66 protein-coding genes and 2 tRNA genes (2 of these 68 cut by a window edge) are annotated in these 52016 nt (G+C 64.1%); 33 read left to right on the top strand and 35 right to left on the bottom strand.

The genetic code is table 11. The features are described 5' to 3' along the window. The 3 genes in view from dctP to P0R31_RS25990 are tightly spaced (each overlapping or abutting the next) and all read left to right on the top strand, a layout consistent with a single transcriptional unit that may run on beyond the window. Positions 1 to 352: the final stretch of a TRAP transporter substrate-binding protein DctP gene (dctP, locus tag P0R31_RS25980; protein WP_275517167.1), read on the top strand. It extends 671 nt beyond the left edge of the window; only the last 352 of its 1023 coding nucleotides appear in the window; its start codon lies beyond the left edge, outside the window; its stop codon occupies positions 350 to 352. Further along, positions 349 to 903: a TRAP transporter small permease gene (locus tag P0R31_RS25985; protein WP_275517169.1), complete on the top strand. Its 555-nt coding sequence runs from the start codon at positions 349 to 351 to the stop codon at positions 901 to 903. The genes dctP and P0R31_RS25985 overlap by 4 nt, the downstream gene beginning before the upstream one ends. Continuing rightward, positions 900 to 2258 (top strand): TRAP transporter large permease, encoded by a 1359-nt coding sequence (locus P0R31_RS25990; RefSeq protein ID WP_275517171.1) that lies wholly within the window; start codon positions 900 to 902, stop codon positions 2256 to 2258. Before P0R31_RS25985 ends, P0R31_RS25990 begins: the two co-directional genes overlap by 4 nt. Before the next feature lie 102 nt (positions 2259 to 2360). Here P0R31_RS25990 and P0R31_RS25995 read toward each other — a convergent pair whose 3' ends face one another. Beyond that, positions 2361 to 3044, bottom strand: coding sequence for a GntR family transcriptional regulator (locus P0R31_RS25995; protein WP_275517172.1), 684 nt, complete (start codon positions 3042 to 3044; stop codon positions 2361 to 2363). Positions 3045 to 3275: 231 nt separating this feature from the next. On the opposite strand from P0R31_RS25995, the gene P0R31_RS26000 reads away from it, so the two are divergent. The 4 genes from P0R31_RS26000 to P0R31_RS26015 all read left to right on the top strand — a co-directional run bounded on the left by P0R31_RS26000 (position 3276) and on the right by P0R31_RS26015 (position 7156). Continuing rightward, entirely contained in the window at positions 3276 to 3884 is a 609-nt protein-coding gene (locus tag P0R31_RS26000; protein ID WP_275517277.1) for a TRAP transporter small permease, read from the top strand. Next, positions 3884 to 5149 (top strand): TRAP transporter large permease, encoded by a 1266-nt coding sequence (locus P0R31_RS26005; RefSeq protein ID WP_275517174.1) that lies wholly within the window; start codon positions 3884 to 3886, stop codon positions 5147 to 5149. Before P0R31_RS26000 ends, P0R31_RS26005 begins: the two co-directional genes overlap by 1 nt. Positions 5150 to 5172: 23 nt before the next feature. Continuing rightward, a complete protein-coding gene (locus tag P0R31_RS26010) occupies positions 5173 to 6156 on the top strand; it encodes a TRAP transporter substrate-binding protein (RefSeq protein WP_275517175.1) in 984 nt (327 codons plus the stop codon). Between the two features lie 73 nt (positions 6157 to 6229). Beyond that, complete coding sequence (locus tag P0R31_RS26015) at positions 6230 to 7156, top strand: dihydrodipicolinate synthase family protein (RefSeq protein WP_036027961.1); 927 nt, start codon at positions 6230 to 6232, stop codon at positions 7154 to 7156. Between the two features lie 109 nt (positions 7157 to 7265). Here the strand turns inward: P0R31_RS26015 and P0R31_RS26020 are convergent, their stop codons facing one another. The 4 genes from P0R31_RS26020 to P0R31_RS26035 are packed head-to-tail and all read right to left on the bottom strand — an operon-like array spanning position 7266 to position 12988. After that, positions 7266 to 8177, bottom strand: a complete 912-nt coding sequence (locus P0R31_RS26020; RefSeq protein WP_275517176.1) for a hydroxymethylglutaryl-CoA lyase — start codon at positions 8175 to 8177, stop codon at positions 7266 to 7268. 1 nt (position 8178) lies between these two features. After that, entirely contained in the window at positions 8179 to 10182 is a 2004-nt protein-coding gene (locus P0R31_RS26025) for an acetyl/propionyl/methylcrotonyl-CoA carboxylase subunit alpha (RefSeq protein ID WP_275517177.1), read from the bottom strand. Between the two features lie 4 nt (positions 10183 to 10186). Then, the gene (locus tag P0R31_RS26030) at positions 10187 to 11791 is read right to left on the bottom strand and encodes a carboxyl transferase domain-containing protein (protein WP_275517178.1); all 1605 of its coding nucleotides are present in this window, start codon (positions 11789 to 11791) and stop codon (positions 10187 to 10189) included. A gap of 24 nt (positions 11792 to 11815) precedes the next feature. Further along, the gene (locus tag P0R31_RS26035; protein ID WP_275517179.1) at positions 11816 to 12988 is read right to left on the bottom strand and encodes an isovaleryl-CoA dehydrogenase; all 1173 of its coding nucleotides are present in this window, start codon (positions 12986 to 12988) and stop codon (positions 11816 to 11818) included. A 111-nt stretch (positions 12989 to 13099) separates the two neighbouring features. On the opposite strand from P0R31_RS26035, the gene P0R31_RS26040 reads away from it, so the two are divergent. Next, complete coding sequence (locus P0R31_RS26040) at positions 13100 to 14128, top strand: AraC family transcriptional regulator (RefSeq protein ID WP_275517180.1); 1029 nt, start codon at positions 13100 to 13102, stop codon at positions 14126 to 14128. A gap of 46 nt (positions 14129 to 14174) precedes the next feature. On the opposite strand, the gene P0R31_RS26045 is transcribed toward P0R31_RS26040, so the two are convergent. The 3 genes from P0R31_RS26045 to P0R31_RS26055 form a co-directional block, all read right to left on the bottom strand. Continuing rightward, on the bottom strand, positions 14175 to 14669 hold the full coding sequence (locus P0R31_RS26045) for an Lrp/AsnC family transcriptional regulator (RefSeq protein ID WP_275517182.1): 495 nt from the start codon (positions 14667 to 14669) through the stop codon (positions 14175 to 14177). Between the two features lie 110 nt (positions 14670 to 14779). Continuing rightward, on the bottom strand, positions 14780 to 15004 hold the full coding sequence (locus P0R31_RS26050; RefSeq protein WP_275517183.1) for a hypothetical protein: 225 nt from the start codon (positions 15002 to 15004) through the stop codon (positions 14780 to 14782). Positions 15005 to 15035: 31 nt separating this feature from the next. Further along, positions 15036 to 15341, bottom strand: a complete 306-nt coding sequence (locus P0R31_RS26055; protein WP_024337795.1) for an ETC complex I subunit — start codon at positions 15339 to 15341, stop codon at positions 15036 to 15038. A 253-nt stretch (positions 15342 to 15594) separates the two neighbouring features. Here P0R31_RS26055 and P0R31_RS26060 point away from each other — a divergent pair, with 253 nt between their 5' ends. Continuing rightward, positions 15595 to 16767, top strand: a complete 1173-nt coding sequence (locus P0R31_RS26060) for an OpgC domain-containing protein (protein ID WP_157284240.1) — start codon at positions 15595 to 15597, stop codon at positions 16765 to 16767. A 111-nt stretch (positions 16768 to 16878) separates the two neighbouring features. On the opposite strand, the gene P0R31_RS26065 is transcribed toward P0R31_RS26060, so the two are convergent. The 5 genes from P0R31_RS26065 to P0R31_RS26085 all read right to left on the bottom strand — a co-directional run bounded on the left by P0R31_RS26065 (position 16879) and on the right by P0R31_RS26085 (position 20188). Continuing rightward, positions 16879 to 17073 carry a hypothetical protein gene (locus tag P0R31_RS26065; RefSeq protein ID WP_275517185.1) on the bottom strand — a complete coding sequence of 65 codons (195 nt, stop codon included), beginning with the start codon at positions 17071 to 17073 and terminating at the stop codon, positions 16879 to 16881. Positions 17074 to 17789: 716 nt separating this feature from the next. Continuing rightward, positions 17790 to 17866, bottom strand: a tRNA-Pro gene (locus P0R31_RS26070). 93 nt (positions 17867 to 17959) lie between these two features. Then, positions 17960 to 18445 carry a DUF192 domain-containing protein gene (locus P0R31_RS26075; RefSeq protein WP_275517187.1) on the bottom strand — a complete coding sequence of 162 codons (486 nt, stop codon included), beginning with the start codon at positions 18443 to 18445 and terminating at the stop codon, positions 17960 to 17962. 115 nt (positions 18446 to 18560) lie between these two features. Beyond that, positions 18561 to 19154, bottom strand: coding sequence for a cold-shock protein (locus P0R31_RS26080; RefSeq protein ID WP_430516863.1), 594 nt, complete (start codon positions 19152 to 19154; stop codon positions 18561 to 18563). A 272-nt stretch (positions 19155 to 19426) separates the two neighbouring features. After that, positions 19427 to 20188 (bottom strand): SIR2 family NAD-dependent protein deacylase, encoded by a 762-nt coding sequence (locus P0R31_RS26085; protein ID WP_275517189.1) that lies wholly within the window; start codon positions 20186 to 20188, stop codon positions 19427 to 19429. A gap of 252 nt (positions 20189 to 20440) precedes the next feature. Here P0R31_RS26085 and P0R31_RS26090 point away from each other — a divergent pair, with 252 nt between their 5' ends. Continuing rightward, the gene (locus tag P0R31_RS26090; protein ID WP_167361660.1) at positions 20441 to 20605 is read left to right on the top strand and encodes a hypothetical protein; all 165 of its coding nucleotides are present in this window, start codon (positions 20441 to 20443) and stop codon (positions 20603 to 20605) included. A 98-nt stretch (positions 20606 to 20703) separates the two neighbouring features. Here the strand turns inward: P0R31_RS26090 and P0R31_RS26095 are convergent, their stop codons facing one another. Beyond that, positions 20704 to 20988, bottom strand: a complete 285-nt coding sequence (locus P0R31_RS26095) for a hypothetical protein (RefSeq protein ID WP_275517191.1) — start codon at positions 20986 to 20988, stop codon at positions 20704 to 20706. A gap of 270 nt (positions 20989 to 21258) precedes the next feature. Here P0R31_RS26095 and P0R31_RS26100 point away from each other — a divergent pair, with 270 nt between their 5' ends. After that, on the top strand, positions 21259 to 21501 hold the full coding sequence (locus tag P0R31_RS26100) for a hypothetical protein (protein WP_275517192.1): 243 nt from the start codon (positions 21259 to 21261) through the stop codon (positions 21499 to 21501). Between the two features lie 77 nt (positions 21502 to 21578). Then, positions 21579 to 21704 carry a hypothetical protein gene (locus P0R31_RS26105; protein WP_275517193.1) on the top strand — a complete coding sequence of 42 codons (126 nt, stop codon included), beginning with the start codon at positions 21579 to 21581 and terminating at the stop codon, positions 21702 to 21704. On the opposite strand, the gene P0R31_RS26110 is transcribed toward P0R31_RS26105, so the two are convergent. The 3 genes from P0R31_RS26110 to P0R31_RS26120 form a co-directional block, all read right to left on the bottom strand. Beyond that, the gene (locus P0R31_RS26110; RefSeq protein WP_275517194.1) at positions 21701 to 21898 is read right to left on the bottom strand and encodes a hypothetical protein; all 198 of its coding nucleotides are present in this window, start codon (positions 21896 to 21898) and stop codon (positions 21701 to 21703) included. The genes P0R31_RS26105 and P0R31_RS26110 overlap by 4 nt on opposite strands. 499 nt (positions 21899 to 22397) lie before the next feature. Beyond that, positions 22398 to 22532 carry a hypothetical protein gene (locus tag P0R31_RS26115; protein WP_275517196.1) on the bottom strand — a complete coding sequence of 45 codons (135 nt, stop codon included), beginning with the start codon at positions 22530 to 22532 and terminating at the stop codon, positions 22398 to 22400. A 486-nt stretch (positions 22533 to 23018) separates the two neighbouring features. Then, positions 23019 to 23315: an HU family DNA-binding protein gene (locus tag P0R31_RS26120; RefSeq protein ID WP_008558895.1), complete on the bottom strand. Its 297-nt coding sequence runs from the start codon at positions 23313 to 23315 to the stop codon at positions 23019 to 23021. 290 nt (positions 23316 to 23605) lie between these two features. Between P0R31_RS26120 and P0R31_RS26125 the strand changes: the two genes are divergently transcribed. Then, on the top strand, positions 23606 to 24097 hold the full coding sequence (locus P0R31_RS26125; RefSeq protein ID WP_275517197.1) for a hypothetical protein: 492 nt from the start codon (positions 23606 to 23608) through the stop codon (positions 24095 to 24097). A 219-nt stretch (positions 24098 to 24316) separates the two neighbouring features. Further along, positions 24317 to 24619 carry a hypothetical protein gene (locus tag P0R31_RS26130; protein WP_275517198.1) on the top strand — a complete coding sequence of 101 codons (303 nt, stop codon included), beginning with the start codon at positions 24317 to 24319 and terminating at the stop codon, positions 24617 to 24619. Positions 24620 to 24689: 70 nt separating this feature from the next. On the opposite strand, the gene P0R31_RS26135 is transcribed toward P0R31_RS26130, so the two are convergent. The 3 genes from P0R31_RS26135 to P0R31_RS26145 all read right to left on the bottom strand — a co-directional run bounded on the left by P0R31_RS26135 (position 24690) and on the right by P0R31_RS26145 (position 26060). After that, entirely contained in the window at positions 24690 to 24896 is a 207-nt protein-coding gene (locus P0R31_RS26135) for a hypothetical protein (RefSeq protein ID WP_036022978.1), read from the bottom strand. Between the two features lie 709 nt (positions 24897 to 25605). After that, a complete protein-coding gene (locus P0R31_RS26140) occupies positions 25606 to 25830 on the bottom strand; it encodes a hypothetical protein (RefSeq protein WP_085974320.1) in 225 nt (74 codons plus the stop codon). Then, the gene (locus P0R31_RS26145) at positions 25827 to 26060 is read right to left on the bottom strand and encodes a hypothetical protein (RefSeq protein ID WP_275517199.1); all 234 of its coding nucleotides are present in this window, start codon (positions 26058 to 26060) and stop codon (positions 25827 to 25829) included. Before P0R31_RS26145 ends, P0R31_RS26140 begins: the two co-directional genes overlap by 4 nt. A 98-nt stretch (positions 26061 to 26158) precedes the next feature. Between P0R31_RS26145 and P0R31_RS26150 the strand changes: the two genes are divergently transcribed. Both P0R31_RS26150 and P0R31_RS26155 read left to right on the top strand, forming a co-directional pair. After that, positions 26159 to 26350: a DUF3072 domain-containing protein gene (locus P0R31_RS26150; RefSeq protein WP_036033379.1), complete on the top strand. Its 192-nt coding sequence runs from the start codon at positions 26159 to 26161 to the stop codon at positions 26348 to 26350. Between the two features lie 58 nt (positions 26351 to 26408). After that, complete coding sequence (locus tag P0R31_RS26155; RefSeq protein ID WP_157284221.1) at positions 26409 to 26561, top strand: hypothetical protein; 153 nt, start codon at positions 26409 to 26411, stop codon at positions 26559 to 26561. 40 nt (positions 26562 to 26601) lie between these two features. Here the strand turns inward: P0R31_RS26155 and P0R31_RS26160 are convergent, their stop codons facing one another. Both P0R31_RS26160 and P0R31_RS26165 read right to left on the bottom strand, forming a co-directional pair. After that, positions 26602 to 26865, bottom strand: coding sequence for a hypothetical protein (locus P0R31_RS26160; protein WP_275517201.1), 264 nt, complete (start codon positions 26863 to 26865; stop codon positions 26602 to 26604). Then, positions 26865 to 27065, bottom strand: a complete 201-nt coding sequence (locus P0R31_RS26165) for a hypothetical protein (RefSeq protein ID WP_275517203.1) — start codon at positions 27063 to 27065, stop codon at positions 26865 to 26867. Before P0R31_RS26165 ends, P0R31_RS26160 begins: the two co-directional genes overlap by 1 nt. A 344-nt stretch (positions 27066 to 27409) precedes the next feature. Here P0R31_RS26165 and P0R31_RS26170 point away from each other — a divergent pair, with 344 nt between their 5' ends. The 5 genes from P0R31_RS26170 to P0R31_RS26190 all read left to right on the top strand — a co-directional run bounded on the left by P0R31_RS26170 (position 27410) and on the right by P0R31_RS26190 (position 32402). Continuing rightward, positions 27410 to 28888, top strand: coding sequence for a tannase/feruloyl esterase family alpha/beta hydrolase (locus tag P0R31_RS26170; RefSeq protein ID WP_430516864.1), 1479 nt, complete (start codon positions 27410 to 27412; stop codon positions 28886 to 28888). Positions 28889 to 29238: 350 nt separating this feature from the next. Further along, on the top strand, positions 29239 to 30084 hold the full coding sequence (locus tag P0R31_RS26175; RefSeq protein WP_275517206.1) for a hypothetical protein: 846 nt from the start codon (positions 29239 to 29241) through the stop codon (positions 30082 to 30084). A gap of 149 nt (positions 30085 to 30233) precedes the next feature. After that, entirely contained in the window at positions 30234 to 30893 is a 660-nt protein-coding gene (locus P0R31_RS26180; RefSeq protein WP_275517208.1) for an oxidoreductase, read from the top strand. 127 nt (positions 30894 to 31020) lie between these two features. Beyond that, positions 31021 to 31473: a VOC family protein gene (locus P0R31_RS26185; protein ID WP_275517210.1), complete on the top strand. Its 453-nt coding sequence runs from the start codon at positions 31021 to 31023 to the stop codon at positions 31471 to 31473. 290 nt (positions 31474 to 31763) lie between these two features. Continuing rightward, positions 31764 to 32402, top strand: coding sequence for a glutathione S-transferase family protein (locus P0R31_RS26190; RefSeq protein WP_275517211.1), 639 nt, complete (start codon positions 31764 to 31766; stop codon positions 32400 to 32402). A 129-nt stretch (positions 32403 to 32531) separates the two neighbouring features. Here the strand turns inward: P0R31_RS26190 and P0R31_RS26195 are convergent, their stop codons facing one another. From P0R31_RS26195 to P0R31_RS26205, 3 genes are read right to left on the bottom strand one after another with little or no spacing between them, the layout of a single operon-like run. Beyond that, positions 32532 to 32699 (bottom strand): hypothetical protein, encoded by a 168-nt coding sequence (locus tag P0R31_RS26195; protein ID WP_042336342.1) that lies wholly within the window; start codon positions 32697 to 32699, stop codon positions 32532 to 32534. 6 nt (positions 32700 to 32705) lie between these two features. Beyond that, entirely contained in the window at positions 32706 to 32954 is a 249-nt protein-coding gene (locus tag P0R31_RS26200; RefSeq protein WP_275517213.1) for a hypothetical protein, read from the bottom strand. Positions 32955 to 33000: 46 nt separating this feature from the next. Next, entirely contained in the window at positions 33001 to 33255 is a 255-nt protein-coding gene (locus tag P0R31_RS26205) for a PilZ domain-containing protein (RefSeq protein ID WP_197952920.1), read from the bottom strand. 224 nt (positions 33256 to 33479) lie between these two features. Here P0R31_RS26205 and P0R31_RS26210 point away from each other — a divergent pair. The 6 genes from P0R31_RS26210 (at position 33480) to P0R31_RS26235 (ending at position 38231) form a co-directional block, all read left to right on the top strand. After that, positions 33480 to 33554, top strand: a tRNA-Glu gene (locus tag P0R31_RS26210). A gap of 334 nt (positions 33555 to 33888) precedes the next feature. Next, positions 33889 to 34515, top strand: a complete 627-nt coding sequence (locus P0R31_RS26215) for a PilZ domain-containing protein (protein ID WP_275517214.1) — start codon at positions 33889 to 33891, stop codon at positions 34513 to 34515. A gap of 97 nt (positions 34516 to 34612) precedes the next feature. Then, positions 34613 to 34885, top strand: a complete 273-nt coding sequence (locus P0R31_RS26220) for a hypothetical protein (protein WP_275517216.1) — start codon at positions 34613 to 34615, stop codon at positions 34883 to 34885. Positions 34886 to 35222: 337 nt separating this feature from the next. Continuing rightward, complete coding sequence (locus tag P0R31_RS26225; RefSeq protein WP_275517217.1) at positions 35223 to 36263, top strand: PrsW family glutamic-type intramembrane protease; 1041 nt, start codon at positions 35223 to 35225, stop codon at positions 36261 to 36263. 69 nt (positions 36264 to 36332) lie between these two features. Next, the gene (locus P0R31_RS26230; protein ID WP_275517219.1) at positions 36333 to 36911 is read left to right on the top strand and encodes an HdeD family acid-resistance protein; all 579 of its coding nucleotides are present in this window, start codon (positions 36333 to 36335) and stop codon (positions 36909 to 36911) included. A gap of 234 nt (positions 36912 to 37145) precedes the next feature. After that, on the top strand, positions 37146 to 38231 hold the full coding sequence (locus P0R31_RS26235) for a 3-deoxy-7-phosphoheptulonate synthase (RefSeq protein WP_275517220.1): 1086 nt from the start codon (positions 37146 to 37148) through the stop codon (positions 38229 to 38231). A gap of 61 nt (positions 38232 to 38292) precedes the next feature. Here P0R31_RS26235 and P0R31_RS26240 read toward each other — a convergent pair whose 3' ends face one another. The 3 genes from P0R31_RS26240 to epmA are packed head-to-tail and all read right to left on the bottom strand — an operon-like array spanning position 38293 to position 40734. After that, on the bottom strand, positions 38293 to 38547 hold the full coding sequence (locus tag P0R31_RS26240) for a hypothetical protein (protein WP_035999808.1): 255 nt from the start codon (positions 38545 to 38547) through the stop codon (positions 38293 to 38295). 43 nt (positions 38548 to 38590) lie between these two features. Then, on the bottom strand, positions 38591 to 39685 hold the full coding sequence (locus P0R31_RS26245; RefSeq protein ID WP_275517221.1) for a lysine-2,3-aminomutase-like protein: 1095 nt from the start codon (positions 39683 to 39685) through the stop codon (positions 38591 to 38593). Further along, entirely contained in the window at positions 39682 to 40734 is a 1053-nt protein-coding gene (epmA, locus tag P0R31_RS26250) for an EF-P lysine aminoacylase EpmA (RefSeq protein ID WP_275517222.1), read from the bottom strand. Before epmA ends, P0R31_RS26245 begins: the two co-directional genes overlap by 4 nt. 162 nt (positions 40735 to 40896) lie before the next feature. Between epmA and efp the strand changes: the two genes are divergently transcribed. The 3 genes from efp to P0R31_RS26265 all read left to right on the top strand — a co-directional run bounded on the left by efp (position 40897) and on the right by P0R31_RS26265 (position 44182). Then, positions 40897 to 41463: an elongation factor P gene (efp, locus tag P0R31_RS26255; RefSeq protein ID WP_028136595.1), complete on the top strand. Its 567-nt coding sequence runs from the start codon at positions 40897 to 40899 to the stop codon at positions 41461 to 41463. Between the two features lie 45 nt (positions 41464 to 41508). Next, complete coding sequence (locus tag P0R31_RS26260; RefSeq protein ID WP_275517223.1) at positions 41509 to 43110, top strand: M23 family peptidase; 1602 nt, start codon at positions 41509 to 41511, stop codon at positions 43108 to 43110. A gap of 85 nt (positions 43111 to 43195) precedes the next feature. After that, positions 43196 to 44182, top strand: a complete 987-nt coding sequence (locus P0R31_RS26265) for a DUF808 domain-containing protein (protein WP_275517224.1) — start codon at positions 43196 to 43198, stop codon at positions 44180 to 44182. 29 nt (positions 44183 to 44211) lie between these two features. Here the strand turns inward: P0R31_RS26265 and P0R31_RS26270 are convergent, their stop codons facing one another. Then, positions 44212 to 44715: a cupin domain-containing protein gene (locus P0R31_RS26270; protein WP_275517226.1), complete on the bottom strand. Its 504-nt coding sequence runs from the start codon at positions 44713 to 44715 to the stop codon at positions 44212 to 44214. Between the two features lie 21 nt (positions 44716 to 44736). Next, positions 44737 to 45216: a carboxymuconolactone decarboxylase family protein gene (locus tag P0R31_RS26275; RefSeq protein WP_225130391.1), complete on the bottom strand. Its 480-nt coding sequence runs from the start codon at positions 45214 to 45216 to the stop codon at positions 44737 to 44739. Positions 45217 to 45290: 74 nt separating this feature from the next. On the opposite strand from P0R31_RS26275, the gene P0R31_RS26280 reads away from it, so the two are divergent. Next, positions 45291 to 45788, top strand: coding sequence for a MarR family winged helix-turn-helix transcriptional regulator (locus tag P0R31_RS26280; RefSeq protein WP_275517228.1), 498 nt, complete (start codon positions 45291 to 45293; stop codon positions 45786 to 45788). Between the two features lie 19 nt (positions 45789 to 45807). On the opposite strand, the gene P0R31_RS26285 is transcribed toward P0R31_RS26280, so the two are convergent. Further along, positions 45808 to 46059, bottom strand: a complete 252-nt coding sequence (locus P0R31_RS26285) for a hypothetical protein (RefSeq protein ID WP_275517229.1) — start codon at positions 46057 to 46059, stop codon at positions 45808 to 45810. 194 nt (positions 46060 to 46253) lie between these two features. Here P0R31_RS26285 and P0R31_RS26290 point away from each other — a divergent pair, with 194 nt between their 5' ends. Further along, positions 46254 to 47483, top strand: coding sequence for a lytic murein transglycosylase (locus tag P0R31_RS26290; RefSeq protein ID WP_275517230.1), 1230 nt, complete (start codon positions 46254 to 46256; stop codon positions 47481 to 47483). A 50-nt stretch (positions 47484 to 47533) separates the two neighbouring features. On the opposite strand, the gene P0R31_RS26295 is transcribed toward P0R31_RS26290, so the two are convergent. After that, positions 47534 to 48223, bottom strand: a complete 690-nt coding sequence (locus P0R31_RS26295) for an FMN-dependent NADH-azoreductase (RefSeq protein WP_275517231.1) — start codon at positions 48221 to 48223, stop codon at positions 47534 to 47536. A 108-nt stretch (positions 48224 to 48331) separates the two neighbouring features. Here P0R31_RS26295 and P0R31_RS26300 point away from each other — a divergent pair, with 108 nt between their 5' ends. Further along, positions 48332 to 49216, top strand: a complete 885-nt coding sequence (locus P0R31_RS26300; protein WP_430516862.1) for a LysR substrate-binding domain-containing protein — start codon at positions 48332 to 48334, stop codon at positions 49214 to 49216. A 145-nt stretch (positions 49217 to 49361) separates the two neighbouring features. Here the strand turns inward: P0R31_RS26300 and P0R31_RS26305 are convergent, their stop codons facing one another. The 3 genes from P0R31_RS26305 to recJ form a co-directional block, all read right to left on the bottom strand. Further along, positions 49362 to 50159: an aldolase gene (locus tag P0R31_RS26305; RefSeq protein WP_275517233.1), complete on the bottom strand. Its 798-nt coding sequence runs from the start codon at positions 50157 to 50159 to the stop codon at positions 49362 to 49364. A 97-nt stretch (positions 50160 to 50256) separates the two neighbouring features. Next, entirely contained in the window at positions 50257 to 51066 is an 810-nt protein-coding gene (locus P0R31_RS26310) for an SDR family NAD(P)-dependent oxidoreductase (RefSeq protein ID WP_275517235.1), read from the bottom strand. 88 nt (positions 51067 to 51154) lie between these two features. Continuing rightward, positions 51155 to 52016 carry the 3' portion of a single-stranded-DNA-specific exonuclease RecJ gene (recJ, locus tag P0R31_RS26315; RefSeq protein ID WP_275517236.1) on the bottom strand. The gene runs 980 nt beyond the window's last position, so 862 of the gene's 1842 nt are visible here — the last part of the coding sequence; the start codon falls outside the window, past its right edge — the gene reads right to left on this strand; its stop codon occupies positions 51155 to 51157.

Genomic DNA, 52016 nt, shown 5'->3' on the forward strand with positions numbered 1-52016 from the left:
ACTGGAAGAGGTCGCGAAGTCGCTGACATCAGGCGCGGGCACGTCCTACTGGTTCATGCTCGAGCCCCTGATGATGTCGAAGGCGATCTTCGACAAGCTGCCGAAGAACCATCAGGACATCCTGCTCGCGGTCGGCACCGAGCTCGAAGCCTTTGGCCGCAAGGGCGCGCAGGACGACGACGTCGATGTCGCCAAGGTCTACGAGAAGGCTGGCGCAAAGGTCTCGGCGCTCGATGCCGCCACCGTCGGAAAATGGCGCGACATCGCCCGCGACACCGCGTGGAAGGACTACAGCGCCAAGACCGCGACCGCCGCAAACCTGCTCAAGCTCGCTATCGACGTCGCGGCATGAGCCACGGTCCGCTTCCGGATCGTGACGATCATGCCAACGCTGCCGCTGGGGCCGGCCCTGCCGCAGCGATCGATCGCGGTCTCGCCATCCTCAACAGCATCATCGTCGTGTTCGCCGCGGTCGCACTGGTCGCGGCCTGTGCGATCTTGAGCTATAGCGTGCTCAGCCGCGCGCTGTACAAGGCCGCGAACTACTGGCAGGACGAAGCCGCCGTGTTCCTGCTGGTCGGCGCGACCTTCATGACGGCCGCCTACGTGCAGCAGCATCGCGGGCACATCGGCATCGAGGCCTTCGTCGGCCTGCTCTCACCATTCGCGAACCAGGTCCGGCTCTGGCTGGTTGATGCCGCCACGTTCCTGTTCTGCGCCTTCTTCACCTGGAAGTCGTGGACACTGGCGCACGAAGCCTATGTCGACGGCCAAGTCTCCAACTCGATGTGGTCGCCGCCGCTCGCCATCCCCTACTCGCTGATGGCGCTCGGGATGAGCCTGCTCTGCCTCCAGATCCTCGTGCAGCTTGCGCTGCCCTTCACCGGAGCCAAGCGGCCATGAGCGTTTTCGGCATCGGCCTCGCCTACGGCATTGTGACGCTGCTGGTGATGTTCTCAGGGATGCCCATTGCGTTCGCGCTCGGCGCGGTCGCGGTGGTGTTCATGGCCATCTTCATGCCCTCGGCCTCGCTCGATACGGTGACGCAGAACGTCTACGAGGAGATGGCCTCGATCACGCTGTTGTCGATCCCGCTTTTCATCCTGAAGGGCGCGGCGATCGGCAAGTCGCGCGCGGGCCAGGATCTCTATTCGGCGCTGCATGCCTGGCTGCATCGCGTGCCCGGCGGGCTCGGCGTCGCCAACGTGTTCGCCTGCGCGCTGTTCGCGGCGATGGCAGGCTCGAGCCCGGCGACCTGCTCGGCGATCGGCTCGGCCGGTATCCCGGAGATGCGCAAGCGCGGCTATTCCGGCGGCTTTGCCGCTGGAATCATCGCCGCTGGCGGCACGCTCGGCATCCTGCTGCCGCCTTCCATCACCATGATTCTGTTCGCGGTCGCCGCCGAAAAGTCGCTGGGGCGGCTATTCCTCGCCGGCATCGGGCCCGGCCTGCTGCTGGTCACGCTGTTCGGCATCTATGCCGTCATCCGCTTCCGCCAGGAATATGCCGCGGCCGAAGCGGCCTACAAGAACGGCGGGCCGGAGGCTGCGATCCTGACTCGCGACGAGTATACGCTGGCCGAGCGCTTCAGCGTGCTGCCGCGCGTGATCCCCTTCGTGCTGCTGCTCACCGGCGTCATGGTCGCGCTCTATGGCGGCTATGCCACGCCGTCGGAAACCGCGGGCCTCGGCGGCCTCCTGGCGCTGGCGTTGATCGCGGCGATCTACAGCGTGTGGCGGCCGAGCGACCTCGCGCCGATCATGAAGTCGACGATCCGGGAATCGACCATGCTGATGATGATCATCGGCATGTCGCTGCTCTATTCCTACGTGATGAGCTATCTGCACATCTCGCAATCGGTCGCCGAATCCATCGTCGCGATGCACCTGCCGCGCTGGGAGCTGCTGTTCGCGATCCTCGTCATGGTCGTGGTGCTCGGCTTCTTCCTGCCGCCGGTCTCGATCATTCTCATGACCGCGCCGATCATCCTGCCGCCGCTCCGCGCCGCCAATTTCGACATCATCTGGTTCGGCGTCGTCATGACCATCGTGATGGAGATGGGGCTGATCCACCCGCCGGTCGGCCTCAACATCTTCGTCATCCGCAACGTCGCGCCCGATATTCCCCTGCGCGAGGTGATCTGGGGCACCCTGCCGTTCGTGCTCTTGATGATGCTTGCAGTGCTGCTGCTGTGCCTCGTGCCGGGCATTTCAACCTGGCTGCCGGACCTCGTGATGGGACCGGACGGGAGCAGGTAGAAGCGATCACCGGCCTGTAGGATGGATTAGCCGAAGGCGTAATCCACCTCTTCTGTCGCTGCGGAGACGAACAGCGGTGGGTTACGCCTTCGGCTACCCCCCCTACGAATTCTCCTTCCGCCGCGACTTCGGCGCGTTCGCTACCACCTGCAGCAGGTCCTTGCGCACGGCCTCGATGTGCCGCTCCAGGAAGCGGCAGGCCTCCTCCACTTTCTGCGCACGACAGAGCGCGATCAGATGGGCGTGCTCCTTTTCGGCAATGCCCATCGCCTTGGTGTTGGAGAGTTGTAGCCGCGTATAGCGGTCGCTGGTCTGCAGCAGCGACAGCACGATCGCGCGCGTGCGCGGCTGCGGGGCGTGGACGTAGAGCGCCATGTGGAAGTCGGCGTTGAGCTGGCCCCATTCACTGACGTTCCTCGCCTTGATCGCCTTCTCGAAGCTCCGGTGGATGTCGTCGAGCCCGTCGAAATCCTGCGTGGTGAAGCGCGGCGCCGACTGCGCCAGCAGCCGCGGCTCCAGGATGCGGCGCAGGTCGAACACGTCGTTGATCTCGTCCAGCGACAGCTCCGAGACGATGGCGCCCTTCTGCGGCACGATGCGCACCAAGCCTTCCGCCTCGAGCTGGAACAGCGCTTCGCGCACCGGGATGCGGCTGACGCCATAGGCTTCGCCCAACGCGTCCTGGCGCAGCTGCGATCCGGCCGGATAGGTGCCGTCGAGGATTGCCTGGCGGAGCTGGTCGACGATCGCAGCCGACAGGGTGCGATGCTTCAGAGGCTGTTTCATCTGATCGTCCGTTGTCCTTCCCGACTCGCGCGGCCGACGCGGTCCCTGTCTTGCATGTCGAGCTGCCCGGCAAAAGCCGGGGCGCCACAAGCAAAGTGCCCAGCAAACACGCGCCCTGCCGCCGAAATGACCGCAAACTCCGTTTGACTCCCAAAATGTATAAATTATACATTCGGCAATCGCACGACAAATCTTCAGGGGGTTGGGGCCTCTTTCATGATCGAGCAGACCATGCCGGCCACGCGCGCACTCAGCCTCCGACGCATGATCGTCCGGATGTCGAGCGCCCTGCTCGCCTGCGAGCGGCTCGCGCTGATGGGCCTGATGTATCTGCTCACCGGACTGATCCTGGTGAATGTCGTCACTCGCTACTCGCATTTCCCGATCTACTGGATCGATGAATCCGCCGTTTATTGCGTGGTGTGGCTGACCTTCATCGGGGCGTCCGCGATGACGCGGCTGCGGCTCGATTTCGCGGTGACCATGCTGACGGAGCGACTTTCCGCTCAGCACCAGAAATTTGCAAAAGTGATTTCGACCGGCCTCGTCGTGACGTTCGGCATCGCGCTGATCGTCACCTGCGTGCTCTGGATGGACCCGATCGGCCTCGCCCGCGCCGGCTTCGACGGGCGCAAGCTCGCCGCCGAGACTTTCAACTTCCTCTACACCGAGCGCACGCAGACGCTGAACTGGCCGACCTGGGTGCTCTATCTGACGCTGCCGATCTTCGCGGTGTCGATGACCGTACATGGTCTCGCCAATCTCCTGGAAGATCTCGAGCTGGTCCCGCGCACCGCGCCGAAGGGCTTCCAGCTCTCAGAGCTCGACGGGGTCAATTGATGATCACGTCAGCAGCCTTCATGGCCTTCATGCTGGTCGGCGTGCCGATCGGCCTCTGTCTCTGCCTCGCCGGCCTCGTCTATATCGCGGCGTCCGGCAATCCCGTGCTGTTCCAGTCCTATCCGCTGCAGCTGTTTGGCGGCGTCGACAGCTACGGCCTGATCGCGATCCCGCTGTTCATCCTGATCGGCGAGATCATGAATGGCGGCGGCATCACGCGGCGCATCGTTGACATGGCGATGGCCTTCGTCGGCTCGCTCAAGGGTGGGCTCGCCTACGTCAACATCCTCGCCAACATGTTCATCTCATCCATCCTGGGATCGGCGACCGCGCAGGTCGCGATCATGGCCCAGATCATGGTCCCCGAGATGGAGAAGAAGGGCTATGACAAGACCTTCGCGGCCGGCCTCACCGCCTATGGCGGCATGCTCGGCCCGATCATCCCGCCCTCGGTGATGTTCGTGGTCTACAGCGTGCTGGCGCAGGTCTCGGTCAGCGACATGCTGATCGCCGGCATCGTTCCGGGCGTCATTCTCACCGTGATGTTCTGCCTCGTCATCGCGCTGATGGGCTACATCTACAACTATCCGCGCGCCGACTACCAGACGCCGCGCCAGCGCGTGATGACGATCCTGCGGACCTCGCCGACGCTGCTGATCCCGATCGTCATCGTCGGCACCATCCTCGGCGGCCTCGCCAACGCCACGGAATCCGCCGCCGTCGGCGCGGTGGCTGCAGCCCTGGTCGGAAAGTTCTGGACCAAGGAATTTGAGTTCTCGCATCTGCCGCAGATGATGCTGCGCAGCGCGATCTATTCGGCGATCGTGTTGTTTCTGGTCGCAGCCGCCGCGGTGTTCTCCTGGGTGCTGATCTTCGGCAAGGTGCCGCAGGAGACCGCCGCCTGGATCCAGACTGTGGCCAAGGATCCCGTCAGCTTCATGCTGATCTGCAACGTCATCCTGCTGCTGATCGGCACGGTGATCGACGGCATTCCCGGCCTGATCATGACGGTGCCGATCCTGCTGCCGGTCGCAACCGAGATCTATCACATCGATCCCCGGCAATTCGGCGTCGTCGTGGTGATCAACCTCGTGCTCGGCCTGTTGTCGCCGCCGGTCGGGCTTTGCTTCTTCGTCGCGGCCGCCGTCACCGGCGCCAAGCCCGGCAGGATGTTCATGGTGACGCTGCCCTTCTTCGTCATCGCCTGCGTCCTCCTGGTGCTGCTCTCGCTCTATCCCTCGCTCTCGCTGATCCTCGTCAAATAGACCCATCCGAAAGGAGCCCGACCATGCCGCTTTCTCGCCGCCGCTTTCTCGCCGCCAGTGCCGCCGCCTCGGTGTTTGCACCATCGCTGGCGCTCGCCCAGGCCAAGGAATTCCGCCTCGGCCTGATCACGCCGAACGGCCATTCCTGGAACAAGGCCGCGCTCAAATTCGGGGACGAGCTCAAGGCCGCCACCAGCGGCCGCCTGACCTTGACCGTCTTCCACGCCGGTCAGCTCGGCAACGAGACCGCGATGATGCAGCAATTGCAGTCCGGCGCGCTCGACATGGGCTTCATCCAGGCCGCCGAGCTCGGCTCGCGTGTGCCGCATATCGCCGCGATCAACGCGCCTTACATCGTGCGCTCGACGCCGGCGGTGGCGAAGTTCGTACGGCATCCGGCGGCGGTGAAGCTGTTCGAGGTGCTGCCGCAGGAGACCGGCACGATCGGGCTCGGCTGGGGCATCACCGGCATGCGCGCGGTGTTCTCCTCCAAGGACCTGAATTCGCTCGCCGACATCAAGGGCATGAAGCTGCGCATCAACCCGACCCCGGTCTATCGCGATTTCTATTCCTCGCTCGGCGCGGCACCGACGCCGATCCCGACGCCGCAAGTATTCGACGCCATGGCCAATGGCCAGGTCGATGGCCTCGAGGCCGATCTCGAATTCTCCTGGAACCAGCGCTTCGACAAGGTGTCGAAGGTGATCCTGCAGATGAACGCCGTCTTCATGCCGATGGCTGCCGTCGTCTCCGGCCGCGTCTGGCAATCGCTGCCCGCGGCCGACCGCGAGCTGATCACCAAGACGATCAAGTCGACGCTGGACGCGCAGATCGACGAGCTCGCTGGCAACGAGCCCACGCTGATCCAGAACTTCAAGAACGCGCCGATCCCGATCCGCCAGGTCGACGCAAAGGACACCGAGGCCGTGATTGCCGAGTTCGACAAGATCTGGCTGCCCAAGGCCCCCGTCCTCGCCGAGCTGCGCAAGGTCGGCGCGACGCTCTGATCCGATTCCCCATCCCTTTCACAAGAGCCGGCGGCTCCAGCCCCCCGCCGGCATATACACCTGGAGTCAAACCATGAGCCGCCGCGTTGCCTGGGAAGGCGTCTTCCCGGCCGTCACCACCCAATTCCACGACGATCTCTCGCTCGACATCGACGCAACCGCCAAGGTGATGGACGGATTGATCCGCGACGGCGTCTCCGGCCTGATCGTCTGCGGCTCGGTCGGCGAGAACACCTCGCTGGAGCGCAAGGAGAAGGTCGCGATCATGGAAGCGGCGAAGTCGGTCGCGAAGGGCCGCGTGCCCGTGCTGTGCGGCATCGCCGAATTCACCACCGCGTTTGCGGTGGAGACCGCGAAGGAAGCTGCCCGCGTCGGCATCGACGGCGTCATGGTGATGCCGGCGCTGGTCTATTCCTCCAAGCCGCACGAGACCGCCGCGCATTTCCGCGCCGTCGCCTCCGCGACTGACCTTCCCGTGATGCTCTACAACAATCCGCCGATCTACAAGAACGACGTTACGCCAGACATCCTCGCCTCGCTCGCCGACGTCGAGACCGTGGTCTGCTTCAAGGATTCCTCCGGCGATACGCGGCGGTTCATCGACACCCGCAACATGGTCGGCGACCGCTTCGTGCTGTTCGCAGGTCTCGACGACGTCATCGTCGAGAGCGTTGCGATGGGCGCCGTCGGCTGGGTCTCCGGTATGTCCAACGCCTTCCCGCGCGAGGGCGAGACGCTGTTCCGCCTCGCCAAGGCGGGACGCTTTGCCGAGGCGATGCCGCTCTACGAATGGTTCATGCCGCTGCTGCACCTCGATGCCCGCCCGGACCTCGTCCAGTGCATCAAGCTGTGCGAGCACATCATGGGCCGCGGCACCGCCCTGACCCGCCCGCCGCGCCTGGCGCTGCTGCCGCAGGAAAAGGCGGAGGTCGAGGCCCTGATGGCCAAGGCGCTCAAGAACCGGCCGCGTTTGCCGGATGTCGGGCTGAAGGCGGCCTGACCGCAGCACTCCCTCCACCGTCATTGCGAGCGAAGCGAAGCAATCCAGAATCTTTCTGCCGCGGCAGGCTGGATTGCTTCGTCGCTCCGCTCCTCGCAATGACAGGGAATTACGAAGCCGCCCGCTTCTTCTTCGCGTTCAGCGCCGACGCCACGCGGCTCACGGGCGGCTTGCCCAGCACGCCGCTCATCGCGTTCGTCGCCGCCAGCAGCTTCTCCATATCGACACCCGTCCTGATCCCCATGCCCTCCAGCATGTAGACGACATCTTCGGTCGCGACGTTCCCCGTCGCGCCCGGCGCATAGGGGCAGCCGCCGAGCCCGCCGGCAGCGGCGTCGATGACGCGGACGCCTTCTTCCAATCCGGCATAGAGGTTGGCGAGCGCCTGGCCGTAAGTGTCGTGGAAATGCATGGCGAGCCTGGCCGGCGGGATGTTGACGGCCACCGCGCGCAGCATCTCTTTTGCCTTGTCAGGCGTGCCGACGCCGATGGTGTCGCCGAGCGAGATCTCATAGCAGCCGAGATCGAACAGCGTGCTCGCAAGATCCGCGACCGCCTTCGGCTTGATCTCGCCATCGAACGGACAGCCCAGCACGCAGGAGATATAGCCGCGCACCTTGACGCCATCGTCCCTGGCGCGCGTCAGCACCGGCTTGAAGCGCTCGATGGACTCCGCAATCGTGCAGTTGATGTTCGCGCGGGAAAACCCCTCGGAGGCCGCCGCGAAGACGGAGACCACTTTGGCGCCCGCGGCACGCGCGGCGTCATAGCCCTTCTCGTTCGGCACCAGCACGTGAAATTCGGCGTCCTTCACATGGGCGACGCCGCGCAGCACGGCGTCCGAGCTTGCCATCTGCGGGATCGCCTTGGGCGAGACGAAGGCGCCGACCTCCACGGTGTCCAGCCCAGCCGCCACGAGCGCCTCGATGAAGGCGATGCGCGCCTCGACGCTGACGGGGGTCTTCTCGTTCTGGAGGCCGTCGCGCGGCCCCATTTCAATGATGCGGACAGGATCGCTCATCTCATTCCCCTGAAGGTTCGACCAGAGCGAGCTCGACACCCTCCTGCACGATGTCCCCGACCTTGCACTTGATGGATTTCAGCACGCCGGCATAGGGCGCGCGCAGCGTCTGCTCCATCTTCATCACTTCCAGCGTGAGGATCGGCGCGCCCTTCTCCAGCTTGGTCCCCTCCTCGGCCAGCACGGCAACCACCGTGCCGGGCAAGGGCGCTGCGATCTTGTCCTCGCCGACATGCTCCTCACTCTCGCCGCCGAACGGATCGACCCAATGCAGGTCGAAGCGGCCGTTGCGCGTGCGCAGGTACAGCTCATGGCCATCGATGACCGCTGCCACCGACGATTTGACTCCGTCGAGCGTCAGATCGAAGCCGCCATCCTTCGCAGCGATCGTGAACGCCAGCTCGCGCTCGCCGATCACCAGCGTCGACGGTCCGCTGCCGTAGTTCAGCGTGATCTTCTGCTCCGGACCATGGCCGACGCGGAAGGCAAAGCTGCGCTGCCGGCGACCGACCGGTTGCCAGCCGAAGGTCTGCCAGGGCGAGTTCGCTTCCGCCTGCGCCGTCTGTCGCTCCACGTTGACGATCGCGGCGACTGCCGCGCAGAGCTCGAGCTCTCCGGGCGCCGGCGCCGCGGCGGTCAGCACGGCCAGCTCGCGCTCAATGAAGCCGGTGTCGATCGCATTCGCCCGCACCTTCGGATGCGTGATCAGCGCCGACAGGAACGGAATGTTTGTGACGATGCCCCGGACGTCGGTCTCTTCCAACCCGCGGTTCAGTCGCTCGATCGCGACGTCCCGCGTCGGCGCCCACGCGATCACCTTGGCGAGCATGGCGTCATAGTATGGCGAGACCGTATCGCCCTCGCGATAGCCGGCGTCGATGCGCAAGCCCCCGGTCTCCGCCGGCAACCGCCAGGTCGAGATCCTGCCGACCGACGGCATGAAGTTTTTGGTCGGGTTCTCGGCATAGACCCGCGCTTCGATCGCATGGCCGTTGAGCCTGATCTCGTCCTGCTTGAGCGGCAGCGCCTCGCCGAAGGCGACGCGCAGCTGCCATTCGACCAGATCAATCCCGGTGATCAGCTCCGTCACGGGATGCTCGACCTGCAGGCGCGTGTTCATCTCGATGAAGAACACGTCCTTGCCGTCGGAGACGAACTCGATGGTGCCGGCACCGACATAGTTCACCGCGCCCGCCGCTTTTCGCGCGGCGGCGCAGACGGTCTCGCGCTGCGCGGCATTGAGCGTCGGCGACGGCGCCTCCTCGATCACCTTCTGGTGCCGGCGCTGCAAGGTACATTCGCGCTCGAACAGCGAGAGCAGATTGCCATGGCTGTCGCCGATGATCTGTACCTCGATATGCCGGGGATTATCGACATACTTCTCGATCAACATGCGGTCGTCGCCAAAGGCGGCCTTGGCCTCGCGCTTGGCGCTGACGATCGCGGGCGCAAGCTCGTCGGCCGAGCGCACGATGCGCATGCCGCGCCCGCCGCCGCCGGCGGAGGCCTTCACCAGGACGGGGAAGCCGATCTTGTCCGCTGCTTTCGAAAGCGTTGCGTCGTCCTGGGCCTCGCCGTGATAGCCGGGCACCAAGGGCACGCCGGCTTTCTCCATCAGCTCTTTCGAGCCGGATTTCGAGCCCATTGCCGTCATCATCCCGGCGGTCGGCCCGACGAAGACGAGGCCGGCGTCATAACAAGCCCGCGCGAACTCGGCATTCTCGGAGAGAAAGCCGTAGCCGGGATGCACGGCCTCGGCGCCGGTCTTGCGCGCAGCCTCGATCAAACGCTCGATATTGAGATAGCTGTCGCGGGCCCGGGCCGGCCCCAGCAGCACGGCTTCGTCCGCGAGCGCGACATGCATCGCATCGCGATCGGCCTCGGAATAGACCGCAACCGTGCGCAGCCCCATGGCGCGCGCGGTGCGGATGACGCGGCAGGCGATCTCGCCGCGATTGGCGATCAGGAGCGTGCGGAAACGCCGGTAGAGTTTTGAGCGGTCCATCGCATCACATCCTGAACAGGCCGAATTTCGTCGGTTCGATCGGCGCATTCGACGCCGCCGAGAGGCCGAGGCCGAGCACGAGACGCGTGTCGGCCGGATCGATCACGCCGTCGTCCCACAGTCGCGCGGTCGCGTAGTACGGGTGGCCCTGGCTCTCATATTGCGCGCGAATGGGCTCGCGGAACTTGTCTTCCTCTTCCCTGGACCAGCTGTCGCCCTTGGCCTCGATATTATCGCGTCGGACCTGGCTCAGCACCATCGAGGCCTGCTCGCCGCCCATCACCGAGATGCGCGCGTTCGGCCACATCCACAGGAACCGCGGCGCGTAGGCGCGGCCGCACATGCCGTAATTGCCGGCGCCGTAGGAGCCGCCGATCACGACGGTGAATTTCGGCACCGAGGCGGTCGCGACCGCCGTCACCAGCTTGGCGCCGTCGCGCGCGATGCCGCCGGCCTCGTATTTCTTGCCGACCATGAAGCCGGTGATGTTCTGCAGGAACACCAGCGGAATGCCACGCTGGCAGCACAGCTCGATGAAATGCGCGCCCTTCAGCGAGCTCTCACTGAACAGGATGCCGTTGTTGGCAATGATGCCGACAGGATAGCCCCAGATATGGGCGAAGCCGCACACCAGCGTCGTGCCATAGAGCTTCTTGAACTCGTCGAACTCCGAGCCGTCGACGAGGCGCGCGATGATGTCGCGCACGTCGAACGGCTTGCGGCTGTCGACCGGCACCACGCCGTAGATTTCCTCCGCCGCAAACAGCGGATCGCGCGGCTTATGCATATTCAGGTTCGGCCGCGCGGAAGGCTTGAGCGTGCCGACGATACGCCGGGCGATGCCGATCGCATGCGCATCGTTCTGGGCATAGTGATCGGTCACGCCGGACTGCCGCGAATGCACGTCGGCGCCGCCGAGCTCCTCCGCGCTGACGATCTCGCCGGTCGCGGCCTTCACCAGCGGCGGGCCGCCGAGGAAGATGGTGCCCTGGTTGCGCACGATGATGCTCTCGTCCGACATCGCCGGCACGTAGGCGCCGCCGGCGGTGCAGGAGCCCATCACGATCGCGATCTGCGGAATGCCCTGCGACGACATCTGCGCCTGGTTGTAGAAGATGCGGCCGAAGTGCCGCTCGTCCGGAAAGATCTCGTCCTGCAGCGGCAGGAAGGCGCCGCCGGAATCCACCATGTAGACGCAAGGCAGATTGTTCTGCCGCGCAATATCCTGCGCGCGCAGATGCTTCTTCACCGTCATCGGGTAGTAAGTGCCGCCCTTGATGGTGGCGTCGTTGGCGACGATCACGCATTCGCGTCCCGAAATGCGGCCCACCCCGGTGATGACGCTCGCCGAATGCACGTCACCGCCATAGAGGCCGTAGGCCGCGAGCGGCGACAGCTCCAGGAACGAGGTGCCGGGATCGACCAACAGGTCGACGCGCTCACGCGCCAACATCTTGCCGCGCGCGGTGTGGCGCTTGCGCGAGGCTTCGCCGCCGCCGCCGGCGACTTGGGCAAGCTTTTCGCGCAAATCGGCGACGAGGCCGCGCATGGCCTCGGAATTGCGCGCAAAATCTGATGACGACGGATCGATGCTGGAATGGAGCGGCATGGTGATTCCAATGAGGTGAAGAACTTAAGCCGTCTCGGCCATCAGCTCGCGGCCGATCAGCATGCGGCGCACCTCCGAGGTGCCTGCGCCGATCTCGTAGAGCTTGGCGTCGCGCCACAGGCGTCCGACCGGGAATTCGCTGGTGTAGCCGACACCGCCAAGCGCCTGGATCGCTTCTCCCGCCATCCAGGTCGCCTTCTCTGCGGAATAGAGGATCGCGGCGGCCGCATCCTTGCGCAAGCTGCGCGCGTGGTCGGCGCGGTCGCAGGCGCGCCCCACCGCATAGACATAAGCGCGCGTGGCCTGCCAGGTCGAATACATGTCGGCGAGCTTGCCCTGCATCAGCTGGAAATCCCCGATCGGCTGGCCGAACTGCTTGCGCTCGTGCATGTAAGGCACCACCGCGTCCATGCAGGCCGCCATGATGCCGAGCGGCCCGCCGGAGAGCACCGCGCGCTCATAGTCGAGGCCGGACATCAGGACCTTGACGCCCTCGCCCACCTTGCCGAGCACATTCTCCTCGGGGACCTCGCATTCGTCGAAGAACAGCGGATAGGTGTTGGAGCCGCGCATGCCGAGCTTGTCGAGATGCTGGCCGTGGGTGAAACCCTTGAAACCCTTCTCGATCAGGAAGGCGGTCATGCCGCGCGGGCCGGCGTCCGGATCGGTCTTGGCGTAGACCACCAGCACGTCGGCATCGCCGCCATTGGTGATCCACATCTTGGAGCCGTTGAGCACGTAGCGGTCGCCACGCTTGTCGGCGCGCAGCTTCATCGAGACGACATCGGAGCCGGCGCCGGGCTCGGACATCGCGAGCGCGCCCACATACTCACCCGAGATCAGCTTGGGCAGATAGCGCTGCCGCTGCGCATCGTTGCCGTTGCGGCGGATCTGGTTGACGCAAAGATTGGAGTGGGCGCCGTAGGACAGGGCCACGGCCGCCGAACCGCGCGAGATTTCCTCCATGGCGACGATATGGGCGAGATAGCCCATATTGGAGCCGCCATATTGCTCCGGCGCGGTCATGCCGAGCAGGCCGAGGTCGCCGAAGCGCTTCCAGAGGTCTGCGGGGAAAAGATTAGCCTTTTCGATCTCGGCGGCACGCGGGGTGATCTCCGCCTCCACGAACGAACGAACGGTGTCGCGCAGCAGGCTGATGTCTTCGCCCAGATCGAAATCGATGCTCGGGATGTTCAAGGCGAGTCCTCCGTATTTTGGGCTCCGAACCTAGCCCGGTCGCGGCCCTCTTGCAGTCGAAAAGGTTGCATTTTCCGCCAAACTTGGCGAGGATTTCCGAAAGGAATTCCGATGCCTTTTCAAGCCGCCACCGCAATTCCGCGCCGCGCCGTCACGCCCGCCGCCTTCGTCCGCGGCGTGGTCGCCGCGTACGAGCATTACGGCCGCGATCCCGCCGAAGCCTTGAGCCGGGGCCAGGTCGCGCCGGAGCTCCTGAATTCTCCTGATGGGCGTGTGACCGCGGCCCAGTTCGAGGCCCTGGCGGGCCATGCCATGCGCGAGCTCGATGACGAGGCGCTAGGCTGGTTCTCGCGCCGGCTGCCATGGGGCACCTATGGCATGCTGTGCCGAGCCTCGATCACCGCACCGACGCTGGAGGTCGCGCTCAAGCGCTGGTGCCGGCATCACCGCCTGGTCACCGAGGATGTGGTGCTCGATCTCGAGGTTGGCGAAGAGACCGCCGTCGTGTCGATCCGTCAGCTGCGTGACCTCGGGGCGTTCCGCGAATTCTGCCTCGTCACGCTGTTCCGCTATGTGCTCGGCTTCTCATGCTGGGCTGTCGATTCCCAGATCGCGCTCCGCGCGGCTGAGTTTCCTTACTCCGAGCCCGGCCACGTCTCGGTCTATCCGACTATCTTTTGCCGGAGCGTCCGCTTCGATGCGGACCGCGCGGCCATTGTCTTCGACAAGCACTATCTCTCGCTGCCGCTGAAGCGCAGCGCAGCCGATCTCGACAACATGCTCAAGGGCGCGCTCCGGCTCACCGTGCTGCCCTACCGGCGCGACCGCCTGCTGGTCGAGCGCGTCCGCCGCGTGCTGCGGGATGCGCGCGGACGGGTCCTCGGCGCCGAGGACGTCGCGCGCGAGCTCGCGCTCTCCAGCCGCACGATGCATCGCCGCCTGCGCGAGGAGTCCACCTCGCTGCGCGATCTCAAGGAGGAGGCGAAATTCGAGCTCGCCAAACAGGAGCTGATGCGCGGCCGCACGCCGATCAAGCGCATCGCCGAGATCGCCGGCTTCCGCAACGAGAAGAGCTTTTCGCGGGCCTTTCGGACCTGGACCGGCACCTCCCCGCGCGAGTTTCGGGGCCGGTATCGCTGAGGCGCTTTCCCTGAAATTCAGATTTGGTCGTGGGATATTCGAAGCCCTACCCAGCCGGCTCCGCCACCGCGACCTCCTGCAGCGGCAGCGGCACGTCCTTGGCAACCCCGAGCACTGGGAAGCTGCGGACGTTCTTCACATTGGGCATCGCGGCGAAATGCAAGAGCTGCTGGCGCATGCTCTCGACACTCGGCGCCACGCATTTGAGCAGATAGTCGGTGTCGCCGGAAATCCGCCAGCATTGCTGGATGCGCGGGATCGCGGCGATCGAGCTCTCGAACGCCTCCAGCACCGGCTGGGCCTGGCTGCCAAGCTGGATCGAGACGAACGACACCACCTCGTAGCCGAGCAGCCGCTCGTCGATCACGGCGCGCACCGCCCGGATCACGCCGCGGCTGAACAGCGATTTCAGCCGCCGCAGGCAGTTCGGCGCGGACACGCCGACGCGCAGCGCCAGCTCGTTGTTGCGAACCCGCCCATCCTGCTGCAGCTCGGATAGGATTTTCAGATCGACGCCGTCGAGCCGGTCACGGCCCGCCATACCCCACCTCGCCATGGTCGTGTCATGCGAGGCAGCGAAGCATAGGGCGGAATTGATGCCAAGGGCGATTCGAGGCCAGGATTTGCTTCGGCCAGGGCTCTGCAGACTCTTCAGGACCGATCGCGCAGCCCCGAGTCCAGGATCGTAAGGCTTAACCGCTCGCCGAAGCGCTTGCGTCGAATTTTGGCCAGCCCGCGCTCCACACAATAGCTGGCTACGGGCGACAGCCTGCGGTCGATCCTCATGAGGCCGCTGTGTGCGCCCCGACGCTCGGCATTGAGCCAGCGCAAAAAGTCCATCGCCCGCGCATGCTTCTTTCGCTTGTCTCTGCTCATGGGGCGCTCCCGGACAGGTACTTGCCGCCCCTCAATGCGTCCAGGGCTCGCCGCGGCGGAACGAGAAATTGTCGGCATAGGCAACCGGCCGGCGGATCGACTCCTTGGGCTCGATCACCTGATAGGCGATACCCTTGCGCTCGCAATAGGCGATCGCCTCTTCCTTGCTGTGGAAGCGCAGCGTAATTTGTTGCTTCATGTCGGCCGACGACGTCCAGCCCATCAGCGGCTCGACCGACCGCGGCTGCTCCGGCTCGTAATCGAGCTGCCATTCCCTGGTCTTGGACCGGCCGGATTGCATCGCGTTCTTGGCGGGCTTGAAAATGCGTGCGGTCATGACTGGTCCGGGCCTCTTGGTCTTTCCGTTCGATCTCGATGCGTCACGGTGGCAGTTGGTGGAAATCTCGGGGATAGTATAGAGAAACCGGTTGGAAACTGATCCTGATTCCGGCTCCGGCGCCCCTCGCCAACGGTATAGTCATTATGCTGCACCGTGACAATTGCGTACCCGCGTTTCATCCTGGGACCCTGTTTGCCGGCCCGGTTTCGTCGATCTCCGCGCTTCCGTCCTCTTTGAAAGCTCCCGACGCATGGCCTTCCTGAACGTCAGCGCCACGCTTCCCGACAAGGGTCGCGACCTCCGGCTCGACCTGTTTCGCGGCGTCGCGAACTGGGCGATCTTTCTCGACCATATCCCCGACAACGTCGTGAACTGGATCACGACCCGCAACTACGGCTTTTCCGACGCGGCCGACCTGTTCGTCTTCATCTCCGGCTACACCGCCTCCTTCGTCTATGCACGGATGATGCTGGACCGCGGCTTCATCGTCGGCGCCACGCGGCTGACCAAGCGGGTCTGGCAGCTCTATGTCGCCCACATCATCCTGTTCGTGATCTACATCGCCTCGATCAGCTATCTCGCGCTGCGCTTCGGCGATTCCGAGATGATCAACGAGTTCAACGTCGCCGGCCTCGTCGACAACGCCACCGAGACGCTGCGCCAGGGCCTGTTCCTGCGCTTCAAGCCGCTCAATCTCGACGTGCTGCCGCTCTACATCGTGCTGATGGGCCTGTTTCCGCCGGTGCTGTGGTTCATGCTGCGCAAACCCGATTTGACGATGATCCTGTCGATCGTGCTGTGGCTCGTCGCGCGCCATAACGGCTGGAACCTGACCGCCTATCCGGCCGGCCAGTGGTACTTCAACCCCTATTGCTGGCAGGTGCTGTTCGTGTTCGGCGCCTGGTGCTCCATGGGCGGCGCGCGGCGCTCGGCAGCGCTGATCAACTCGCCTGTTACGCTGTGGGTCTGCCTCGGTTATCTCCTGTTTGCGCTGGTCATGACCATGGCCGGCCGTTTCCCCACCTTCGGCGGCATGTTCCCGGAATGGCTGTTCTCGGCCTTCAACCCCAATGACAAGACCAACCTCGCACCGTATCGCTTCCTCCACTTCGTGGTGATCGTGATCCTGGTGATCCGCTTCGTGCCGAAGGAGTGGCCGGGGCTGGAGTGGAAGGTGTTCGACCCCTTGATCGTCTGTGGCCAGCAGTCGCTCGCCGTGTTCTGCGTCGGCGTGTTCCTGTCCTTCGTCGGTCATTTCGAGCTGTCGATGAGCTCAGGGTCGCTGCTCGCGCAGATCTTCGTCAGTGTCGCCGGCATCGCGATCATGACGACCGTGGCTTATTACATCTCGTGGTCGAAGAAGCAGGACAAGCCGCTGAAGCCGCCGCCGGCCAAGCCGGCTGCGGAAGCGAAGGCGGCCTGAGAGAGGCGGCAGTTAAAGCGCGATGCTCGGGATGAATCGTCATCGCACTTTAGGTTATTGCTTGAGCATGATCTTTTCGGAAAACCGCTTCACACTTTTCCGGATCATGCTCTAGGCCGCCTCTTCGCCGTCGAACTCGGTGAACTTCTTGTAGATCCAGTCACGGCCGTCGTGGCGACGCCAAACCTTGCCGAGTACGAACTGCCCGTTGATGGAGCGACGCGGTACGATCACCGTCCAGAGGTGCCAGATCTCGGTCCAGTTCGACTGCGGACCGACGGTCCCGATGTTGCGGTCAATAGCCATGGCAGAACTCGCTGGCGCAGAACTTAGGCTGATCCGCGCGCCGCGACGAACAGTCATCTGTGGTGGCACAGAGTGGACAGCCCATCGCGAGCCGGGACCGACCTGATAGCAGCCAGCCAAACGGCCGCAACAGCCGCTCGCCTTTAACCTTGCCGATCAACCTTACTTCTTGGGATGGAGCGACGCGTTTGGTTGAAAGCTTGCGGCGATTTTTCTAGAATGCCCGTGATTTGAGAACGAGCGCGCCGTTTCGGCGCAGGGTGATTTTAAGACTGAACTTTGCAGACGATCGGACGTTTGGAAGCAAGTAGATTGCTGGGGGGACGACAATGATGAAATTGCAATGTGCGCGTCTGCGCCTCGCGTTGCGCGTGATCCCGCCCGCGCCAATCGTGAGCACGACCTCGCAACGGCCGCCCCAAGCCGCCAACGACAATCAGATGGCCTGGCCGTACGTGCCATTTCCGCCCGGCTGGTACGCTTCGAACTGACGAGCGCGGCCGGCAAAAACGCAACACCGCGCAAGCGGAATATTCATCGCTTGGCGGCGTCCGTTACACATTGGGCGCTGAAATCCCCAACACGGATTTGTCTATCGCGACGGGCGAAGGTTCGATGAGGCTTTGCTGATTTCCAAGGCGAAGCGGAGGCCGGACGCGTGGATGCCTGGCCATTGCCGGTTGGATGCTGACCTCTAGGCCAGCGCCGCCCGGGACTGGTCGGGGCAGCTGGATTCGAACCAACGACCTGCAGTACCCAAAACTGCCGCGCTACCAGGCTGCGCTATACCCCGAATGTCCGGCGAGCCCCGTCGATACACGCTTCCCGGAGCGCCAGCAAGCTTTCCAAAGCCGCCGGCCCTGAGCCCCAATCGGCCCTGCCCGCCCTATTTGCCGCCGAACAGGGGGTGGCCGACGCGGTCACCGGGGCGGATGCCGTACTTCTGCGCCGTCCCCGCCACCACCTCCAGCACGGCCCGCGCGGGTCCCCGGGAGGAGATGATCTTCGTCGACAACGGCTCGGTATTCTCCGCAATGCGCAGGATGCGGCCATCGGCGCGGATGAAGATCATGTCGAGCGACACATAAGTGTTCTTCATCCACATCGAGATTTCCTGCTCGGGATTGAAGTCGAACAGCATGCCTTTGCCGTCGGCCAATTCCTTGCGATACATCAGGCCGGTCTCCTTCTCCTCCGCGGTCGTTGCCATCTCGACGGAGAAGACCTGCACGCCGTTCTTGGTGACGATCTCAAGCGGCTGGAAGCTGGCGGCGTCGGCCGGCGCCCCGGCGACGGCCCATCCGGCGAGGACGAGGATGGCGACCAGCCAGCCCCTCAGAGCGGACCAGGCGGCCTTTCGATCAGAAGTCATGGGGGCTCTCGTAGCGTGGGACTTCAATCAGTCCTTACGCGGCGACCGCCGGAAAAGGAAGGGGCGCGCCGGCCTTGCAGCGCGCCTCTGCTCACGATTGCGGGAATTCATATCGTCAGTGCGACTGCAATCCGGGCGATCCGGTCTCGGGATGGATCTCGGCCGCCATCATGCCCTTGGAGCCGGGCCCGAAGCGGACCAGGACATACTGGCCCGGCCTCAGCTCAGTCATGCCGAAGCGGCGCAGGGTCTCCATGTGCACGAAGATGTCGGGGGTGCCCTCGCCGCAGGTCAGGAAGCCGAAGCCGCGCAGCCGGTTGAACCATTTGACCTGGGCCCGTTCCAATCCGCTGGTTGGGGTGACCGTGACATGGGTGCGCGGCGGCAGCATCTGCGCCGGGTGGATCGCGGTCGACTCGTCCATCGAGACGACGCGGAAGGCCTGGTAGCCCTTGGCGCGCTGGATGCACTCGACGACGATTCGGGCGCCCTCATAAGCGGTCTGGAAGCCGTCGCGCCTAAGCACGGTAACGTGCAGGAGCACGTCGGGCCAGCCGTTGTCGGGAACGATGAAGCCGTAACCTTTGGAGGCGTCGAACCATTTGATGACGCCGGTGACCTCGACGAGGTTGGCGCTGGCTTCGCCCAATCCGGTGAACGGACTGAGTGCACTGTCTCGGCCGGCGCTGCCATGCTCGCCCGGCGTCATGCGCCCTGGCGAGGTGCCCTGTCCGGGAACTCCAAGCTTCTTGGACTCAAATCCGTCCGACGACCCCATAACCCCGGACCCCACACTGCCATGCAACCCGCCACATTGGCGGCGCTCGAATCACGCGTCTTAAGAGAATGTTCTCGATTCGACGCGACGCGACGCGAATCTTTCGACTCAAAAGATAACACTCCCGGTTGCGACGCATAGACAAAAAAGAGATTCGCCGGAACCTATGAACAGCTTGCACAGCCGCGAATCAAATTGATGCCTCAATTACCGACAAAGGGCCCGAGCGTCTCGCCGATGTCGTGGCGGATGACGAGGTCGGCGATGTCGTCCTGCTCAGTCGGCTCGCGATTGATGATCACGAGACGTGCACCGGCGCGCTTGGCCATCATCGGAAAGCCGGCCGCCGGCCAGACCACCAGCGAGGAACCGATCGCGATGAAGAGATCGCAGGCCTGCGACAGCGCTGTCGCGCGCTGCATCTCCTCGTCCGGCATCATCTGCCCGAAGGAAATCGTGGCGGTCTTCACCGGCTCGTCGCAGGCGGTACAGTTGGGCGCGGCGCCATCGCCGTCGAAACGGCGCCTCACCCAGTCGAGCGGATAGTCCTGCCCGCAGCCGATGCAGCGCGCATAAGTGGTATTTCCGTGAAGTTCAATCACGTGCTCCGGCGCAAAGCCGGAGGCTTGGTGCAGATTGTCGATGTTCTGGGTGATGACGGCGGGAACCTTGCCGGCGCGGTAGAGCGATGCCAGCGCCCGATGGCCGCGACCGGGCTTCGCTGCGGCGAAGACCTCCTCCATCGCAAAGCGGCGGCGCCAGGATTCGTCCCGCGCTGACTGGCTCGCGACGAACTCGTCGAACGGGATCGGACGGTTGCGCGTCCAAATTCCGCCCGGCGAGCGGAAGTCAGGAATGCCGCATTCGGTCGAGATGCCGGCGCCGGTGAACGGGACGATGGTCCTGGCTTCGGCGATCATGTCGCCGAGCCGTTCGATACCGCTCTGCAGGTCCGATGCGATCAATCGCGCCTCCCGAATAGTTTGGCCTGACAGCAACATGCACAAGCGGCAAGATTGTTGACGCTCTTATCAAGCGCCAACGCAATGCGCTCGGCAATTTCTTCCGACCTTCGCATATCACAATCCTGCAATGCCTCCTCCCCATTGACGCCCCATTCGGAAGTGCCAATGGATGTGTTGACGCGACTCAACGTGATTGCGGCGGCAGTGCTTGAGTTCGGATGTGCACATACTCAGGTGTAGAGGGGATTTGACATGACCGAAGACGAACAACGCAAAGAGCGCGAACGCGAAGAAATCGCTGCCCGTGTCGCCGCCTTCCGTGCCACGCAGGAAAAGTTCAAGCGCGAGCGCGAGGAATATTTCGTGGCGACGCTGGAGAATGCCCGCAAGGTCGAGCGGCCCTCGCTCTGGCCGTAGGCATCATCGCGCCGGCAGGCGCGAAAACGTGCGAGTGAAACAAGACCTGCGAATGAAAAAAGCCCGGAGCACCGCTCCGGGCTTTTCGCTATCGCCGACTACCAATGACGGTAGTGGTGGTGACGGTAGTATGGCCCGCCGTAATAGGCGTACGGACCCGGTCCGTAATAGGCGGGACCGTCGTAATAGCGGTAGCGGGGACCGTAATAGCCATAGGGCTGGGATGCTGCGACCGCGCCCGCGGTGATTGCGCCGGCGGCAAGGCCGAACGCGAGGCCCGGACCGATGCCGCCACGGCCGCGCGCCTCGGCCGGCGCGGGCGCCGCGACCGTGGTCACACCGACCGCCGCGATGGTGGCCAGAACTGCCAGTGTCTTCTTCATGCTTGTCCTCCTTCGCGTGTCGCGGGGACAACGGCGAGCACCTGCGATGGTTGCGCGTCGCGCGGGAACCGAACGCCGTCAAAAATATCGATGCAGCGGGAACGAAATCGCCCGCGGCGGATTGATGTTCCAAGTGCGGGAGCCTCTGCCATCCGGGTTGAGGCGATAGCACGAAGACCCCGTCAGCATCTCCGCGGTGCTGGCGGGGTTTTCAGTTTCACGGGAGCAGATGGCAGCAGACCATGACGGTTGCCAGCGGGGACGACGATCATGGAGGAGAGTTTGCCCTTATCCGCTTTGCTGGCCCGTATCCGCAAATTGGTTCCCAAATCCGAGGATGAGCATTACGACGAGATCGTCCGCAGCTTCGGTGTCGGCACGCTGCGCCCGCCGCCGACGCCGATGAGCGACCGCGAGCTGGCGCAGGCCATCGCCGAGTTCCTCAAGGAGCAGCCGTCGGGCGAATCCGTCGCGAGCCTCGGCCGCCGCCTCGACCCGTCCACCCGGCTCTGAGTTTCTTCGCGGGAGTATGGAACCAGGAATGCCCGCGGACGTTGAGCCCGTTCCCTGCTGAGCGGAGAGAAAGAGATATGCCCGCCTGGCTCGAAGTCTTGCTCAACCTGTCCGGCTATGCCGGCTTCGTGGCGCTCGCCTCGCGCGGCGCGGGATGCCCGCAGGCGCGGGCCGATGACCGCCGTTGCGGCGAGGAGCGTTAATTGGCGCGCGCGGCTTGGCCTGCCGTGCGGACCAGCCGGTCGGCCTTGACCGCAACGCGCGTGTCCTCGGCCTGCGGCCGCAGCGAGAAGCTGATCACGAAGAAAGCGAGACAGAACAGCGTGCCGACGACGGCAACGCGCCGGTAGGTGTGCCGGTCGCCTTGGAAAAAGGACGGAGCTGAAAAAGGCATCATGGCAAATTGCTGCTTGGGCAAATCGTTTCTGGCAAAGGCGTTTCTGGCAAAGGCGTTTCTTGCTTGTCTTTGCCGGACACCTACCCCAAGGCGCAGCAAGCGCAATGCGATTGAGCTTTTAACCTAACCGAATAGGGTTATCGGCATCGGCATAAGCTATCGTTAGCCAGACGCATCCGGCACCTTCGCGGCGAGAGCGGCGCAAGAACGCCCGGCTTTGTTCCAGCTTCGACTCCGTTTCGTTCGCGAAGAACGAATCGGAGTCGCAAGAATGCGCAGAGAGCAACTCCTAACGATTGATGAAAGAGCACGCTCACACCGTCGACGCGGCAGGACCCTTCTTCGATAAGTCCCTTCTTCGACAAGTCCCTTCTGCAACAAGACTCTTCTTCAACAAAACTTCGAGAAGACTCTTCGCCGGCAAGCAACGCGGCGACAGATCAAGCGCGAACCTTCAGAGCGGACCGCGCTTGCGCGTTGCCGCGTGGCGTCGACAAAGTCAGGCCGCCCGCTTCGGCTTGTCCTTCGAGAAGCATTCGAGGATCTGGATGCGCAGCTCCTCCGCCGCAGGGCCCTCGACCTTTCTGAGCTCGTTCCAGAGCCTGATCACTTCGCGCTGTTTTTCGACGGTCATGAGTCACCTCCATCAAGGCGCCTCACTAGAACAAAATAAGAACAACAAGTCCAGCCCCGGACCTAGAATTTTGTCGGCGGCGGCATTGAACCTTTTCGGCGCGCCAAGCACCTATGGAAGCTGGGGATTTCAGCGCCCAGTTACACGGCAGCGCCGCCTGACGAACATACTCCGTCGTGGCGGCGCTGTTGCTTTTTGCGATTTCAACTTTAGGTTAAAGCCATGGCTGTCGGCCAGGCGCTGAAATCCCAACGCCGTCAGCCAGAAAAGCCTCGCGCGAAAGCGCGGGGCTTTTTCTTGTGAAGCGGATGAGGATGGTGAGGGAACGCGGCTCGTCGTTCAGGACGAAGCGAGTACCGCGTGCTGTTTACCCTGATGGTCGTCTTGATGTTCGGGCATCGCGATGGCCGAGCACCACCTGGTCCTCGGCCGTTGATTGCTGCGCCGGCGCGTCAATGAGCCCACCGCACCGACATCGCCGGCACGTCAGACGGCGTCCTTGGCCACCTTCAGCGGCGAGGCCTTGACCGACTTGCTGGCGGGCTTCGCCGCAAACTGCATCGGCTCCTTGGTGAAGGGATTGATGCCCATGCGGGCTTCGGTCGCCGGCTTGTTCACGACCGACATCTTGACGAAGCCGGGAATGACGAACTCGCCGGACTCGTTGAGCTCTTTGTAGCCGACCGTCGCCATGTACTCGATCACCGACTTCACGTCGTTCTTCGAAAGCTGCGTGCCCTCGGCAATTGCATCGATCAATTGGGTCTTCGTCATCTTCGCCATGGTCTGAATTCCTTTGAATGGGTGCGCGGAGCAATTCTGCTGCTGGGGACGCGGCCGGACCCGCGAGTGCGCGCTGCTGATTCATGCCAGAAGTCATGAAGCGACCGGGCTTAGACCCTATCGAGGCCGAAAACGCAAGCACGGGCTCCGCAAGGTTCCCGACTTCCTGTGCAAGACGTTGCAGGACCTGCAATTTTCAGGACCTGCATTTTTCAGGACTTGCAATTTTCTCGAACCTTTCAGAGCACCGCGGCTGCTATAAGCCGGGAAAGGTATCTGATGGGGTTCTGATGAAGGTCGCTATCGTCATCGCCGGTTTGATCGTGGTCGCTGTCGCAGCCATCGTCGCGATCCAGCCGGGCTTCCTGAAGCCGGCGTCCTTGGCCCTCGTGAAAAAGTCCGACATCTTCGGCTTCTCGCCCGGGATGACATTCGACGAGGTCAACAAGCTCGTCGCTCAACGCCACTATCTCTGCCGGCCGGACCGGGGTCCGTACACGCTCGCATGCGAGATCAACGGCGCCAAGGTCGCCGTTGACGGCGACGAGACCGACCCCAGGCATCCGATCTGGCGCGTCAATGCGACGCTGAACAATCCAGGATCGCAGGAAGCTGCCGTCAAATCCATCTCCGACCAGTTCAACGCCGCGGCCATCAAGGACCGGGAAGGCTGGATCTGGATCGTCGGTCGCGGTTTCAAGCTGAGCTATGATGGCGCCAGCCTGACTCTCGTCGACGAGGCCGCCGAGGCCAGGCTTCGCAAGGGGGACGCCAAGCGCTAAAGCATGATCCGGAAAAGTGCGAAGCGGTTTTCCGGAAAGATCATGCGCAAACAATAACCTAAAGCGCGATGACGATTCATCCAAATTTCATCGCGCTTTAGATCGGATCGCGCTTCCTCGCGTTCGTGAAACTTGTGGCTCGGCGATCCGTTGTTGACGCTTCAGTAACCTAACGCGACCAAGCTTCAGTCAGGTTGGTTGCGTTGGAGTATCCTCAAAGTGCTGGATTTTAACGAGCTGCGTGAACTCGCGGCGGATGTTCGTATTTTCGTCGATGTCGCCGAAGACAAGGCCGAGGCGCTGAGAGCCGTGATCGCGGCCTACGACGTGGTGCTGGCGATCTTCCCGGTCGATGACGGCATGGGCCTCCACGTCATCAAGGGCAAGGCGATCCTGGACCAGATTGCGACGTCGCGGACACATGCGATGTACAGCCACACGGCGATCGCGGTTCCGGATCTCGCCCATGCCGAAGCGCTCAAGTTCCTGACGGCGCCGGTCGAACACCGAATTGCGGCCTGAGCATCGTTCAGCCGCTCCGCTCGCGTAGAGCGGCGCGGCGACATGAGCAGCTTTGTCCGGGCGTGCAGGCTCAAGCGGTTCGCCGCTTCCGTCGCAGGCCGATGCGCGTGCCCGGAAGATTGATGCCAAGCTCGATCGCGCGCGACCTGATCGATGCAATGGGGCGCTTCAGCTTCACGATCATCAGCGTCAGGCTCTTGCCGGTTTCACACATGGATCGAAGCAGCCGGTCGTCGTCTTCCGACCAGCGTTCGTGGTTGTAGGTGCGGGCAGCCATCGACGTTTGCCTCTGAGGCCAATGAGGCGGGACCTTAAGCGGGAGAATGTCAAAGGACCCAGCTTCGCCTGTTCTGAGCGCGGCGGCTGGGTGTCAGTTGAGGGGCGGCTTGTTACGCTGCCGCCTGATGCAGAGATAGTTTTCCGGCGTCGATTTTCAACCGACTTACGGATTTGTAATTGGCCCGCCGCGAGCGCATCCACGTTGCAGCGAAGCGGCGCACTTTCGTTTGAACCTTCTTGCCGCTCGCGCGTCTTACAGTTGAAGCGTCCCTAAGCTTCACCTCGACAGAGAACCCCGCTCCTGAAAAGGGCGGGGTTTTCGCTTTGGCGCTGCATCAGCTCGCCCGGGATTTCAAGCGCTCTTTGCCGTTGACCCGGCGGCCGTCCGGACGCAATTTTTGCGACGGGCAGGGTTTTGAGGAGCCGTGATGCCGAGAACCCTTGTGGAATTCAGAGCGCAGAACCTTCGTTTGCTCGAGCGGCTTTGTCCCGACGACCCGCGATACATCGCGGCCTGGCTGAAGCAGTTCGACGAGCAGAACGGGATCACACCAAAAGCCGGTCCGAAGTCGGGCAAGCGCCGCGCCAGGCCTTCGCCGCGAAGCAAGACCGCTTCGGCGGAACGCATGAGGTCAGCGCCCTCCTCCTCGGTCTCACCGCGCTGATCGGCAACGATAGCCGCGCAGTCCCGAGAGCCGCTCGGGCGCTCACGGAATGTCCGCGGCCTTCCGGTTGTCCCCGATCGAAACCGGCTTGTTGAGGAAATACTCGCGGTTGCCCGTCGCCGCTTCCGCGTACTGGTCGATGGCGACGATGATGGCCTGGACGTGGGCATAGCACCACCCTTCCCGCGTCGCTCTGCGGCGGACGTCCTCGAGCGCGGTCAGGAAGGGCGACAGGTCTCGCTCGTCGTCGAACCATCGCCTGCTCACCATGTCCTCCCGCCGAGCACCCTGCCCTTGGTCTGGCGCGGCTCTGCCGCCTTCAGCGCGTCGCGTTCCGCGCACAGGCTCTCGACCTTCGCCTGCATCCGCGACAGCAGCGCTTCGGCCGAGGCCGTGCCGATCCCCGCCCGCTGCAGCTGGAGGATCTCCTTCCTCTGCCTGCCCATCTGGATGCGCATCCGCTCGATCTCGCGCCTGAGAAAGTCCAGGTCCGGCATTGTTCCGCCTCGCAAATTCTAGAGATGGCCCATGAGAACAAAAACGGAACGAAGAGTCGAGTCCGACGTTCTACGGAAAACGGAATAGGAGATGTGCGATGGCCGACAACACAAGGAAGGACCCGAAGGACTGGGTTTCCGGCGACGACCCGATGACCGGAGCCCAGGAATCCTACCTCAAGACCCTCGCCGAGCAGGCGCACGAGAGCCCGCCCGCGGACGAGCTGACCAAGGCCGAGGCCTCGGAGCTGATCGACAAGATGCGGCAAAAGGCCGGGCTGGACGAGTGAGCCGTCCGATTGCGGGAACCCGGCTCCGTGCGTATGCAAACGAAATTGGGAATCGAGAATGCCTTATTTCGTTTGTGCCCGCGACGGAGCGGGCCAGATCATCTTGAAGAGAGACACAAGGGAAGCGGCCGAGAAGAAAGCCGCCGAGCTCCGCGACCTCGGCTATTTCGAAGTCGAGATCGTTGCGAAGGGCGACGAGGAGACCGCGTGAGGAAGCATCGCGATAGAGAAAACCATTTGGCGCCGACGCCTCATGCTTCCCTCAGCACCTTGAAGGCGCTGAGAATGACGAAAGCACCCAGACCGTAGGTCAGTGCATTCACGACCCACGAAATGGCGATGCCGAGGACGGCGGATCCTCCGACCGCTCCCCGGAAAAAATACGCTGCGCTGATGCCCGGCCACTCCAGCCAAAGAAACGCGAAGTCGGTCAGCGGCTCCAGAACGAGGAGCACCGTCGAGATGAGCGCCCCCACGGCCAACGCGATGACGAGATGTGTCCTCAGCCAGGGCATCAAAGACCCAGCAGGTCAGCGATAACAGGAATGAGGAAGAAAGCGGCGATCCCGAGCAGCCCGCCCACGACAAAGCGTGCCGCGCGGCCGTGAATCTTCGTATCGAGCCACGCACACGTGGCGACCACAGCCTGTCTCAGCCAGTTGCCCACGAGGGTTCTGACGAGATCGAACAGGAGTTCTGCAACGAGTGCGGCCATGGCGTTTGGTCGGCGCGACCTCTGGCGGGGTTCAAGTGCAGGTGGCAATGACGAGAGCGGCTGGAAGCCTGCGCCGCTGGACTGCACCTCCCGAATAACACAAGGTAGTTCAGTGTCGGTGCAGCAGATCGGCCGGCGGCCGGCGTGAGTTAAGTGCACCGCAAAAAATCAGAAAGCGGCAGGGAGCAACGATGCAGCGAAAAAGAAATGTGGCGCTTGATGATGCGATGGCTTGCCTGTGTCTAGTAGCGGCCATCATGGTCATTGCGATCGCGCCGACAAGCGCCGACAATTCGGCCAACATACCACCTGCGCTCAGATGCGCTGACTTGACCGGCTGGAAGATGCCGGGAACGACGGCAACGATCACCAAGGCCGAGCTGGTGCCGGAGGCGCCGCCGGGGACCGTGCAGCCGTCGCCGCCGGCGCCGGCCACCGTATCGGTGGCGCTACCGCCGAACTGCCGCGCGGATGGCGTGATCGATCAGCGCGTGGGCGTCGAGGGCAAGTCATACGCGATCGGCTTTGCCGTTGCCCTGCCCGATCGCTGGAACGGCCGGTTTTTGTTTCAGGGCGGCGGCGGTTTGAACGGCTCGATCCGCCCGCCGCTGGGTTACCACGCGGCCGGCGAGGTGCCGGCGCTGGCGCGCGGCTTTGCCGTGGTCTCGACCGATAGCGGTCATCAAGGCGCGGTGTTCGATGCCTCGTTCCTGAAGGACCAGGAAGCCGCGCTCAACTTCGCCAATTCATCCGTCGGCAAGGTGACGATTGCCGCCAAGGCGATCGTCGCGCATTACTACGGCCAGCCCGCAAAGCGTTCCTATTTCACGGGGTGCTCGACCGGGGGCCGCGAAGGCATGCTGGCGTCGGCGCGCTATCCCGAACAATTCGACGGCATCGTCGCCGGCGCGCCTGCGATGCGCACCGGCAATTCCAATATCGGTCTTGCCTGGGCCAACGCTGCCTTCAGCCAGATCGCGCCGAAAGATGCTTCCGGCAAGCCGGACCCCGCCAGGACATTTTCCGCAGGCGAGCGGAAGCTGATCACGAACGCGATCCTCGATGCCTGCGACGCCAAGGACGGCGTCAAGGACGGCCTGATCTTCGACAGCAAGGCCTGTCAATTCGATCCCGCGGTCCTCACCTGCAAGGGCGACAAGACGGATGACAAGACGGATTTCTGCCTGGCGCCGCCGCAGGTCGATGCCTTGAAGAAGGCTTTTGCCGGGCCGAAGAATTCACGCGGCACGCAGGTCTACCCGCCGTTCCCGTGGGACAGCGGCGTGGCCGCCGAAGGCGTTGCCATTCCCGGCATCCTGACAACAGGCGCGCGCAGTCCGGTCGGACCGCCTGTTTGGGAAAACATCAACGTCGATCAGCTCGAAGACCGGGTCAATGCGAGCGGGATGGATCGCCTCACCAACACCGCCTACTGGACCAATCTTTCGAGCTACTTCGGCCATGGCGGCAAGCTGCTGTTTTACCACGGTGTGAGCGATCCCTGGTTCTCGGCGCAAGACACCGTGAATTACTACGAGCGCATGGCAGCCGATTCCGGCGGCATGGAATTGGTGCGGGAGAAATCGAGCCGGGCCTTCCTGGTGCCCGGCATGGGTCACTGCTCGAGCGGCGCAGCGCTCGATCGTTTCGATCTCCTCACCGCGGTCGTGAACTGGGTGGAAGACGGCAAGGCGCCCGATGCGGTGGTCGCATCGGGACCCGCCTTTCCCGGCCGCACTCGGCCGCTTTGCGCCTATCCGCAACACGCGCAGTACAAGGGCCAAGGCGATCCGGAGAGCGCAGAGAGCTTTGAGTGCAAGTAGGGAATATTTGCAGCTCGTAGGATGGGTAGAGCGAAGCGAAACCCATCGAGAGCCTTGTTGCGTGACGAAAATGATGGGTTTCGCAAGTGCTCTACCCATCCTACGAGCTGTCACCGTATTCTCGAGCGGTGGCCTGAGAACGACGCTTACCCCCAATACAGATAATGCCGATTTTGTTTAGCGGATTCCCAACGTCGTCCCCGCCCACGGGCCTGCTTTCTTTAGCGACATCAATTGCTTAATTGGCAGGATAAGGCATTAAAGACTAAATCCTGTGCGGGTGCTTACAAGCCGAAGAATTACAAATTAAGAATGTGCGCAACTGTAATATCGATCCACGTGGTTGAACCATGGCCCCCACTTTTACAAACACCCAGGACTTCTTTTTCAGTACACCTCTCTATGCCCCGCAGGAGATCGACTACGATACAGCGAACAGCATCTTCCGAAGCGGCCATCGAGTGGATGGATGGTGCAAGGGCTGCGGGCGGGAAAGCACCTTTATCTACTCGCCTACAAGTCATAGCGATCTAAACTCTACGGCAGACCATAAGCCTCATTTCAGCGGTACCGTGTACCTCAAGTGCGTTCGTGACGAGAACTACCACGTTGCTATTTTTCACATCCGCTTAGTGGCGGGAGTCCTTCAGAAAATAGGGCAGTACCCGTCATTTGCCGACATATCCCAGGACCAGAGCAAGACATACGCGAAGCTCCTCGGGTCATACGCCTCCGAATTCCACAAGGCGATCGGCCTTGCGGCTCACGGCGTCGGGATCGGCTCGTTCGTCTACATGCGGCGGATCTTTGAAAAGCTTATTCAGGACCGTTTCGATGAATTCAAGGACGCCGAGAAATGGTCCGAGAAGGAATTCAGGGAAATGCGGATGGCCGAGCGCGTCCAGCACCTCAAGGATCACCTTCCCGACTTCCTCGTCCGAAATACCAAGCTCTATTCCATCATGAGCCGTGGCATCCATGAGTTGGACGAGGAGACCTGCCTCTCCGCCTTCAACCTCATCAAAGGTGCCACAATAATCATCCTGGAGGAGGATCAGAAAAAGAAGGAGGAGCTTGCACGGCAGGCAGCCTTCGAGAAGGAGATTGCTGCCTTTGACGCCCCAAAACCAGTCGGCCAAACGTCGCTTGCCGATTTGGGCGTCCTATATGTCCAAACCGGAGAGGATGCGAAGTGATGACCCGCGTTATTGCATGCTTCCGGTGACGGTGTTGGACTGCACCCCTTAAGTGCGACACGATAAATGCAGTGACAAGCATTTCAAGGGGCGCCACTCAACTGACTTTCACCAACCGATCACGCAATCAACGCAAAACGGTGGCTTGAATGAGAACCGCCCTTGTCTTCGGGCCAACCGGCTTCATCGGCTCGCATTTGCTGCGCGACCTGTTGGGCAGTCCCGACTATTCGCAGGTTGTGGCGGTGGCCCGCAAGCCGCTGGCGGTGAGCGATCCGAAGCTCACGGTGCTGATCGGCGATCTCGCTTCCCTGCCCGCACTCAAGCCGCAACTGGTTGCGGACGAGGTCTTCATCGCGCTGGGGACGACGCGCAAGCACACGCCTGACGAGGCCGGGTACTACAAAATCGATCACGATTATCCGCTGCTCGCGGCCGAGATCGCCAAAGCGAACGGCGCGCGCTCGGTGTTTCTGGTCACGGCCGTTGGCGCCAACGCCGCTTCCGGCGTGTTCTATCTCAGGACCAAGGGCGAGGTGGAGCGCGACATTCTCGCGCTCGATTTCGAGCACACGCATATTTTCCGCCCGTCGATGATCCTCGGGGCGCGCGACGAGGACCGCCCGCGTGAACGCCTCATCATCACGATATGGAGCGTGCTCAATCCGCTGCTCGTCGGCCCGGCCGACCGCTATCGCGGGCTCGCCGGGAGCGACATCGCGCACGCCATCGCCAAAGCAGCGCGGCATCAAACCGAGAAGGTGCAGATCTATCATTGGAAGGAGATGGCGGCGCTGCTTCGAACGTGACGCAGTCCGGGCCGAACCTTCACGCACATTTGCCTCGGCCCCCTGCCCCTCCTCTCCTTTTCCTGCTATCTCCTACCCCGCCGTCCCGGCCCAAAGCAAAACCCTCCGTCCACAGGGAGCAACAACCATGCGATACCTCCACACCATGCTGCGCGTGCGCAATCTCGATGTCGCGCTGAAGTTCTACCAGGATGCGCTGGGGCTGAAGGAGGTGCGGCGGATCGAGAACGACAAGGGGCGGTTCACACTGGTGTTCCTGTGCTCGGCGGACGATCTCGAAGCCCTGAAGAAGCAGCCGCCGACGCGCGGGGCGCCGCTGGTCGAGCTCACCTATAATTGGGACGAGGAGAAGTATGGCGAGGACCGCTTCTTCGGCCATCTCGCATATGAGGTCGACGACATCTATGCCACCTGCGAGAAGCTGATGAAGGCGGGCGTCACCATCAACCGTCCGCCGCGCGACGGCAACATGGCCTTCGTCCGCTCACCGGACTTGCACTCGATCGAGCTGCTGCAGAAGGGCGATCCGAAGCCGCCGCAGGAGCCGTGGACGTCGATGCCCAATACCGGCCACTGGTAGAAACTTCGCGCAGGAACAAGCGCTTGCCGGCGGCGTTCTCCTTTCACGAAACCGATTGGAGGAGGATGCGATGGCGAGAGGGCTGTTGCTTTGGATGATTGGCGTGCCGATCCCGGTGATCATTCTGTTGTGGCTGTTCTTCGGCCGCTGAGCGAAAAGCTTGAACTTTGCAAGGAAAGCTCCGCCGCGTGCGGAGCTTTTTGCATGACGGGCGCGATGCAATCGCGCATCGCCCGGCGCGCCGAATTCCGCTATCACCCGCAGCAAGCGACAATGCGGGGAGACGCTTCATGCCTGACACCAAGCTGACGATCTGGGGCCGCGCCAACTCGGTCAACGTGCAGAAGGTGCTGTGGTGCTGCACCGAACTCGGCCTCGCTTACGAGCGCATCGACGCCGGCATGCAATACTGCAAGACGCGCGAGGCCGATTATCTCGCGATGAATCCCAACGCGCGGATCCCGACGCTGGTCGAGGGCGACTTCGTGCTGTGGGAGTCCAACTCGATCATGCGCTACCTCTGCCTTGCGCATGGCCGCGGCACGCCGATCTACCCCGAGGCGCCGAAGCAGCGCGCCTCGGTCGACCGCTGGCTCGACTGGACGCTGTCGACGGTGCAGCCGGTCGACCGCCCGGTGTTCTGGGGCATCGTCCGCACCGCGCCCGCCGAGCGCGACATGATCCAGGTGCAGCGCGATGCCGATGCCGCCGCCGAGGTCTGGGCCATCGCCGACCGCCTGCTCGCCACGCGCCGCTTCTTCGAAGGCGATGCGTTCACGCTCGCTGACATCGCGATCGGATCCTATGCGCGGCGCTGGCTCGGGGTCGAAGGCATCAGCCGGCCGGCCCAGCCGCACCTGACGCGCTGGCTCGCCGAGCTGGGCAAGCGGCCCGGATTTGCGCAATTCGTCGCACCGCCGATGTCGTGAGCCGGCGACGCCGCTCAAGCCGCGGTGAGGACGCGCATAATCGTCGTTCCGGCGCATGCCCCGCGGCGTTACGGCAGCGCTTGACGGCTACTGTGCATGGGGTTGTTTTCGCGGTTTTGTTTCGAGGCCTTAGCGCCAGCCGCGCTCGACCAGCAGCACGACGATGATCAGCAGCAGTGTCACCGCGGCCGTTGCCAGCCGCGCGGTCCAGCTGAGGCCGCGGCCGACCCACCAGAGCAGCGCGCAATACATCAGCACGGGGACGATGATGTCGAGCCGCACCAGATCCGCGGGCATGGGCATTCAGCGCCGGATGCCGGTGTCGACGCTGGTCGAGCCGCCGAGCTTGACGCAGGTCCCGGTGCCCTCGGCCATCACGAAGCCCGGGCCGTAGGAGGCGCACGCGCCTGCCCTCCCCTTGCCGGCCGTGCTGCCGTTCAGCGGCAGCGCCTTGCCGGCCTGCGGCGGCTCCGCAGGCGGCAGGCGCAGGCTCTCAGCCGCGGTCGCGGACGTGGCCAGCAGGGAGAATAGGATGAGGAGCGGCGTGCGCATCGCCGCCTTGTAGCCCGGGCCGGCCGCGCGCGCCATGGCGGCGCGACTAGAGGAACCTGACGCCGGCCGACTTGCCGCGGCGCCAGACCACTTGGCAGCTCCGCCCGGTTCGCGCATCGCGTGCGAAGGCCATCCGGATCACGCCGGGAAGCTGGCTAGCGTCCTCGTCGAGGGTGATCTTGGCGCCCGAATCCGAGATGTCCTGGACCAGGCAGTGCCGCGCGGCGAAGCCGCCGTCCAGCGTGATCCAGGCGTGCTGCGACAGCAGCTTGCGGGCTGCGCGCTTCTTCGGCGGTGGCATCGGCAAAATCTCCCCGACCAGCGCTACGCAGGGAACGCTAACAAACCGTTGAAATCGCCTCCGAATGATCCCGGGCTCGCGGCTATCCACCGGAGCCAAAAGACCATTCCCGAACGGCTTGCCCGACAGCGCAAAGGCCACTATACGTTCGCCCGCTGCAAGCCGCCGGGCCCTGTCCGGCCGGCCAGCGGCCGTGCCGGGCCAATCGGCAGGGCCCTGAGTTTGCTCCCTTCGTCTATCGGTTAGGACGCCACCCTTTCACGGTGGAGAGAGCGGTTCGATTCCGCTAGGGAGCGCCAGAGGCGCAAGCCGCCGCGGCAGCATGAACCCTCGCCCCTCGCTCCGCCCCATGGTTCGGCTTTGAACTCGCTCCGGACGGGTTGATCTGGATGGCGGTCAAGCTTGCCGCGGCGTCGGCGCACTGGCGTTGCTATTGGCGTTCTTCGGATCGCGGCAGGTCTCATGCGGTCACATGGCGCCTGCCAAGGACCTTATGCCGCGCATCCTGGACATCATTGTCCAGCGCCATTTACCGAAAATTTACCCCAGCTCTTGGGCAGCAGTATCACTTGCTTAGAGTTTGATCGGTACCGTGGAATTACGGAAAAACCCCGAACCCCCCGGTCAGCGCTCATGTCCGTCGCAGACTTCCTCAGGCAGCGAGCAGTGGAGGTTGCGGTCAGCGGCAGCTACTCGCTGCCCCGCTGGTACGATTGCGAGGGCAAGCTCCGCAGCTTCGCCTGCCGGACCAAGCGCGTCTCGCCGTTCCGGATGATCGTGGACGTGCCCGTGGTCGGCAAGGTCGGCGAGCGCTTGACCTCCTACTTCGAGGATTTCGGCGAATTCCAGGGCACCATCAGCGCGACGCTGAAGGCGGGCTTCCTAATGGAGCTCGAGATGACGCGGGCGCGGCGCGCCTGGATGTCGGAAAAGCTGACATGGCTCGAGAAGAAGCAGAAGGATGCCAGCGTTCGGGAGCTGCGGCGTGACGCGCGTTTGGTTCCGCAGGTCTCGCACACCGTGCTGACCCTCGCGGACGGCAGCAGTCACCCGTGCTTCATCATCGACGTCTCGACGGCCGGCGTCGCGGTGTCCTCCGAGTACGATCCGGCGATCGGAACCCCGCTTGCGGTCGGCGCCTGCGTCGGGCGGGTGATCCGAAAGTTCGACCACGGCTTTGCGGTCAAGTTCGCCGAAAAGCAGGACCGGGACGACCTCACCCGCCTGATCGTCCGCGCGCCCTTGCTGAAGTCGGCCTGAATTCGCCGCCCTATAGCGGCCCCAATGCCGGATCAACTTTTGCAGGTCTGTGCCTCGGGCCGGACGTCATTTTGCAGACTTGCGATCGGGGGACCGAATGGCAGTCGACAAGATCACGGTCGATAAGATCAAGCTTGGCAAGATCACCTGGGACAGGGTCGGCCGGGTCACCGAGCCCGGACGCTACATGTACACGTTCGGCTGGCTCACCATCACCGCCGGCGATCTCGAGATCTGGAAGCGATACCCGCAGGCCGCGTTCACGCTGCTGGCACAGCATTCCGAGTCAAACGAGTTCGCCGGCGAGGAATTCCATCTCGGCGCCTTCGACATTGCACCCGACGCGCCGCCTGCGATCACCACGCACTGACCAGACGAAGGCCAGCGGCCGGTCCGCTGCGTTTCGAGCGAGGCCATCGCACCCGCGGATCGGCCGCCGGGCTAGGTACGCCCAGGAATCGAGGAATCCCGCGCATTTCCTTGAGCTCGCTTGCAAATCTCGATCCGCAGCGCGCCGGGCAATCGTTGCCGTGACTGGCGAGCTTCTGCCATCATGCAATTGATTGCATTCGCATTCTACTCCCCACAAGGAGCCCGGATGAACGGCAGCTGTCGCACGCCTTCAGGGAGCCGACAGCCGGCGCATGACACATGGTCGCATCGGTGAACGTAGATAAGCGGACCAAGGGAACCTATTTTCGGCGCCAATGTACCTGATCGAAGCGCTCCCCACCGTCGTCGGAACTGCCGCTATCGCCCCGGCGCTGCTGTTGCTCTGGCTCGTCATCGCCGCCGAGGAACGCCCGGGACCGCCGGCTCAGGTCTGGACCGCATTCCTGTTAGGGGCGGCCAGCATCTCACTGCTGGGCCTCGCCCGCGCCCCCTTCGCCAAGATGGTCGCCGCCCCCGACGATCCCTGGGCGGCGCTCGCCATGCATTCGATCTTCGGCGTCGCGCTGCCCGAGGAGGCCGTCAAGGTGCTCGCCATCGTGCTGGTCTCCTCGACCAAGCGACGCACCTTTGCCAATCCGATGGACACCGTTGTCTACGGCGCCGCGGTCGGCCTCGGCTTCGCCGCCTACGAGAATCTCGCCTACCTGGTCCAGCACGCCGACATGTGGCGCTCGCTCGCCGCGCTGCGCAGTGTCCTGACCGTCCCCTTCCATGGTGCGCTCGGCATCATCGCCGGCGCCTACCTGACCATCGCGCGCGCCGGGACGGCGCTCGGCGCAAACCGCCACCATCGCGATTGGGCACGTCTCTCCAGCCGGCTGTTGATCTTCGGTGGCCCGCTCGCGCTGCATACGGCCTTCGACTTCCCGCTGCTGACGCTCCAGCGCATGCCCGATCTCGATCCGACACTCCGCATGTGGTTGGGCGCTGCGAGCCTGCTGATCGGCTTCGGCTCGATCGCCTTCGCCATCCGCCTGGTCCGGCGCGTCGCGCGCCACCACGCGCCGCGAACCGATGTCGCGCGCGAGCGGCTCAGCCAGCTGCGCCGGATGTGGGCGCTGCTGCTCGCCGGCGGCGGCATCGGCTTCGTCGGGCTCGCCTTCGTCCTGACCTCGATCCATCACTGGCTGATCAACCCCGAGCGCAACCTGACGCTGGCGCTGATTCCGATCGGTTTCGTCTCGATCCTGCTCGGCCTTGCGCTTCTGATTGTCACATCGGCGATCTACATTCTCGGCCGCAACCGCATTCGCACCAACGCAGAAGGCTTTTCGTCGGCGCCCGGCGGCACTTGATCCAACGCATGGCGAACCCGCGACAGGCCCACTAGATTGGGACGCAATCCTCTCGTCCGGAGCCAGACGATGACATCGCCCGATCAATTTTCCCGCCTGCAATCCGAGATGAACCAGGCGGTCAAGGCGCATTGGAAGGCTTTTCTGTTCGAGGGGATCCTGCTTGCCGTCCTCGGCATTGCCGCGCTCGTCCTGCCGCCGCTCGCCAGTCTTGCGACCGCGATCTTCCTCGGCTGGATGTTCCTGATCGGCGGCATCGGCGGGCTCATCGCGACCTATTGGGCGCGCAGCACGCCGGGCTTCTGGTGGTCGCTGATTTCGGCTGCGCTGGCCGTTCTCGCCGGCTTGCTGCTGCTGGCCCGGCCGATGCAGGCCGTGCTGACGCTGACCATCGTGCTCGGCGCCTATTTCCTCGCCGAGGGCGTCGCCACCATCATGTACGCGCTGGAACACCGCCGAGAGCTCAGCGGCCGCTGGTCGTGGCTGCTGATCTCGGGCCTCGTCGACATCGCGATCTCGTTCATGGTGATCACGGGACTGCCGAGCTCGGCGGAGTGGGCCATTGGCGTCCTCGTCGGCATCAACCTGCTGTTCGGCGGCGCCACCCTGATCGGCATGGCGCTGGCGGCACGCAACGGCAACACCTGAGGCGCCTCGTCGCTCCACATCCTGATAGGGGGTGACAAGGCGTCAGCGGCACGCTATATCGCCTTCCCATGATCACCGTCGCCACCAGCTATTTTTGGTATTTTAGCTACGACAGCTCGCTGGCGGCGGGAGGATCGCGCTCAATCTAAAACATTGCAGCAAACGTCCGAACAGCCGCCAGACCTGGCGGCTTTTTTATTGGCCGGCAGGTTCTAGAACAGACAGGAGCCCGCCGTGCTGAGCACGACCGACGATCTTCGTATCCGCGAACTGAAAGAGCTGAGCACGCCGGAAGAGGTGATGCGGGAAGTCCCGCGCACGCTCACTGCGACGCGTGTGGTGATGGCCGCGCGCAACGCCATCCATGCCATCCTGAGCAATCAGGACGACCGCCTTCTGGTCGTCGTCGGCCCCTGCTCGGTGCATGATCCCAAGGCGGCGCTCGACTACGCCGAGCGCCTGGCAAGACTGCGCGAGGATCTCGCCGATCAGCTCGAAATCGTGATGCGGGTCTATTTCGAGAAGCCGCGCACCACGGTCGGCTGGAAGGGCCTGATCAACGATCCCGATCTCGACGGCAGCTTCGACATCAACAAGGGGCTACGGCTTGCGCGGAACGTGCTCGCGGCGGTGAACAATCTCGGCCTGCCCGCCGGCACCGAGTTTCTCGACATGACGACACCGCAATACATCGCCGACCTCGTCTCCTGGGCTGCGATCGGCGCGCGCACCACCGAGAGCCAGATCCATCGCGAGCTGGCTTCGGGCCTGTCCTGCCCGGTCGGCTTCAAGAACGGCACCGACGGCAATGTGCGGATCGCGGCCGATGCGGTGAAATCAGCCTCGCATCCCCATCATTTCATGGCCGTCACGAAGCTCGGCCGCTCGGCGATCGCCTCGACCGCCGGCAACGAGGACTGCCACATCATCCTGCGTGGCGGCAGCAAGCCGAATTATGACGCGGCAAGCATTGCGGCAGCCTGCAACGAGCTAACGAAATCCGGCGTCGCGCCGCTGGTGATGGTGGATGCGAGCCACGCCAATTCGAGCAAGAAGCCGGAGAACCAGCCGCTGGTGATGGCGGACATTGCCGGCCAGATCTCAGGCGGCGAAAACCGCATCATGGGCGTGATGATCGAGAGCAATCTCGTTGCCGGCCGCCAGGATGTCGTGCCGGGCAAGCCGCTTACCTATGGGCAGAGCATCACCGACGGTTGCATCGACTGGGCAACGACGTCGAAGACGCTCGAGCAGCTCGCCGACGCCGTCGAAATCCGCCGCAACATCCGGCGCGCCGGACTGCACGAGAGGTCAGCCTGACGGATGACGAGCTTAGGATGGCTCATTCCTCACCTCTCCCCGACGGGGAGAGGTGAAAGCCTCAGCAGCCGCGGCAGATGCTCTTGATCTTCTTGTCGAGCGCCTGGTTTTCCTTGCTGAGCGGATCGTTCGGATCGCTCAGATTCTTCTCGCTGGGCACATCGCTGGCACGCGGCTGGCGATGACCGACCGGCGCCGGCAACACCGATCCGGACGATGCGCCGCTCGATGTCGATCCCTTCGAGCCGCCGGTCTGCGCAACAGCCGCGCCGCCAAGCAAGACCACGAGCGATACTGCCAGCATGATCTTCGTCATGTCCATTTCTCCATTCTCAAATCGGCGTCCATGCCGTCGCCACTCACGTTTCGGGCGGATAGAGATGAACGTCGCCGCAATAGTCGACGATACGATAGCGCGTTTCTGATTCCGCTTCACTTGTCTCGTTTGCGGTATTTTTCACCGCCGACACGTAATTCGGACCCACCGGCGACTTGCCGGCACCGCCGGGAATGTCGATGACATAGTCCGGCTGACACAGGCCCGACACCCGCCCGCGCAACTGCCGCATCAAGGCCTGCCCCTCTGCCAACGTCGTTCGCAGATGCGCCGTTCCCGGGGCGAGATCGCCGTGATGCAGATAATAGGGCTTGATCCGGCATTCGACGAAAGCTCGCATCAAATCTGACAGAGCGGCGATGTTATCGTTGACCCCGCGCAAAAGCACAGACTGGCTCACCAGGGGAATTCCAGCATCGACGAGCCGCGCGCAGGCATCACGCGCGGCCCCCGTCAGTTCGCGCGCGTGATTGGCGTGCACCGCGACCCAGGTGGCCGCGCCCGCAACCTTCAGGGCTGCAACCATCTCTGCGCTGACGCGCGCGGGTTCGGCCACCGGGACACGGGTGTGGAGACGGATGATCTTGACGTGATCGATGGCCGCAAGGTCGGCCATGATCTCGCTCATCCGCCGCGGCGACAGCATCAGGGGATCGCCGCCGGTCAGGATCACTTCCCAGATCTCGTCATGCGACCGGATGTAGTCGATCGCGGTGCGATAGGCGCTCTCCGACAGCGCATTCTCCTTGCCGGGCCCGACCATCTCGCGGCGGAAGCAGAAGCGGCAATAGACCGCGCAGACATGCACGAGCTTGAACAGCACGCGGTCGGGATAGCGGTGCACGATTCCCGCCACCGGCGAATGCGGGTGATCGCCGATCGGATCGGCATTCTCGCCCGGCTGCGCCTCGAGCTCGGCCGAAACAGGAACGAATTGCCGCGCGATGGGATCGTTGGGATCCGTCGCATCGATCAACCCGACCAGATCAGGCGTGATCGCCACGGCATAGCGCGCAGCGACGCGTTCGAGCGCCGGCAGCGCCGATGCGGGCGCCAGGCCCTCGGCTACCAGCTCGGCAGGTTCGCGTAGAGTGCGTGCAAGGTTCGTCTTTGTCATCTCTCATCCGCAGGCGGTGTCCACACCACCTGATCAATTCGTGTGGCGCCGCTCGCCAGCATCACCAGCCGGTCGAAGCCGAGCGCGACACCGCTCGCCTCCGGCATTGCGGCGACCGCCGCCAGAAAATCCTCGTCGAGCGGATAGGCTTCGCCATAGCGGCGCTGCTTCTCCGTCATGGATTCCGTGAAGCGTTTGCGCTGCTCCTCGGCATCGGTCAGCTCTCCAAAGCCGTTGGCGAGCTCGACGCCGCAGGCATAGATCTCGAAACGTTCGGCGACCCTCGGATCGTCCGTCTTCACCCGCGCCAGCGCCGCTTCTGGAGATGGGTATTCGAACAGGATGGTCAAACGCCCCTGCCCCAGCTGCGGCTCGACGTGCTCGACCAGCACCTTGCTGAAGATGTCCGACCAGGTGTCGTCCTCGGCGACACGGACCTTACCGGCTGCCGCCGCGGCGAGCGCCGCACGGTTACCCTCGCCGCCCGAGATTGTCGACAGCAGGTCGACGCCGGCGAACTGCGCGAAGGCGCCCGCGACCGTCAGGAGCTCCGGCTCGGCGAAGGGATCGGCGGTCCGGCCGCGGAAGGAGAAGGTTCCGATCCCGGTCGCCTGCGCCGCTCGGGCGATCACGACGACGCAATCGGCCATGATTGCATCATAGGGCGCTCCCGCCCGGTACCATTCCAGCATGGTGAATTCGGGCAGATGCAGGTCGCCGCGCTCGCGGTCCCGGAACACCCGTGCGAACTCGAAAATCCGCATCTCGCCCGCCGCCAGCAGCTTCTTGCAGGCGAATTCGGGTGAGGTGCGCAGGTATCGGCTGGCCCGGCTGCCGTCGGGCCGCATGATCTCGGTCCTGGGGGCGTGCAGATGGGTCTCGTTGCCCGGAGAGACCTGGAGAACGGAGGTTTCGACCTCCACAAACCCCTGTTCGGCGAAAAACCCCCGCAAAGCTCCGGTCACGGCGCCCCTGGCCTGGAGGAACGGCCGTCGATCGAGGTGGCGCGCGGGCGACCAAAACGACGACATTGGCTTGTCCCCAGCCATCAACCGACCGCCCCAGCCGGCAGCAAAATGCTGGCATCCAACGGCAAAATCAGTATGTTGCGGCCCGAAACGGGTGCCGAGGTCCGATTTGAGGCCCCAAGTCCCCCAGCAATTCGACCACGTCCTGGCTGGTGCCGGGCCAAGCAAGCAGGAAATACAGCTTTGAGAGTCATCGCCAGTTCTATTCGCAAGGGCAACGTGATCGAGCAAGACGGCAAGCTCTATGTCGTCGTGAGCGCCGAGAACATCCATCCCGGCAAGGGAACCCCGGTCAGCCAGATCGAAATGCGCCGAATCTCGGACGGGGTAAAGATCTCGGAACGCTACAAGACCACCGACCAGGTCGAAAAGGCCACCATCGAAGAGCGCAACTACACCTTCCTTTACGAAGATGGCGATGGCTACCACTTCATGAACCCCGAGACCTACGACCAAGTTCAGGTTTCCAAGGACGTCGTCGGCGACGCGGCCGCGTATCTTCAGCCGGACATGACCGTCAAACTGTCGATGCATGACACCAATCCGGTGTCGATCGCACTGCCGCAGCGCGTGACGCTGGAAGTGGTGGAGACCGAGCCGGTGACCAAGGGCCAGACCGCCTCCTCCTCCTACAAGCCGGCGGTGCTGTCCAACGGCGTGCGCACCACCGTGCCGCCGCACATTTCGGTCGGCACGCGCATTGTGGTGATGACCGAAGACGGCTCCTACTCCGAGCGTGCCAAGGACTAAGCGAGCCATCGAGGATCGGAACAGGTACCGCCGGGAGGCGAAGCAGTGGGCAGGAACAGTCTCCGCTTCGTCTCGCTTCTCCTGGCGTTGCCGTCGCTTCTCGTTGCCGCACCGCTCGCTGCGGACGAGTTCCGCAGCCCCTCGCTGACGGCCCTGCGCATCGAGTGGCGCGCGGCGCTCGACCAGCTGCGCAGCGAGATCAACAGCCGTCCCCAGATTGCGGGCGACTTCATCTTCGCGCCCCGTCGCTCGGTGCCGCGCTACGATCCGCGCGCGATGCCCGCACTGGTGCAGCTCAACGCGGTCTCCTCGCGCTTCTTCACCGGCATTACCCGAAGTCCCGTCCCCGTGCTGCTGCCGTTCGACGCCGCCGCGTATCTCGACGCGCAGCGCAGCGGCGCGCCGGCGACGCTCGCGCTGTCGCGCTACCAGGCCGACTTCAATCCCGTCGACATGTTCGATGCCGGTCCCGCCGGCTACAGCGCGACCTTCTCGCTCGAGCCCGGCGCCGGTGACGGCATGCCGAGCCGGGTGTACGCAAAGCCCGTCCAGGTGCATATCACGGGCTCGGCGCTGATCTACGACATCGCCGATCCGGCCGGGGGCAAGGGCGAGCCAGTCAAGCCGCTCGCCGCGACCTACCCGGATCTGCGCAGGTTCATCCGGGAAGGCTATGTGCGCTACGCCTTCACCCGCTTCGGCGCCGCCTATGTGGTCTCGATCCAGTGCCTCGACAGTGTCGCAAGGCCACGGCGGCTCGCCTGCAAGGAGGCCTATCCGGTCGCCGAGCGCTTCCTGAAGGCGCTGCGCGTCGCAGGGGGCCAGCGCATGCGGCCCCTGGCGGATATTGCGTCCAACATTATCGACCGCCCCGCGGTGCGTTCACCGGATTTCAGCTACCGGCCGAGCGGCGACATCATTCCGAACACCGGCTACCGCAAGCAGGGCGGTCATCCCGACGCCATGGCCTATGCCCAGATCCGCTTTCCCTTGGAAAAGGCGCCCGCCTTCGTGCGCTCCCAATCCTTCGGCAAGCGCGACAAGAGCGAAGGCCCGACCGCCTATCCCTGGCGCGACAATTTCTGCGAGTCGCGCAGTTTCGAGGTGTGGCAATGCGGCGGGGGTTACGGCCACCAGGGCGAGGACATCCGCGCCGCCGACTGCCCGCCGCCCGGTGAAGGCCGCGAGCCGTGCGATCCCAAGCGGCGCGGCGTCGTCGCCGTGCGTGACGCAATCGTCATCCGTGGAGCCAAGGACCAGGCCGCAACGCTTCAGGTCAATAGCCGCACCGAGCACATTCGTTTCCGCTACATGCACATGAATCCGCATGCGATGAACGCCGATGGCGTGCTCAACGGCCGCATCGTCACCGAAGGCGAGAAGATCGGCGTGATCTCGAACTACCTCGACCGTCCCGCGGGCACCTCGATGCACCTGCATTTCGACGTCCAGGTGTTCACCCGCGATGGCTGGATCTGGGTCAGTCCCTACGTGACGCTGGTCTCGGCCTATGAACGGCTGATCCGCGCGCGCGGCCGCGAGATCGGCCCGGAGATCGCGGTCACGGCGCAGCCGGTGGCCCATGCGCTGCCGGAAGACGTGCTCAAGCCTGACTTGCGCGAGGGAGCGGGCGGCGAGGAGAACTGACAGCGTACTGGTTCGTTGCTGGAGCGGGCAGGACGCATCTGGTCTGGTCGCGCTCGCCCCCGCTCGAACGAAGAAGGATGGGTTGATGAGTGTCGGACTGATCGGTCTTCTCGACGATATCGCGGGGATCGCAAAGGTGGCTGCAGCCTCGCTCGACGATGTCGCTAGCCAGGCAGCCAAGGCAGGCACAAAGGCGGCTGGCGTGGTCATCGACGATGCGGCGGTCACGCCGAACTACGTCATCGGTTTCGCTTCGAAACGCGAGCTGCCGATCGTCGGCAAGATCGCGGTCGGATCGCTACGCAACAAACTGCTGATCTTGCTGCCGATTGCCCTGCTGCTCGGCTATTTCCTTCCCGCTGCGGTCACGCCGCTGCTGATGCTGGGCGGCGCCTTTCTCTGCTATGAGGGCGCCGAAAAGGTGCTCGAAGCCGTGATGCCGCATCATGCGCACCAGCACGAAGCTCAGCTCGAGCCGATTGCGTTGAATGCCCAGTCGGTCGAGGACGAGAAGGTCGCTGGCGCCATCAAGACGGATTTCATCCTGTCGGCGGAGATCATGGCGATCACGCTGGCGGCCCTCCCGGCGGGCAGCATCTGGACGCAGGCGCTGGTGCTGGCGCTGGTCGGCCTCTTCATCACCGTTGGCGTCTATGGCGTGGTGGCCCTGATCGTGAAAGCGGACGATGCCGGCATGGCCCTCGCGCGGTTCGACGGCGCCTCGCTCGCCGGCGGCGCGATCCGATTGCTTGGACGCGCGCTCGTCCGCGGCATGCCCGTTTTCCTGGCGGTGCTGAGCACGATCGGCACCGCCGCCATGATCTGGGTCGGCGGTGGCATCATCCTGCACGGCATCGAGAAGTACGGCCCACCCGCGATCGGCCACACGGTCCATGCCATAACCGAGGCTGCCGCACATCTTCTTCCATCCGTTGCCGGCATCGTCGAATGGTCGGTCGAGGCAGCCATCTCGGGTGCGCTTGGACTGCTCGTCGGCGCGGTTGCCATTCCGGTCGTCCAATACGGGCTAGCGCCGGCCTGGAAGCGGTTGAGACGATCGCGATCGGCTTGAGCACAGCCATTGCGGATGACGCGCGCAGCCTATTCCAGGAACGTCGTCAGCTGCGCGCCCTCATCCGCCACGAACACCGCGATCAATTCCGCCGGCTCGGTCATGCTGGCATTGGCCGAGACCAGATGCGTCGAGCCCGGCGGTTCGAAGAAGGACTGGCCGACGCCGAACGTCTCGACCGGGCCGCCGCCGAGCTGCGAGCGGATCTCGCCCTTGGTGATGTAGGCGGTGACGGAGCCGGAGTGACGATGCGGCCGCGAAAACCCGCCCGGACCATAGGACACGCGCACGATGGTAACGCGCTTGCCGGGCACGTTCGGAAGCGCGTAGGAGCCGATCGGCTCGACCTTGTCGAGCGGCGAGCCCTCCGCCGCCGTCGCGCAGAGCGGCGCGAGGGCGCTGGACACGCTGTCGATCGTCACCGGCAGAGCCTTGCCGATCGCAAGCGCACAGACAAATCCTGCTAGGACCGCAAACGCGGCCGAACGTGACGGCGCCGGACATTGCACGGCCGAAAGGCTCATCGCTGTCATCGTGATCTTCCCCTCTCTCCGTCAGGACGAAGCTGCAACGGCGGCCGCCGGCCGCTGTGCAGGCGTCCAGCGAAACGCCGCGCCAAACCGGTTCCAGACGTTGATCGAGGCGACCGCCGAGGTCAGGTAGGTCAGTTCAGTCTCGGAGAATTCGCCGGACGCTTCCGCGTAGACCTCCTCGCTGACGCCGTCCGGCAGACAGGTCAGCGCCTCGGCCCAGGCGAGCGCAGCCCGCTCGCGCGGCGAAAAGATCGGCGCCTCGCGCCAGACCGCGAGCAGATGAAGCTTGTCGAGGGGAACGCCGATCCGTTCCGACAGCAGGACGTGGTGCTGAACGCAGAACGCGCAGCCGTTGATCTGCGAGGCGCGCAGCTTGACCAGCTCGAGCAGCTGCTTGTCGAGGCCGGCCTTGGCCGCAAGCTGGCCCAGCGCCAGCACCAGATCAAACGCATCGGGCGCGATCCGCTTGAAATCTTCGTATTCGCTGCGGGCGTGTGCCATTGCCATTCACCTCGGCATATTATAAGAGCTCAGATACATTATAAGAGTTCTTATATGTTCGCAAGACGATTGTCATGACATTGCAATCGGGCCGCAAGGCCGCTGCAGCCGGCGCGGTGCATGTCCCGGCACCGGGCGAAGGCAAGCGCGGCGAGCAAGGCTATCTCGGCTACCTGCTGCGCCAGGCCAACGCCGCGGTTCGCCTGACGATGGAGCGCACGCTCGCCGATCTCGGCGTGACCTCGCCGCAATTCGCGGTGCTGACGATGCTGAACGCCTATCCGGGCTTATCGGGGGCCGATGTCGCCCGCCTCACCTTCCTGACGCCCCAGACCGTCGGCGTCATCATCCGCAATCTCGAACGCGACGGCGCGATTGCGATGACGCCTCATCCCGTTCACGGCCGCATCCAGCAATGGACGCTGACTCCGCGCGGCGCGACACTTCTGAAGGCGTGCCGGCAGCGTGTGCTCGAATTGGAGAAGCGGCTCGCTCGCAATCTGGATTCAAAGGCGGAAACCACGATCCGGCGTTGGCTTGCCGGAATCGCGGCTGACCTGCAGGAGGAGTAGGCGACTGCGGCCCCTGGTGCTACCCGCCTTTCAAGGCGTTCTTGACTGCGCCGTCCGGCCAGCTCTGGTCGGCCGCGATCACCCGCACGCGGGTCTGGTCGGCGGGATTGACCAGCACGTGCGAATTCACCCGCTCACCGCTCGGCTCCAGACGCAGATCGGTTTCGGGCTTCCAGCTCAGCGTCGTCGCGAGGTCGCCGGGAAAGATCTTCCATTGCGATCCGTCTTCGAGTTCGACGATATGGCTTTCGGCATGTGTGCGTATCTTCATTCCACCCCGATGCTTCGATGAACAGGAAGGACGGCCCGACCATGGCCGGCTCTTCTCCTCGTCCTGGCGTGGAGGGAATGCGGGAGTGCAGCACTTGTTCCGGTGGGAACGACCGACGGGGTCGGGCCGAGTTGACGCACGCGGCCGTTTCGGAACCGACTCACGCGTGCCATGTTTCCGGCTAGAATGTGCCCATGAAGCACACTGATTCCTCGCCCCGTCACACACGCCGCGCCCTGCTCCAATCGACGCTCGGCGCAGCCGCTTTGCTCGCGCTTCCCACCCGCGCCCTCGCCGCGCCTGCCGGCTTCGACGAATGGCGCGAGAGCTTTCGTACGCGCGCGATGGCAAAAGGCATTTCCGCCGCGACATGGCAGCGCGCGATGGGACGGGTCGAACCGGACATGAGCGTGTTCGCGCAGATGCGCAACCAGCCCGAATTCCGCGAGCAGGTTTGGCAGTACATCAACCGCCGCGTCTCGGACTGGCGCATCATCAACGGCAAGATCGCGCTGAAGAACAACGAGGCGCTGTTCGCACGCATCGAGCGCGATTTCGGGGTCGAGCGCGGCACGCTGCTGGCGCTATGGGGCGTCGAGTCCGCCTATGGCGATCCGCTGGTGCAGCAGAACCACATGAGGCCGGTGTTTCCCTCGCTCGCCGCGCTCGCCTGGAACGAGCCGCGCCGCAAGGCCTATTGGGAGACCGAGCTGATCAATGCACTGCGCATCGTCGACAAGGGCTGGTCCGCGCCGGAGGACATGCGCGGATCATGGGCCGGCGCGATGGGCCATTCGCAATGGATGCCGGAGGTCTGGCTCAATGTCGGCATCGATTATGACGGCGACGGCAAGGTCTCGCCGTTCGGCAAGCCCGACGATGCGCTGGGCTCGACCGCGAAATATCTCGTCAATCGCGGCAAGTGGCACCGCGGCGAGCACTGGGGCTACGAGGTGCGTGCGCCCGCCAACATCAGCGGCAGCCGGACCTATGCGGCCTGGCAGGCGGCCGGCGTGACGCGTGCCGACGGCCAACCATTTCCGCAGCCCAACGCATCCGCGCAGATGTGGGCGCCGGTTGCGGGCGGACCGACCTTCCTGCTCGGGCCGAATTTCTACTCGGTGAAGAGCTACAACCCTTCCATGAACTACGCACTGGCGATCTGCCATCTCGGGGATCGCTGCCTGGGAGCCCCGCCCTTCATCCAGCCCTTCCCGGGCTCCGAGCGTGCGTTGACGCTCGCCGAGGTGCAGGAGATGCAGACGCGCCTGACCAAGGCCGGCTTCGACACCGGCGGCACCGACGGCCGCGTCGGCAACGACACCATGAAAGCGGTCAAGGAGTTTCAGCAGAAGGTCGGGATCGCCCCCGCCGATGGCTACGGCGGACTCAAAGTGCTGGCCAAGCTGCGGCAAACCAACTAGCACGGACGGAAGCGCCGGCGCTGGCGCTTTCCCCGCAGCTGCAGCGGCACTCAAGCCGCGTTTCGCTGTTCTGTCAGCTTCAGCAGTTCGTCGACGAGGTCATCCACGGCACGCTCGGCCGCGGCAATGGACGCCTGCAACCGATCGTCGGCGAATTCGTCGTACTCGACTGCGATGCAGTGGAAGGCCGTGATCCCGATGAAAGCAAACACGTCCCGGACGGCTCCTTCGACATGATTGACGGCGGCCATACGCCCGCCCGGATCGTACCCGTAGTCTCCGCGCGAGCCGAGCAGGACAAGACGCTTGTCCATGTCCGCTAGCAGCTGCGAATATGGATTGTCCGGACATGATCGGTCGAAGCCGAATGTGCGTCCGACCCGAACAACGTTGTCTATGTATGCCTTGAACTGCGCTGGCACACCGAAATTGTACATTGGCACGCCCGCGACGATCAGATCAGCTGAGATCAACTCGTCGACCAGCGCATCGCTTTCCGCCAAAGCCTCTCTCATCCATGGCTCGCGTCGATCGGGCTTCGCGAAGGCCGCCTTGACCCAGTCGTCCGTCACCGGACTCGGTGCGAAGCGACCGAGGTCGCGGCTGACGACGCGACCCCCCGGCCGCGACTGTAGCCATCGTTGGACGAAACGCTGAGTCAGACGCCTGGTGTGCGAACCGCGCGGATTTTCATCTGAAGGCTCGAACCGCGCGCTTGAATCGATTTGTAGCAGTTGCATTGCAAAACTCCTCTCATCTGTTTGCCCAATAGATCGGTTCAGGCCCCGTCGTTGACAAACGAAAGTTGCTCAGCTTATGGATGAACTGCATTCATCCTCGAGTTCGCGATGAGAAGGCTTCCTCCGCTGGCGGGATTGCGTGCATTTGAAGCGGCGGCACGTCACCTCAGCTTCAAGCGCGCCGCCGATGAGCTTCACGTCACGCCGACCGCGATCAGCCATCAAGTGCGACAGCTGGAGCAGACGGTCGGAGTCAGGCTGTTCGAGCGCCGGACGCGGCAGGTTCTGCTCACCGCGGAAGGTCAGGTCCTGCTTCCGGTCCTGCGCGACGGCTTTGATGCGTTTGCGCGTGTTCTGGAGGGATTGAGCCGGAAGCGACGCCGGGCGGTGGTCACACTTTCGGCGACGCCGGCTTTCACAGCCAAATGGCTGGTGCCGCGTCTTGCTGGGCTCCGAAAGAGCAGAGCCGACATTGATCTCACATTGCTTGCGACCTTGGAGGCGGTCGATCTCAATTCGACCGCGGACCTCGCGCTTCGCTACGGTTCCGGTCCTTATCCCGATCTGATTGCCGAGCCGCTCACGGTCGATCGTTTCGCGCCGGTGGTCAGTCCGCGCTTGGGCATCCGAAGACCGAGCGACCTGCGCTCAGCAACGCTGCTACATTTCGACTGGCACCGTCGTGATGCCCGAAATCCGACCTGGCGGCGCTGGCTCAAGACGGCCGGCATTAACGACGTTGATGCGCGCGCCGGCGTGCGTTTCAGCGATGAAACCCATGCCATCCAGGCAACCGTCGCCGGCGCTGGTGTCGCTTTGCACAGTCTTGTGCTCGTCGCCGACGAACTTTCGCGGGGAACGCTGGTCGCACCATTCGGGCCGGAGCTGGAAGGCTTTTCGCTGCACTTGGTCCGCAGCCGCGACCGGCCGCTCACCGAGCCGGTCGAGGCTGTACGACACTGGCTGAAGTCAGAGTTCGACGCGGCCCGGTGATGCGCAGCGCGGCTCAAGCGCGCCGCGGCACGCCGCCGGCGTTCATGCCGCCGTCAGTGACGAGAGCCGCACCTGTGCGGCATGGCTTGCTGCACGATGGATTCCGGGCTCGCGCTTCGCGCGCCCCGGAATGACATCCTTGCTTTCAGTGCCGATATTGCGGCTCCTCCGCATCCAGCTGACGCCGGATCGCGGCAAGATGCAGCCGAGCGGATTCGGAATCGCCCTCGCGCATCTGCCTGTAGGTCTCCGCCGCAACGGCGGGATCGACCGGCAGCACCTTCCGCCCCGTCGACATCGCCAGCACCTGCACCTCGGCGGCGCGCTCGAGATAATAGAGATCGTCCCAGGCTTCCGCGATGGTCGGCGCCAGCACCATCACGCCGTGATGCTTCATGAAGACGATGTCGGCATCCCCGACGGCGGAGGCGATACGCGCGCCTTCGCGGCTGTCGAGCGCGAGGCCGTTGTAGTCGCGGTCGACGGCGGTGCGCCCGTAGAATTTCAGCGCGGTCTGGCCGGCCCAGATCAGGGGCTCGCCCTCGATCATCGACAGCGCCGTCGCATAGGGCATGTGGGTGTGGAAGGCGACCTTGGCGCGCGGCAGCAGCCTGTGCATCTCGGCATGGATGTAGAATGCGGTCGCCTCGGGCACGCCCTCGCCCTCGAGCACGTTGCCATGGAAGTCGCAGATCAGGAGCTTTGACGCCGTCAACTCGCGAAAGGCGTAGCCGTAGGGGTTGACGAGGAACAGGTCGTCATGGCCCGGCACGACCGCCGAGAAGTGGTTGCAGATGCCCTCCTCAAAGCCGTTGCGCGCCGCCATGCGGAAGCAGGCCGCGAGGTCCTCGCGCGCGGTACGGATCGCGTCGGTGGCGAGGTCCGGCCGGTTCGAGCGGAATGGCGCGGGCGCGGGTGAAGAAGCGTGAAGGCTGTGCGCCATGGCGAAGGACACCTCTCTCGGTCGGGAGCTGCCCCATCTTGTACAGGGGCTGCGCTTGCGCGTCAGCCCCTGCGGCCGCCACCCTGCCCTGCGCAGCTCAAGCGCGCCGCGGCACGCCGCCGGCGTTCATGCCGCCGTCGATGACGAGCTCGCTGCCGGTGACGTAGCGCGAGCCATCGGAGGCGAGATACAGCACGCCCGAGGCGATTTCCGCGGCCTGGCCGGCGCGGCCAAGCGGCGTGACGACGCGGGCGCGCTCCTCCGGATCGATCGGGGCGTTCTGGCCGGCGCCCGCCGCCCCCGTCGGGATCTTGCCCCAGATCGGGGTATCGATGATGCCGGGGTGAACCGAATTGACCCGGATGCCGTCGCCCGCGGCCGCGCATTCCATCGCGATGGATTTGGCGAACAGCCGCACGCCGCCCTTGGTCGCCGAATAGGCCGACAATCCGGGCGAGCCGCGCAGGCCCGCCAGCGAGGACATCATGATGATCGAGCCGCCGCCCATTTTGCGCATCAGGGGCAGGCAATGCTTCACCGAAAGAAACACGCCATCGAGATTGATCGCATTCTGCTTGCGCCAGTCCGCGAGCGTCATGTCGACGATCGACGGCACGGAAATGCCGATGCCCGCATTGGAGACGAGCACGTCGAGCCGGCCGAAGCGCTTTGCGATCTCGGCGACGATCTCGATCCAGCGCTCTTCGCTGGTGACGTCCTGCTCCAGAAAGATCGCCTTGCCGCCGTCCCTGGTGATGCGCCTGACGAGCTCGGGGCCCCTCAGCTCGTCGATGTCGGTGGCGACGACCGTGGCGCCTTCGCGCGCGAACAGCTCGACTGTCGCCTCGCCAATGCCGGAGGCGCCGCCCGTCACCAGTGCGACCTTGCCCTCAACCTGCCCTGCCATGTTCACTCCCTTTTTTTGTTGTTTGGCCCGTTATATTTTGCGCATGATCTTTGTCGGAAAACCGCTTCGCACTTTTCCGGATCATGCGTCATCTAATCACGGATGGCCCCTGATCCGGTAGCGCGACGTCGACGACGCGGAATTGCACGCGCTCGGCGCCCTGGTAGCGGTCGACCGAGAGTGAGCCCGCGACATGCATCGGCTGGCCGCGATTGGCGAGCAGCGCATTGCCGAGCTTCTGGCCGACCGAACGGAACGCGATGCCGTTGACGATGGCGCCGTCGCCCGCCTTGAAACGCAGGCGCAGATGCGCTTGCCCGACCTCGTCGGCAAAGACGAGCTGGTGCGCGGGCAGCGCCAGCACCGGCTCCGGATTGCCGCTGCCGAACGGACCGGCGCGGTTCAGCGTCGTCGCCAGCTCCGCCGTCACCCCGCGGGCGGTGACGGCGCCGTCGATATAGAGCTCGTTGACGTGGCGCGCCTCGGCGACGTCGCGCGCCAGCGCGGTCTCGATATAGGCACGGAATTCGGCGAGCTTCTCCTTGCGCAGCGTCACGCCCGCGGCCATGGCGTGGCCGCCGCCCTTGAGCAGGATGCCGTCGGCGACCGCCTGCCGCACCGCCTTGCCGAGATCGACGCCGTCGATCGAGCGGCCGGAGCCAGTGCCAATGCCGCCCGGCTCCAGCGCAATGGCAAAGGCCGGCCGCGAGAACTTCTCCTTCAGGCGGGAGGCGACGAGGCCGACCACGCCGGGATGCCAGCCTTCCGAGGCCGTGACAATCACGGCGAGCTTATCCTCCAGCCCGATCGAGGCCAGCGCCTCGGCTTCGGCCTGGGCCTCCGCCGCCTGCTCGATGACGCGACGTTCGCTGTTGAGACGGTCGAGCTCGGCCGCGATCCGCGCCGCCTCGACGCTGTCGCCTTCGAGCAGCAGCCGCACGCCGAGATCG

This window comes from Bradyrhizobium yuanmingense (assembly GCF_029167105.1).
GTDB lineage: Bacteria > Pseudomonadota > Alphaproteobacteria > Rhizobiales > Xanthobacteraceae > Bradyrhizobium > Bradyrhizobium yuanmingense_A.

What these genes read in the sequence shown, in the direction of transcription:
- P0R31_RS26220 (WP_275517216.1), top strand. Translation starts at nt 34,613, where the DNA reads ATGGCAGTCGACAAGATCACGGTCGATAAGATCAAGCTTGGCAAGATC.
- P0R31_RS26090 (WP_167361660.1), top strand. Translation starts at nt 20,441, where the DNA reads ATGACCGAAGACGAACAACGCAAAGAGCGCGAACGCGAAGAAATCGCT.
- P0R31_RS26105 (WP_275517193.1), top strand. Translation starts at nt 21,579, where the DNA reads ATGCCCGCCTGGCTCGAAGTCTTGCTCAACCTGTCCGGCTATGCCGGC.
- P0R31_RS26010 (WP_275517175.1), top strand. Translation starts at nt 5,173, where the DNA reads ATGCCGCTTTCTCGCCGCCGCTTTCTCGCCGCCAGTGCCGCCGCCTCG.
- P0R31_RS26170 (WP_430516864.1), top strand. Translation starts at nt 27,410, where the DNA reads ATGCCGGGAACGACGGCAACGATCACCAAGGCCGAGCTGGTGCCGGAG.
- P0R31_RS26025 (WP_275517177.1), bottom strand. Translation starts at nt 10,182, where the DNA reads ATGGACCGCTCAAAACTCTACCGGCGTTTCCGCACGCTCCTGATCGCC.
- P0R31_RS26045 (WP_275517182.1), bottom strand. Translation starts at nt 14,669, where the DNA reads ATGGCGGGCCGTGACCGGCTCGACGGCGTCGATCTGAAAATCCTATCC.
- P0R31_RS26050 (WP_275517183.1), bottom strand. Translation starts at nt 15,004, where the DNA reads ATGAGCAGAGACAAGCGAAAGAAGCATGCGCGGGCGATGGACTTTTTG.
- P0R31_RS26135 (WP_036022978.1), bottom strand. Translation starts at nt 24,896, where the DNA reads ATGGCTGCCCGCACCTACAACCACGAACGCTGGTCGGAAGACGACGAC.
- P0R31_RS26285 (WP_275517229.1), bottom strand. Translation starts at nt 46,059, where the DNA reads ATGAAGATACGCACACATGCCGAAAGCCATATCGTCGAACTCGAAGAC.
- P0R31_RS26275 (WP_225130391.1), bottom strand. Translation starts at nt 45,216, where the DNA reads ATGGCACACGCCCGCAGCGAATACGAAGATTTCAAGCGGATCGCGCCC.
- P0R31_RS26015 (WP_036027961.1), top strand. Translation starts at nt 6,230, where the DNA reads ATGAGCCGCCGCGTTGCCTGGGAAGGCGTCTTCCCGGCCGTCACCACC.
- P0R31_RS26060 (WP_157284240.1), top strand. Translation starts at nt 15,595, where the DNA reads ATGGCCTTCCTGAACGTCAGCGCCACGCTTCCCGACAAGGGTCGCGAC.
- P0R31_RS26290 (WP_275517230.1), top strand. Translation starts at nt 46,254, where the DNA reads ATGAAGCACACTGATTCCTCGCCCCGTCACACACGCCGCGCCCTGCTC.
- P0R31_RS26215 (WP_275517214.1), top strand. Translation starts at nt 33,889, where the DNA reads ATGTCCGTCGCAGACTTCCTCAGGCAGCGAGCAGTGGAGGTTGCGGTC.
- P0R31_RS26160 (WP_275517201.1), bottom strand. Translation starts at nt 26,865, where the DNA reads ATGCCCTGGCTGAGGACACATCTCGTCATCGCGTTGGCCGTGGGGGCG.
- P0R31_RS26080 (WP_430516863.1), bottom strand. Translation starts at nt 19,154, where the DNA reads ATGACGCCGGGCGAGCATGGCAGCGCCGGCCGAGACAGTGCACTCAGT.
- P0R31_RS26195 (WP_042336342.1), bottom strand. Translation starts at nt 32,699, where the DNA reads ATGCCCGCGGATCTGGTGCGGCTCGACATCATCGTCCCCGTGCTGATG.
- P0R31_RS26225 (WP_275517217.1), top strand. Translation starts at nt 35,223, where the DNA reads ATGTACCTGATCGAAGCGCTCCCCACCGTCGTCGGAACTGCCGCTATC.
- P0R31_RS26295 (WP_275517231.1), bottom strand. Translation starts at nt 48,223, where the DNA reads ATGCAACTGCTACAAATCGATTCAAGCGCGCGGTTCGAGCCTTCAGAT.
- P0R31_RS26150 (WP_036033379.1), top strand. Translation starts at nt 26,159, where the DNA reads ATGGCCGACAACACAAGGAAGGACCCGAAGGACTGGGTTTCCGGCGAC.
- P0R31_RS26270 (WP_275517226.1), bottom strand. Translation starts at nt 44,715, where the DNA reads ATGACAGCGATGAGCCTTTCGGCCGTGCAATGTCCGGCGCCGTCACGT.
- P0R31_RS26000 (WP_275517277.1), top strand. Translation starts at nt 3,276, where the DNA reads ATGCCGGCCACGCGCGCACTCAGCCTCCGACGCATGATCGTCCGGATG.
- P0R31_RS26020 (WP_275517176.1), bottom strand. Translation starts at nt 8,177, where the DNA reads ATGAGCGATCCTGTCCGCATCATTGAAATGGGGCCGCGCGACGGCCTC.
- P0R31_RS26030 (WP_275517178.1), bottom strand. Translation starts at nt 11,791, where the DNA reads ATGCCGCTCCATTCCAGCATCGATCCGTCGTCATCAGATTTTGCGCGC.
- P0R31_RS26230 (WP_275517219.1), top strand. Translation starts at nt 36,333, where the DNA reads ATGACATCGCCCGATCAATTTTCCCGCCTGCAATCCGAGATGAACCAG.
- P0R31_RS26175 (WP_275517206.1), top strand. Translation starts at nt 29,239, where the DNA reads ATGGCCCCCACTTTTACAAACACCCAGGACTTCTTTTTCAGTACACCT.
- P0R31_RS26095 (WP_275517191.1), bottom strand. Translation starts at nt 20,988, where the DNA reads ATGAAGAAGACACTGGCAGTTCTGGCCACCATCGCGGCGGTCGGTGTG.
- P0R31_RS25985 (WP_275517169.1), top strand. Translation starts at nt 349, where the DNA reads ATGAGCCACGGTCCGCTTCCGGATCGTGACGATCATGCCAACGCTGCC.
- P0R31_RS26300 (WP_430516862.1), top strand. Translation starts at nt 48,332, where the DNA reads ATGAGAAGGCTTCCTCCGCTGGCGGGATTGCGTGCATTTGAAGCGGCG.
- P0R31_RS26185 (WP_275517210.1), top strand. Translation starts at nt 31,021, where the DNA reads ATGCGATACCTCCACACCATGCTGCGCGTGCGCAATCTCGATGTCGCG.
- P0R31_RS26120 (WP_008558895.1), bottom strand. Translation starts at nt 23,315, where the DNA reads ATGGCGAAGATGACGAAGACCCAATTGATCGATGCAATTGCCGAGGGC.
- P0R31_RS26280 (WP_275517228.1), top strand. Translation starts at nt 45,291, where the DNA reads ATGACATTGCAATCGGGCCGCAAGGCCGCTGCAGCCGGCGCGGTGCAT.
- P0R31_RS25995 (WP_275517172.1), bottom strand. Translation starts at nt 3,044, where the DNA reads ATGAAACAGCCTCTGAAGCATCGCACCCTGTCGGCTGCGATCGTCGAC.
- P0R31_RS26240 (WP_035999808.1), bottom strand. Translation starts at nt 38,547, where the DNA reads ATGACGAAGATCATGCTGGCAGTATCGCTCGTGGTCTTGCTTGGCGGC.
- P0R31_RS26205 (WP_197952920.1), bottom strand. Translation starts at nt 33,255, where the DNA reads ATGCCACCGCCGAAGAAGCGCGCAGCCCGCAAGCTGCTGTCGCAGCAC.
- P0R31_RS26065 (WP_275517185.1), bottom strand. Translation starts at nt 17,073, where the DNA reads ATGGCTATTGACCGCAACATCGGGACCGTCGGTCCGCAGTCGAACTGG.
- P0R31_RS26165 (WP_275517203.1), bottom strand. Translation starts at nt 27,065, where the DNA reads ATGGCCGCACTCGTTGCAGAACTCCTGTTCGATCTCGTCAGAACCCTC.
- P0R31_RS26055 (WP_024337795.1), bottom strand. Translation starts at nt 15,341, where the DNA reads ATGACCGCACGCATTTTCAAGCCCGCCAAGAACGCGATGCAATCCGGC.
- P0R31_RS26115 (WP_275517196.1), bottom strand. Translation starts at nt 22,532, where the DNA reads ATGACCGTCGAAAAACAGCGCGAAGTGATCAGGCTCTGGAACGAGCTC.
- P0R31_RS26110 (WP_275517194.1), bottom strand. Translation starts at nt 21,898, where the DNA reads ATGATGCCTTTTTCAGCTCCGTCCTTTTTCCAAGGCGACCGGCACACC.
- P0R31_RS26125 (WP_275517197.1), top strand. Translation starts at nt 23,606, where the DNA reads ATGAAGGTCGCTATCGTCATCGCCGGTTTGATCGTGGTCGCTGTCGCA.
- P0R31_RS26200 (WP_275517213.1), bottom strand. Translation starts at nt 32,954, where the DNA reads ATGCGCACGCCGCTCCTCATCCTATTCTCCCTGCTGGCCACGTCCGCG.
- P0R31_RS26145 (WP_275517199.1), bottom strand. Translation starts at nt 26,060, where the DNA reads ATGCCGGACCTGGACTTTCTCAGGCGCGAGATCGAGCGGATGCGCATC.
- P0R31_RS26310 (WP_275517235.1), bottom strand. Translation starts at nt 51,066, where the DNA reads ATGGCAGGGCAGGTTGAGGGCAAGGTCGCACTGGTGACGGGCGGCGCC.
- P0R31_RS26075 (WP_275517187.1), bottom strand. Translation starts at nt 18,445, where the DNA reads ATGACTTCTGATCGAAAGGCCGCCTGGTCCGCTCTGAGGGGCTGGCTG.
- P0R31_RS25990 (WP_275517171.1), top strand. Translation starts at nt 900, where the DNA reads ATGAGCGTTTTCGGCATCGGCCTCGCCTACGGCATTGTGACGCTGCTG.
- P0R31_RS26265 (WP_275517224.1), top strand. Translation starts at nt 43,196, where the DNA reads ATGAGTGTCGGACTGATCGGTCTTCTCGACGATATCGCGGGGATCGCA.
- P0R31_RS26100 (WP_275517192.1), top strand. Translation starts at nt 21,259, where the DNA reads ATGGAGGAGAGTTTGCCCTTATCCGCTTTGCTGGCCCGTATCCGCAAA.
- P0R31_RS26190 (WP_275517211.1), top strand. Translation starts at nt 31,764, where the DNA reads ATGCCTGACACCAAGCTGACGATCTGGGGCCGCGCCAACTCGGTCAAC.
- P0R31_RS26155 (WP_157284221.1), top strand. Translation starts at nt 26,409, where the DNA reads ATGCCTTATTTCGTTTGTGCCCGCGACGGAGCGGGCCAGATCATCTTG.
- epmA (WP_275517222.1), bottom strand. Translation starts at nt 40,734, where the DNA reads ATGGCTGGGGACAAGCCAATGTCGTCGTTTTGGTCGCCCGCGCGCCAC.
- P0R31_RS26180 (WP_275517208.1), top strand. Translation starts at nt 30,234, where the DNA reads ATGAGAACCGCCCTTGTCTTCGGGCCAACCGGCTTCATCGGCTCGCAT.
- P0R31_RS26245 (WP_275517221.1), bottom strand. Translation starts at nt 39,685, where the DNA reads ATGACAAAGACGAACCTTGCACGCACTCTACGCGAACCTGCCGAGCTG.
- P0R31_RS26005 (WP_275517174.1), top strand. Translation starts at nt 3,884, where the DNA reads ATGATCACGTCAGCAGCCTTCATGGCCTTCATGCTGGTCGGCGTGCCG.
- P0R31_RS26040 (WP_275517180.1), top strand. Translation starts at nt 13,100, where the DNA reads ATGCCTTTTCAAGCCGCCACCGCAATTCCGCGCCGCGCCGTCACGCCC.
- P0R31_RS26305 (WP_275517233.1), bottom strand. Translation starts at nt 50,159, where the DNA reads ATGGCGCACAGCCTTCACGCTTCTTCACCCGCGCCCGCGCCATTCCGC.